At 63.5% G+C, this 53,523-nt stretch carries 67 protein-coding genes (2 of these 67 only partly in view); 26 read left to right on the top strand and 41 right to left on the bottom strand.

Annotated elements, in window-relative coordinates; translation table 11 throughout:
• On the bottom strand, positions 1-484 hold the 5' end (the start) of the coding sequence (locus tag EL335_RS08635; protein ID WP_126445986.1) for an aromatic ring-hydroxylating oxygenase subunit alpha. Its footprint begins 629 nt before the window's first position; 484 of the gene's 1,113 nt are visible here — the first part of the coding sequence; its start codon is at positions 482-484; the stop codon falls past the left edge of the window.
• Between the two features lie 146 nt (positions 485-630).
• Here EL335_RS08635 and xseB point away from each other — a divergent pair, with 146 nt between their 5' ends.
• The 4 genes from xseB to folE2 all read left to right on the top strand — a co-directional run bounded on the left by xseB (position 631) and on the right by folE2 (position 4,516).
• Positions 631-873 carry an exodeoxyribonuclease VII small subunit gene (gene xseB, locus EL335_RS08640; RefSeq protein ID WP_126445989.1) on the top strand — a complete coding sequence of 81 codons (243 nt, stop codon included), beginning with the start codon at positions 631-633 and terminating at the stop codon, positions 871-873.
• A complete protein-coding gene (locus EL335_RS08645) occupies positions 870-1,757 on the top strand; it encodes a polyprenyl synthetase family protein (RefSeq protein WP_126445991.1) in 888 nt (295 codons plus the stop codon). Before xseB ends, EL335_RS08645 begins: the two co-directional genes overlap by 4 nt.
• Positions 1,757-3,616, top strand: coding sequence for a 1-deoxy-D-xylulose-5-phosphate synthase (gene dxs / locus EL335_RS08650; RefSeq protein WP_126445993.1), 1,860 nt, complete (start codon positions 1,757-1,759; stop codon positions 3,614-3,616). Before EL335_RS08645 ends, dxs begins: the two co-directional genes overlap by 1 nt.
• An 87-nt stretch (positions 3,617-3,703) precedes the next feature.
• On the top strand, positions 3,704-4,516 hold the full coding sequence (gene folE2 / locus EL335_RS08655; protein WP_126445995.1) for a GTP cyclohydrolase FolE2: 813 nt from the start codon (positions 3,704-3,706) through the stop codon (positions 4,514-4,516).
• 628 nt (positions 4,517-5,144) lie between these two features.
• On the opposite strand, the gene EL335_RS14340 is transcribed toward folE2, so the two are convergent.
• The 8 genes from EL335_RS14340 to hemA are packed head-to-tail and all read right to left on the bottom strand — an operon-like array spanning position 5,145 to position 10,532.
• Positions 5,145-5,300 (bottom strand): hypothetical protein, encoded by a 156-nt coding sequence (locus EL335_RS14340; RefSeq protein ID WP_172600066.1) that lies wholly within the window; start codon positions 5,298-5,300, stop codon positions 5,145-5,147.
• Positions 5,297-5,674, bottom strand: a complete 378-nt coding sequence (gene rplS / locus EL335_RS08665) for a 50S ribosomal protein L19 (RefSeq protein WP_126445997.1) — start codon at positions 5,672-5,674, stop codon at positions 5,297-5,299. The genes EL335_RS14340 and rplS overlap by 4 nt, the downstream gene beginning before the upstream one ends.
• Positions 5,675-5,696: 22 nt before the next feature.
• Complete coding sequence (trmD, locus tag EL335_RS08670; protein ID WP_126445999.1) at positions 5,697-6,479, bottom strand: tRNA (guanosine(37)-N1)-methyltransferase TrmD; 783 nt, start codon at positions 6,477-6,479, stop codon at positions 5,697-5,699.
• A gap of 13 nt (positions 6,480-6,492) precedes the next feature.
• On the bottom strand, positions 6,493-7,008 hold the full coding sequence (gene rimM / locus EL335_RS08675; protein WP_126446001.1) for a ribosome maturation factor RimM: 516 nt from the start codon (positions 7,006-7,008) through the stop codon (positions 6,493-6,495).
• A 14-nt stretch (positions 7,009-7,022) separates the two neighbouring features.
• Positions 7,023-7,277 carry a 30S ribosomal protein S16 gene (rpsP, locus tag EL335_RS08680; protein WP_126446003.1) on the bottom strand — a complete coding sequence of 85 codons (255 nt, stop codon included), beginning with the start codon at positions 7,275-7,277 and terminating at the stop codon, positions 7,023-7,025.
• A gap of 42 nt (positions 7,278-7,319) precedes the next feature.
• Positions 7,320-8,195: a peptide chain release factor N(5)-glutamine methyltransferase gene (gene prmC / locus EL335_RS08685; protein WP_126446005.1), complete on the bottom strand. Its 876-nt coding sequence runs from the start codon at positions 8,193-8,195 to the stop codon at positions 7,320-7,322.
• Entirely contained in the window at positions 8,192-9,274 is a 1,083-nt protein-coding gene (gene prfA, locus EL335_RS08690) for a peptide chain release factor 1 (RefSeq protein ID WP_126446007.1), read from the bottom strand. Before prfA ends, prmC begins: the two co-directional genes overlap by 4 nt.
• Before the next feature lie 4 nt (positions 9,275-9,278).
• Complete coding sequence (gene hemA, locus EL335_RS08695) at positions 9,279-10,532, bottom strand: glutamyl-tRNA reductase (RefSeq protein ID WP_126446009.1); 1,254 nt, start codon at positions 10,530-10,532, stop codon at positions 9,279-9,281.
• 174 nt (positions 10,533-10,706) lie between these two features.
• Between hemA and EL335_RS08700 the strand changes: the two genes are divergently transcribed.
• The 11 genes from EL335_RS08700 to EL335_RS08750 all read left to right on the top strand — a co-directional run bounded on the left by EL335_RS08700 (position 10,707) and on the right by EL335_RS08750 (position 18,860).
• Complete coding sequence (locus EL335_RS08700) at positions 10,707-10,892, top strand: hypothetical protein (RefSeq protein WP_126446011.1); 186 nt, start codon at positions 10,707-10,709, stop codon at positions 10,890-10,892.
• A gap of 94 nt (positions 10,893-10,986) precedes the next feature.
• Positions 10,987-11,316: a hypothetical protein gene (locus EL335_RS08705; protein WP_126447788.1), complete on the top strand. Its 330-nt coding sequence runs from the start codon at positions 10,987-10,989 to the stop codon at positions 11,314-11,316.
• On the top strand, positions 11,279-12,415 hold the full coding sequence (locus tag EL335_RS08710) for an ABC transporter permease (RefSeq protein WP_126446013.1): 1,137 nt from the start codon (positions 11,279-11,281) through the stop codon (positions 12,413-12,415). The genes EL335_RS08705 and EL335_RS08710 overlap by 38 nt, the downstream gene beginning before the upstream one ends.
• Complete coding sequence (locus EL335_RS08715; protein ID WP_126446015.1) at positions 12,412-13,089, top strand: ABC transporter ATP-binding protein; 678 nt, start codon at positions 12,412-12,414, stop codon at positions 13,087-13,089. Before EL335_RS08710 ends, EL335_RS08715 begins: the two co-directional genes overlap by 4 nt.
• A 28-nt stretch (positions 13,090-13,117) precedes the next feature.
• Positions 13,118-14,122 carry a hypothetical protein gene (locus EL335_RS08720; protein WP_126446017.1) on the top strand — a complete coding sequence of 335 codons (1,005 nt, stop codon included), beginning with the start codon at positions 13,118-13,120 and terminating at the stop codon, positions 14,120-14,122.
• Positions 14,119-14,613, top strand: coding sequence for a TlpA family protein disulfide reductase (locus EL335_RS08725; RefSeq protein WP_126446019.1), 495 nt, complete (start codon positions 14,119-14,121; stop codon positions 14,611-14,613). Before EL335_RS08720 ends, EL335_RS08725 begins: the two co-directional genes overlap by 4 nt.
• Positions 14,610-14,801, top strand: a complete 192-nt coding sequence (locus tag EL335_RS08730; RefSeq protein WP_126446021.1) for a metal-binding protein — start codon at positions 14,610-14,612, stop codon at positions 14,799-14,801. Before EL335_RS08725 ends, EL335_RS08730 begins: the two co-directional genes overlap by 4 nt.
• Positions 14,798-15,187, top strand: coding sequence for a hypothetical protein (locus EL335_RS08735; RefSeq protein ID WP_284155301.1), 390 nt, complete (start codon positions 14,798-14,800; stop codon positions 15,185-15,187). Before EL335_RS08730 ends, EL335_RS08735 begins: the two co-directional genes overlap by 4 nt.
• A gap of 5 nt (positions 15,188-15,192) precedes the next feature.
• Positions 15,193-15,735 (top strand): hypothetical protein, encoded by a 543-nt coding sequence (locus EL335_RS08740; protein WP_126446023.1) that lies wholly within the window; start codon positions 15,193-15,195, stop codon positions 15,733-15,735.
• The gene (locus tag EL335_RS08745) at positions 15,732-18,173 is read left to right on the top strand and encodes a heavy metal translocating P-type ATPase (RefSeq protein ID WP_126446025.1); all 2,442 of its coding nucleotides are present in this window, start codon (positions 15,732-15,734) and stop codon (positions 18,171-18,173) included. The genes EL335_RS08740 and EL335_RS08745 overlap by 4 nt, the downstream gene beginning before the upstream one ends.
• 12 nt (positions 18,174-18,185) lie before the next feature.
• Positions 18,186-18,860, top strand: a complete 675-nt coding sequence (locus EL335_RS08750) for a sulfite exporter TauE/SafE family protein (RefSeq protein WP_126446027.1) — start codon at positions 18,186-18,188, stop codon at positions 18,858-18,860.
• A 219-nt stretch (positions 18,861-19,079) separates the two neighbouring features.
• Here EL335_RS08750 and EL335_RS08755 read toward each other — a convergent pair whose 3' ends face one another.
• Entirely contained in the window at positions 19,080-19,691 is a 612-nt protein-coding gene (locus EL335_RS08755; protein ID WP_172600067.1) for a tetratricopeptide repeat protein, read from the bottom strand.
• A gap of 262 nt (positions 19,692-19,953) precedes the next feature.
• On the opposite strand from EL335_RS08755, the gene EL335_RS08760 reads away from it, so the two are divergent.
• Positions 19,954-22,230 (top strand): TonB-dependent receptor, encoded by a 2,277-nt coding sequence (locus EL335_RS08760; protein WP_126446031.1) that lies wholly within the window; start codon positions 19,954-19,956, stop codon positions 22,228-22,230.
• 76 nt (positions 22,231-22,306) lie between these two features.
• Entirely contained in the window at positions 22,307-22,936 is a 630-nt protein-coding gene (locus EL335_RS08765; protein ID WP_126446033.1) for an energy transducer TonB, read from the top strand.
• A 5-nt stretch (positions 22,937-22,941) separates the two neighbouring features.
• Here the strand turns inward: EL335_RS08765 and EL335_RS08770 are convergent, their stop codons facing one another.
• Together EL335_RS08770 and EL335_RS14345 are read right to left on the bottom strand one after the other, a co-directional pair.
• Entirely contained in the window at positions 22,942-23,334 is a 393-nt protein-coding gene (locus tag EL335_RS08770) for a type II toxin-antitoxin system VapC family toxin (RefSeq protein ID WP_126446035.1), read from the bottom strand.
• Entirely contained in the window at positions 23,331-23,588 is a 258-nt protein-coding gene (locus EL335_RS14345) for an AbrB/MazE/SpoVT family DNA-binding domain-containing protein (RefSeq protein ID WP_172600068.1), read from the bottom strand. Before EL335_RS14345 ends, EL335_RS08770 begins: the two co-directional genes overlap by 4 nt.
• Positions 23,589-23,820: 232 nt before the next feature.
• On the opposite strand from EL335_RS14345, the gene EL335_RS08780 reads away from it, so the two are divergent.
• A complete protein-coding gene (locus tag EL335_RS08780; protein WP_126446039.1) occupies positions 23,821-24,486 on the top strand; it encodes a MotA/TolQ/ExbB proton channel family protein in 666 nt (221 codons plus the stop codon).
• Positions 24,473-24,892: an ExbD/TolR family protein gene (locus tag EL335_RS08785; RefSeq protein WP_126446041.1), complete on the top strand. Its 420-nt coding sequence runs from the start codon at positions 24,473-24,475 to the stop codon at positions 24,890-24,892. The genes EL335_RS08780 and EL335_RS08785 overlap by 14 nt, the downstream gene beginning before the upstream one ends.
• Positions 24,893-24,939: 47 nt before the next feature.
• Here the strand turns inward: EL335_RS08785 and EL335_RS08790 are convergent, their stop codons facing one another.
• From EL335_RS08790 to EL335_RS08815, 6 genes are all read right to left on the bottom strand, one after another.
• Positions 24,940-25,614, bottom strand: a complete 675-nt coding sequence (locus EL335_RS08790; protein ID WP_172600069.1) for a Crp/Fnr family transcriptional regulator — start codon at positions 25,612-25,614, stop codon at positions 24,940-24,942.
• Between the two features lie 97 nt (positions 25,615-25,711).
• Positions 25,712-26,791, bottom strand: coding sequence for an ATP-binding protein (locus EL335_RS08795; RefSeq protein ID WP_126446045.1), 1,080 nt, complete (start codon positions 26,789-26,791; stop codon positions 25,712-25,714).
• Positions 26,788-27,444 carry a response regulator gene (locus EL335_RS08800; protein ID WP_126446047.1) on the bottom strand — a complete coding sequence of 219 codons (657 nt, stop codon included), beginning with the start codon at positions 27,442-27,444 and terminating at the stop codon, positions 26,788-26,790. Before EL335_RS08800 ends, EL335_RS08795 begins: the two co-directional genes overlap by 4 nt.
• Positions 27,445-27,453: 9 nt before the next feature.
• Positions 27,454-28,059 (bottom strand): cytochrome b/b6 domain-containing protein, encoded by a 606-nt coding sequence (locus tag EL335_RS08805; RefSeq protein ID WP_126446049.1) that lies wholly within the window; start codon positions 28,057-28,059, stop codon positions 27,454-27,456.
• 1 nt (position 28,060) lies between these two features.
• Positions 28,061-28,558, bottom strand: a complete 498-nt coding sequence (locus EL335_RS08810) for a diheme cytochrome c (RefSeq protein WP_126446051.1) — start codon at positions 28,556-28,558, stop codon at positions 28,061-28,063.
• Positions 28,555-28,962, bottom strand: a complete 408-nt coding sequence (locus EL335_RS08815) for a DUF1924 domain-containing protein (RefSeq protein WP_126446053.1) — start codon at positions 28,960-28,962, stop codon at positions 28,555-28,557. Before EL335_RS08815 ends, EL335_RS08810 begins: the two co-directional genes overlap by 4 nt.
• A gap of 121 nt (positions 28,963-29,083) precedes the next feature.
• On the opposite strand from EL335_RS08815, the gene EL335_RS08820 reads away from it, so the two are divergent.
• The 3 genes from EL335_RS08820 (at position 29,084) to EL335_RS08830 (ending at position 30,513) form a co-directional block, all read left to right on the top strand.
• The gene (locus EL335_RS08820) at positions 29,084-29,269 is read left to right on the top strand and encodes a hypothetical protein (protein WP_284155302.1); all 186 of its coding nucleotides are present in this window, start codon (positions 29,084-29,086) and stop codon (positions 29,267-29,269) included.
• Positions 29,270-29,362: 93 nt separating this feature from the next.
• Positions 29,363-29,989, top strand: coding sequence for a nitrous oxide reductase accessory protein NosL (locus EL335_RS08825; RefSeq protein WP_126446055.1), 627 nt, complete (start codon positions 29,363-29,365; stop codon positions 29,987-29,989).
• Entirely contained in the window at positions 29,989-30,513 is a 525-nt protein-coding gene (locus tag EL335_RS08830; protein WP_126446057.1) for a nitrous oxide reductase accessory protein NosL, read from the top strand. The genes EL335_RS08825 and EL335_RS08830 overlap by 1 nt, the downstream gene beginning before the upstream one ends.
• Here the strand turns inward: EL335_RS08830 and EL335_RS08835 are convergent.
• The 9 genes from EL335_RS08835 to hemN are packed head-to-tail and all read right to left on the bottom strand — an operon-like array spanning position 30,488 to position 38,952.
• Positions 30,488-31,135 (bottom strand): hypothetical protein, encoded by a 648-nt coding sequence (locus EL335_RS08835; RefSeq protein ID WP_126446059.1) that lies wholly within the window; start codon positions 31,133-31,135, stop codon positions 30,488-30,490. The genes EL335_RS08830 and EL335_RS08835 overlap by 26 nt on opposite strands.
• A gap of 5 nt (positions 31,136-31,140) precedes the next feature.
• Positions 31,141-31,890, bottom strand: a complete 750-nt coding sequence (locus EL335_RS08840) for a class I SAM-dependent methyltransferase (RefSeq protein WP_126446062.1) — start codon at positions 31,888-31,890, stop codon at positions 31,141-31,143.
• Between the two features lie 9 nt (positions 31,891-31,899).
• A complete protein-coding gene (locus EL335_RS08845; protein ID WP_126446064.1) occupies positions 31,900-32,238 on the bottom strand; it encodes a P-II family nitrogen regulator in 339 nt (112 codons plus the stop codon).
• A gap of 3 nt (positions 32,239-32,241) precedes the next feature.
• Entirely contained in the window at positions 32,242-33,864 is a 1,623-nt protein-coding gene (locus EL335_RS08850) for an NAD+ synthase (protein WP_126446066.1), read from the bottom strand.
• A 15-nt stretch (positions 33,865-33,879) separates the two neighbouring features.
• Positions 33,880-34,428, bottom strand: a complete 549-nt coding sequence (ppa, locus tag EL335_RS08855; protein WP_126446067.1) for an inorganic diphosphatase — start codon at positions 34,426-34,428, stop codon at positions 33,880-33,882.
• A gap of 47 nt (positions 34,429-34,475) precedes the next feature.
• The gene (locus EL335_RS08860) at positions 34,476-34,682 is read right to left on the bottom strand and encodes a heavy-metal-associated domain-containing protein (protein WP_126446069.1); all 207 of its coding nucleotides are present in this window, start codon (positions 34,680-34,682) and stop codon (positions 34,476-34,478) included.
• A 1-nt stretch (position 34,683) separates the two neighbouring features.
• On the bottom strand, positions 34,684-36,858 hold the full coding sequence (locus EL335_RS08865) for a heavy metal translocating P-type ATPase (protein ID WP_126446071.1): 2,175 nt from the start codon (positions 36,856-36,858) through the stop codon (positions 34,684-34,686).
• Between the two features lies 1 nt (position 36,859).
• Positions 36,860-37,519: a sulfite exporter TauE/SafE family protein gene (locus EL335_RS08870; RefSeq protein WP_284155303.1), complete on the bottom strand. Its 660-nt coding sequence runs from the start codon at positions 37,517-37,519 to the stop codon at positions 36,860-36,862.
• 41 nt (positions 37,520-37,560) lie between these two features.
• Positions 37,561-38,952, bottom strand: a complete 1,392-nt coding sequence (gene hemN / locus EL335_RS08875) for an oxygen-independent coproporphyrinogen III oxidase (RefSeq protein ID WP_126446073.1) — start codon at positions 38,950-38,952, stop codon at positions 37,561-37,563.
• Positions 38,953-39,090: 138 nt separating this feature from the next.
• Between hemN and fnr the strand changes: the two genes are divergently transcribed.
• On the top strand, positions 39,091-39,828 hold the full coding sequence (gene fnr, locus EL335_RS08880; protein ID WP_126446075.1) for a fumarate/nitrate reduction transcriptional regulator Fnr: 738 nt from the start codon (positions 39,091-39,093) through the stop codon (positions 39,826-39,828).
• A gap of 17 nt (positions 39,829-39,845) precedes the next feature.
• The gene (locus EL335_RS08885) at positions 39,846-40,550 is read left to right on the top strand and encodes a Crp/Fnr family transcriptional regulator (RefSeq protein ID WP_126446077.1); all 705 of its coding nucleotides are present in this window, start codon (positions 39,846-39,848) and stop codon (positions 40,548-40,550) included.
• On the opposite strand, the gene EL335_RS08890 is transcribed toward EL335_RS08885, so the two are convergent.
• The 5 genes from EL335_RS08890 to EL335_RS08910 all read right to left on the bottom strand — a co-directional run bounded on the left by EL335_RS08890 (position 40,522) and on the right by EL335_RS08910 (position 45,717).
• Positions 40,522-41,808: a hypothetical protein gene (locus EL335_RS08890; protein WP_126446079.1), complete on the bottom strand. Its 1,287-nt coding sequence runs from the start codon at positions 41,806-41,808 to the stop codon at positions 40,522-40,524. The genes EL335_RS08885 and EL335_RS08890 overlap by 29 nt on opposite strands.
• A gap of 20 nt (positions 41,809-41,828) precedes the next feature.
• Positions 41,829-42,062, bottom strand: coding sequence for a DUF2249 domain-containing protein (locus EL335_RS08895; protein WP_126446081.1), 234 nt, complete (start codon positions 42,060-42,062; stop codon positions 41,829-41,831).
• Positions 42,059-42,505 (bottom strand): hemerythrin domain-containing protein, encoded by a 447-nt coding sequence (locus tag EL335_RS08900; protein ID WP_126446083.1) that lies wholly within the window; start codon positions 42,503-42,505, stop codon positions 42,059-42,061. The genes EL335_RS08895 and EL335_RS08900 overlap by 4 nt, the downstream gene beginning before the upstream one ends.
• Positions 42,506-42,573: 68 nt before the next feature.
• Positions 42,574-43,851 carry a nitronate monooxygenase gene (locus tag EL335_RS08905; RefSeq protein WP_126446085.1) on the bottom strand — a complete coding sequence of 426 codons (1,278 nt, stop codon included), beginning with the start codon at positions 43,849-43,851 and terminating at the stop codon, positions 42,574-42,576.
• Between the two features lie 132 nt (positions 43,852-43,983).
• A complete protein-coding gene (locus EL335_RS08910; protein ID WP_284155304.1) occupies positions 43,984-45,717 on the bottom strand; it encodes a PHA/PHB synthase family protein in 1,734 nt (577 codons plus the stop codon).
• Positions 45,718-45,806: 89 nt separating this feature from the next.
• Here EL335_RS08910 and EL335_RS08915 point away from each other — a divergent pair, with 89 nt between their 5' ends.
• Together EL335_RS08915 and EL335_RS08920 are read left to right on the top strand one after the other, a co-directional pair.
• Positions 45,807-46,250: a universal stress protein gene (locus EL335_RS08915; protein ID WP_126446087.1), complete on the top strand. Its 444-nt coding sequence runs from the start codon at positions 45,807-45,809 to the stop codon at positions 46,248-46,250.
• A gap of 1 nt (position 46,251) precedes the next feature.
• Complete coding sequence (locus EL335_RS08920) at positions 46,252-46,854, top strand: hemerythrin domain-containing protein (RefSeq protein WP_126446089.1); 603 nt, start codon at positions 46,252-46,254, stop codon at positions 46,852-46,854.
• A gap of 86 nt (positions 46,855-46,940) precedes the next feature.
• On the opposite strand, the gene EL335_RS08925 is transcribed toward EL335_RS08920, so the two are convergent.
• The 9 genes from EL335_RS08925 to EL335_RS08965 all read right to left on the bottom strand — a co-directional run.
• Positions 46,941-47,084: a DUF3149 domain-containing protein gene (locus EL335_RS08925; RefSeq protein ID WP_126446091.1), complete on the bottom strand. Its 144-nt coding sequence runs from the start codon at positions 47,082-47,084 to the stop codon at positions 46,941-46,943.
• 45 nt (positions 47,085-47,129) lie between these two features.
• A complete protein-coding gene (locus EL335_RS08930) occupies positions 47,130-47,645 on the bottom strand; it encodes a FixH family protein (RefSeq protein ID WP_126446093.1) in 516 nt (171 codons plus the stop codon).
• Positions 47,646-47,655: 10 nt separating this feature from the next.
• Positions 47,656-49,074 carry a cytochrome c oxidase accessory protein CcoG gene (gene ccoG, locus EL335_RS08935; protein WP_126446095.1) on the bottom strand — a complete coding sequence of 473 codons (1,419 nt, stop codon included), beginning with the start codon at positions 49,072-49,074 and terminating at the stop codon, positions 47,656-47,658.
• A 165-nt stretch (positions 49,075-49,239) separates the two neighbouring features.
• Positions 49,240-50,232: a cytochrome-c oxidase, cbb3-type subunit III gene (ccoP, locus tag EL335_RS08940; protein WP_126446097.1), complete on the bottom strand. Its 993-nt coding sequence runs from the start codon at positions 50,230-50,232 to the stop codon at positions 49,240-49,242.
• A 12-nt stretch (positions 50,233-50,244) separates the two neighbouring features.
• Positions 50,245-50,421, bottom strand: a complete 177-nt coding sequence (locus EL335_RS08945) for a cbb3-type cytochrome oxidase subunit 3 (protein ID WP_126446100.1) — start codon at positions 50,419-50,421, stop codon at positions 50,245-50,247.
• 4 nt (positions 50,422-50,425) lie between these two features.
• A complete protein-coding gene (gene ccoO / locus EL335_RS08950) occupies positions 50,426-51,040 on the bottom strand; it encodes a cytochrome-c oxidase, cbb3-type subunit II (RefSeq protein WP_126446103.1) in 615 nt (204 codons plus the stop codon).
• 21 nt (positions 51,041-51,061) lie between these two features.
• Entirely contained in the window at positions 51,062-52,501 is a 1,440-nt protein-coding gene (gene ccoN, locus EL335_RS08955; RefSeq protein WP_126446105.1) for a cytochrome-c oxidase, cbb3-type subunit I, read from the bottom strand.
• Positions 52,502-52,865: 364 nt separating this feature from the next.
• Positions 52,866-53,075 carry a cbb3-type cytochrome oxidase assembly protein CcoS gene (ccoS, locus tag EL335_RS08960; RefSeq protein WP_126446108.1) on the bottom strand — a complete coding sequence of 70 codons (210 nt, stop codon included), beginning with the start codon at positions 53,073-53,075 and terminating at the stop codon, positions 52,866-52,868.
• Positions 53,054-53,523 carry the 3' portion of a heavy metal translocating P-type ATPase gene (locus tag EL335_RS08965; RefSeq protein WP_284155306.1) on the bottom strand. The gene runs 2,002 nt beyond the window's last position, so only the last 470 of its 2,472 coding nucleotides appear in the window; the start codon falls outside the window, past its right edge — the gene reads right to left on this strand; the stop codon is at positions 53,054-53,056. Before EL335_RS08965 ends, ccoS begins: the two co-directional genes overlap by 22 nt.

Raw genomic sequence — 53,523 nt, forward strand, 5'->3', positions numbered from 1 at the left:
AATCGAATTCATCCGCCACTTTCATCCCGGCCAGATCGGCATTGGCCGAGCGCGGCCCCTTGAACAACAAGCCGTTCCAGCGCTCCAGCGCGACCTTGTCGAGGTTCAGGCACGGATTGGCGGGAAAATGCGGCGCCCCGATCAGCTGCCCTGCGGTGTCGTAGGTCCAGCGATGGATCGGACAGACGATGGTCTTGTCGGCTTTGCCCGAACCTTGCAGCATGATCGCCTGCCGATGGCGGCAGACATTGGACATCAGGTAATAGCCATCGGGCTGATGCGTGATGAGGTGCGAATGGTCGCTCCATTCGGTCGAGCGATAGTCGTAGAGCTCCGGAACCATCAATTCGTGCCCGACATAGCCGGGACCGGCATCGAAGAGGAGCTTTTTCTCCAGTTCGAAGAGCTTTTCGTCGAAATACCATTCGACGGGAAACTGGGAAGCCCCCGGGGCCAGCCGCGCCCGCGTTGCGATCTCGGACATATCCATCAACCTCCAGGAAAAATGCGCCAGACCGGCACCTTGCAATGCCAGGAAATGGCTTGGAACGAGAACGGGAAAGTATAGTGCATTTGACCTCGGGGGGCAGCATCGGCTATTTTGCAGGGTTCGCGAAACTGCCCACGCCGATGAATTCGATCGCATCCGAATCACCCACTTCTTTCGAGACCGCGCTGCAAGAACTCGAACGTCTGGTCCAGACGCTGGAAAACGGCAATCTGCCGCTCGAAGAGTCGCTCGCCGCCTATGAGCGCGGTATGGCGCTGCTCAAGTTTTGTCAGGAAACCCTGGCCTGCGCCGAGCAGCGCATCCGCATCCTCGACGGCGCACAGTCCGCATCATCCGCCACGCCGGAGACGCTCCCACGATGAACGACGCCTTCTTGCACTGGATGGGCGACATCCAACGGCGCACCGAAGCGGCGCTCGATCACTGGCTGCCACCAGCGGGCACCGCGCCGCAGCGCCTGCACACGGCGATGCGTTACAGCGTGCTCGGCGGCGGCAAGCGCATGCGCCCGCTGTTGTGTCACGCCGCTGGTGAGGCGCTCGGCGCCGACTTGCCAGCGCTCGATGCCGCCGCCTGCGCGGTCGAGCTGATCCACGCCTATTCGCTGGTGCATGACGACCTGCCCTGCATGGACAATGACGTGCTGCGGCGCGGCCGACCCACCTGCCATGTCGAATACGACGAGGCCACCGCGCTCTTGGTCGGCGATGCGCTGCAAACCCTGGCTTTCCAGGTGCTGGCCGAATCGCCCGTGCCGTCCTGCCAGCGCCGACTTTCGATGACCGCCCTGCTCGCCCAGGCGACGGGCTCACGCGGCATGGCCGGCGGGCAGGCGCTCGATCTGGCCGCCGTCGGCGCGACATTGACGCTCGAAGAGCTCGAATTCATGCATATCCGCAAGACCGGCGCTTTGATCCGCGCCGCCGTGCTATTGGGCGCACATTGCGGCGAGGCCGACGAGGTGACGCTCACTTCACTCGGTCACTACGCCAACCGCGCCGGTCTCCTGTTCCAAGTCGTCGACGACATCCTCGACGCCGAAGGCAGCACGGTCACTCTCGGCAAGACCGCCGGCAAGGATGCCGCGCAGGACAAGCCGACCTATGTCAGCATGCTGGGCCTGCCGCGCGCCAAGGCGCTCGCCGCCGAGCTGCTCGACGAGGCGCAGGAGGCATTGGCAGCCTGCCCGTTCGACACCGCGCGCCTGAGTCGACTCACCCGCTTCATCGCCGAGCGCAGCTTCTGATGACCGCTTATCCGCTGCTCGAAACCATCGACGACCCCGCCGCGCTGCGCGCCCTGCCGCGCGAGCGGCTGCCCGAGCTCGCCGCCGAGCTGCGCGCCTTCCTGCTCGAAACGGTTTCGAAGACCGGCGGTCATCTGTCGTCGAATCTCGGCACCGTCGAGCTGACCATCGCGCTGCACACGGTATTCGATACGCCGCGCGATCTGTTGGTCTGGGACGTCGGCCATCAGACTTACGCGCACAAGATCCTCACCGGCCGCCGCACGGCGATGGCACGGCTGAGGATGAAGGATGGCATCTCCGGTTTCCCGCGCCGCGATGAGAGTCCCTATGACACGTTCGGCGTCGGCCATTCCTCGACCTCGATCTCGGCGGCGCTGGGGATGGCGATCGCCGCGCGCGATCGCGGCGAAGACAGACACGTCGTCGCGATCATCGGTGATGGCGCGATGTCCGCCGGCCAGGCCTTCGAGGCGCTCAACAACGCCGGCGTCACGGAGGCCAACCTGCTCGTCATCCTCAACGACAACGACATGTCGATCTCGCCGCCGGTCGGCGCGCTCAACAAGTATCTGGCGCGGCTGTTTTCCGGCCGCACCTTCAACGCCGCGCGCAAGGCAGGCGAGAAGATGCTCTCCGTCGCTCCCTCGCTGCTGGAACTGGCCAAGCGCGCCGAGGAGCACGTCAAAGGCATGTTCGTGCCGGGCACGCTGTTCGAGGAATTCGGTTTCAACTACATCGGCCCGATCGACGGCCACGATCTCGACAGCCTGATCCCGACACTAGAAAACCTGCGCGCGCTGAAAGGGCCGCAGTTTTTGCACATCATCACCAAGAAAGGTCAGGGCTACAAACTCGCCGAGGCCGACCCGGTGCTCTACCACGGCGTGTCGAAGTTCGATGCCGCCAACGGCATCCAGAGCGCCAAGGGCGCCGGCAAACTCACCTTCACGCAGGTGTTCGGCGACTGGCTGTGCGACATGGCCAAAGCCGATGACCGGCTCGTCGCCATCACGCCGGCGATGTGCGAAGGCTCCGGCATGACGCGCTTCGCCAAAGCCTTCCCGCAACGCTTCCACGATGTCGGCATCGCCGAGCAGCACGCGGTGACCTTTGCGGCGGGCTTGGCCTGCGGCGGCATGAAACCGGTGGTGGCCATCTACTCGACCTTCCTGCAGCGCGCTTACGACCAACTGATCCACGATGTCGCGCTGCAGAATCTCGATGTCACCTTCGCGATCGACCGCGGCGGCATCGTCGGCGCCGACGGGGCCACCCATCAGGGCGCCTTCGACCTTTCGTATCTCACCTGCATCCCGAACATGGTCGTGATGGCGCCGGCCGACGAGGCCGAATGCCGGCGCATGTTGACCACGGCCTACCACTACCCGGGTCCCGCGGCGGTGCGCTATCCGCGCGGCGCCGGACCTGCCGTTCCGCCTGCGCCGACTTTGGACGCCATCGAAATCGGCAAGGGCGAACTGCGCCGCCAGGGCAAGAAGGTGGCGATCCTCGCTTTCGGTACCCTGCTTTCCGCCGCCCTGGAAGCCGGCGAGGCGCTCGATGCGACCGTGGCCAACATGCGCTTCGTCAAGCCGCTCGATACCGATCTGGTGCGGCAACTCGCCGAGGGCCATGACGCGCTGGTCACCGTCGAGGAAAATGCAGTCATCGGCGGCGCCGGCGCGGAAGTCGCCCGAGTGCTCGAAAATGAGGGGCAAACGAAGCCTCTGCTGCGCCTCGGGCTGCCGGATCGTTTCATCGAACATGGCGAGCAAGGCCAGATGCTCGCCGAACTGGGCCTGAACGCAGCGGCGATGGCCGAGCGGATCAGGCATTTCCTTACCACCTTTACTTGAGGAAATTAGTCGGGAATGTTATAAAGGGCTCCAAAAGGAGCGCCTGGCAAAGACCAGGCCACACGCCAACCCCACGGAGACATTCCCATGAACCTGAGAGACATCACCATGGCCATTCCTGACGTCCAATCGAGCCACGATGCCCGCCAGCTACCAATCGACAAGGTCGGCATCAAATCCATCCGCCATCCGGTGAAGGTGCTGGACAAGAGCGGCGGCGTGCAGCACACGATCGCCACCTTCAACATGTACGTCGGCCTGCCGCACAACTTCAAGGGCACGCACATGTCTCGCTTCGTCGAGATTCTCAACGCCCACGAGCGCGAGATCTCGGTCGAGAATTATGAGCCGATGCTGCGCGAGATGGTGAAGAAGCTGGAAGCCAAGACCGGCCACCTGGAGATGAGCTTCCCCTACTTCATCAACAAGGAGGCGCCGGTCTCGAAGGTGAAGAGCCTGCTCGATTACGACGTCACCTTCATCGGCGAGATCGTCGAGAACGACGGCTACCGGCAGACCACGCGCGTCGTCGTGCCTGCCACCAGCCTGTGCCCCTGCTCGAAGAAGATTTCCGAGCGCGGCGCCCACAACCAGCGCTCGCACATCACGATCACCGCCACCACCAACAGCTTCGTCTGGATCGAAGAACTCGTGCAGATGGCCGAAAGCCAAGCCTCCTGCGAGCTCTTTGGTTTATTGAAGCGTCCCGACGAAAAGCATGTCACCGAGCGTGCTTACGACAATCCGAAGTTCGTCGAGGACATCGTACGCGATGTCGCCGGCCTGCTCAATGCCGATCCGCGCATCGACGCCTACATCGTGGAATCGGAAAATTTCGAGTCGATCCACAACCATTCGGCCTACGCGCTCATCGAGCGCGACAAAACCCGCCGCGAGTAGCGCTTCGGAACTCGAAATTTCGGCGTAGGCTAACCTCGCCCAAGCGAGGTTAAGCGCGCAGCGCGGCCGAAGCCAAAATTTCGAGTCGATCCACAACCATTCGGCCTACGCGCTCATCGAGCGCGACAAAACCCGCCGCGAGTAGCGCTTCGGAACTCGAAATTTCGGCGTAGGCTAACCTCGCCCAAGCGAGGTTAAGCGCGCAGCGCGGCCGAAGCCAAAATTTCGAGTCGATCCACAACCATTCGGCCTACGCGCTCATCGAGCGCGACAAAACCCGCCCGAGTAGCGCTTCGGAACTCGAAATTTCGGCGTAGGCTAACCTCGCTCAAGCGAGGTTAAGCGCGCAGCGCGGCCGAAACCAAAATTTCGAGTCGATCCACAACCACTCCGCCTACGCGCTCATCGCGCGGAACAAAACCCGCCGCGAGTAGCGCTTCGGAACTCGAAATTTCGGCGTAGGCTAACCTCGCCCAAGCGAGGTTAAGCGCGCAGCGCGGCCGAAGCCAAAATTTCGAGTCGATCCACAACCATTCGGCCTACGCGCTCATCGAGCGGGATAAAACCCAACGCTAGCCGCGCTTCAGAACTCGAAATTTCGGCGTAGGCTAACCTCGCTCAAGCGAGGTTAAGCGCGCAGCGCGGCCGAAGCCAAAATTTCGAGTCGATCCACAACCACTCCGCCTACGCGCTCATCGAGCGCGACAAAACCCGCCGCGAGTAGCGGTTGCAAACGAAAAAGGACGCCAAGGCGTCCTTTTTCGTTGCCGGTGGCGAGGTTCATTCCTTGGACTCGCCACCCTTCCTGGTAAGCTTCTCCTTGATCCGCGCCGACTTGCCGGAGCGCTCGCGCAAGTAATAGAGCTTGGCACGACGCACGTCGCCCTTCCTCTTCACCTCGATGCTCGCGATCAACGGCGAATAGGTCTGGAAGGTGCGTTCGACGCCTTCGCCGGATGAAATCTTGCGCACGGTGAAGCTCGAATTCAGGCCGCGATTCCTCTTGGCGATCACCACGCCTTCATAGGCCTGGACGCGCTTTCTTTCGCCTTCCACCACATTCACGTTCACCACCACGGTGTCGCCGGGAGCGAACTCGGGAATGGTCTTGCCCAGCCGTTCGATTTCCTCTTTTTCCAGTTGCTGAATCAGGTTCATGTCGTATTTCCTTGTCGAAATATTATGACGACCGCAGAGCTGCGGCGTTCGATTCGGCTTCGATCTCCCGCAGCAGTTGCGCCTCAATCTTGCTCAAACCGCGAGCAACTCTTTGCGCCAGCCATTTGGCAAACAGCTCCGGGCGGCGCTCCCGGGTCCGCGCCAGCGACTGCTTCAGTCGCCAGCGGCGGATGTTCTCGTGGTGACCGGAGAGCAACACTTCCGGCACCGGCATGCCTTCATACACCTCCGGCCGTGTGTAGTGCGGGCAATCCAGCAGCCCGTCGGCGAACGAATCCTCCGCCGCCGAAGCCTCGTCGTTCAGGGCCCCGGGCAGCTGCCGCACCGTCGCATCGATCAGCGCCAGGGCGGCGATCTCGCCGCCGGACAAGACGAAATCCCCCAGCGACACTTCCTCATCGACGCAGCGCGCGATCACGCGCTCGTCGATCCCTTCATAGCGACCGCACAGCAGGATCGCGCCGTCGCTTCCCGCCAGGCTCTTCACCCGGGCATGCGTCAGCGGCTGCCCCTGTGGGGAAAGGTAGATCACCTTTCCCGTTCCACCGCGCGCCGCTTTCGCGGCGCCGATCGCCTTCTCCAGCGGCTCGGCGCGCATCACCATGCCGGGACCGCCGCCGAAAGGCCGGTCATCGACCGAGCCATAGGCATTGCCCGCCCACTGACGCGGATTCCAGCAAGCGATCTGCCACAATCCGCGCTCCAGCGCCCGCCGCGTGATGCCGGATTCCGTCACCGCCGCGAACATCTCCGGGAACAGAGTCACGACATCGAAGCGCAGCATCCGCAGCCCTCCTCTACCAGTCCCGTTCCCAGGCGACATGGATCATGCCGGCCGGCACATCCACATCCTTCACCACCTGGCCGACGAAGGGCAACAGACGCTCGCGCGCCGTTTCGCCTTCGCCTTCCGTCACCACCAGCACGGCATGGGCGCCGGACTCGATCAATTCCTTCACGCGTCCGAGCGTTTCCTGCCGCTCATTGACCACCTGCAGGCCGACCAGGTCGGCCCAGTAAAACTCGTCTTCTTCCGTCGCCGGCAGCGCTTCACGGGGCGCGCCGAAGAAATGCCCAACCAGCTGCTCGGCCGCGGTGCGGTCGTCGACACCCGCCAGCTTGACCAGCCAGCCTTTGCCGTGGATGCGCATGTCCTGAACGGCGAAGGGGCGCCAGCCGGAGGTCTCCTTCTCATCCTTGCCCAGCCACCAGCGCGGCATCTCAAGCCAGCGCCCGGGATCATCACCGAAGGGGAAGAGCCGCAACCAGCCTTTCACCCCGTATGGGGCAGTGATCCGCCCCAGAACGATCATTCTTTCCGCGGTGATTACGCAGTCGGCGCGGCGGCAGCCTGCTTGACCAGACGTTGAGCGGTCGGCGACAGCTGGGCGCCTTTGCCCTGCCAGTAGGCCAGACGCTCGGCATCGATCGACAGCGCCTTCTCGTTTTCGGCGGCCTTGGGGTTGTAGTAACCGATACGCTCGACGAAACGACCGTCGCGGCGGTTGCGCGAGTCGGTGACGACCATGTTGTAGAACGGGCGCTTCTTGGCGCCGCTGCGGGCAAGACGAATCACGACCATAAAGGTTCCTCGAAAAATCCGGCTATGGAAAAGGGCGTGATTTTATTGGTTATTTACGGCCGAGACAAGGGGAACGGAAACCACCGACTGCGGCTTGCGGCCGCCGCTTACCCGCACGATGCCAGCGAGATCCTGCCGCTGTTCGATGGCTTCGAAACCGGCAGCGCTCAAAAGATCCCGCGCGGCATCCCCCTGATCCCAGCCGTGCTCGAAAAACAGCCCGCCGCCCTCGGCTAGCCAGCGCGGAGCCTCGGCGACGACCCGACGGATCGCGCTCAAGCCATCGGCATGGTCGGTCAGCGCGACGACGGGCTCGAAACGCAGGTCGCCTTGCGTCAGATGCGGATCACTCGCGGCGACGTAGGGTGGATTGGCGACGATCAGATCGAAGCTTTGCGGCGGCAACGAGGCAAACCAGTCACTCTCGAAAAAACCAACTTCTGCGTCGAGCCGCGCAGCGTTCCTGCGCGCGACGGCCAGCGCCGCCGCTGAGACATCGACCGCCGACACCTGCACACCTGGCAGCTCCAGCGCCAGCGTGATCGCCAGACAGCCGCTGCCGGTGCCCAGATCGAGGATGCGTGCCGTACCACCCGAGCCGACTTTGCCGCCCAACGTTTCCAGGGCGAGATCGACCAGCAACTCGGTTTCCGGGCGCGGGATCAACACCTCGGGCGTCACGATGAAGTCGCGGCCATAGAACTCGCGCCGGCCGATCAGATAGGCGGTCGGCTCGCCGGCCGCGCGGCGTTCCACCAACGTTTGGAAGCGCAGGGCGGCATGCTCGGCGAGCGGCTCGTCGCAGTGGGCTTCGAGCCAAGCGGTATTGCGGTCGAGCACGTGCGCGAGCAGCACGCGCGCCTCGCCGGCGGGCAAGATCTTCCGCGCCGCGGCAAGCAGGGCGGCGACCGTCCTCATGCGCCGCCTGCTAACGCTGCGAGCTGTTCGGCCTGATGCGCGGCCGCCAGCGCGCCGATCAGCTCGTCGAGCTCGCCATCCATGATCGCGTCGATCTTGTAAAGCGTCAGGTTGATGCGGTGATCCGTCACCCGCCCCTGCGGGAAGTTATAGGTGCGGATGCGTTCGGAGCGATCGCCGCTGCCCACCAGCGATTTGCGCGTGCTGGCGATCTTCTGCTGTCGTTCGCGCTGCTGCCTGTCCTTGAGGCGCGCAGCGAGCACGGCGAGCGCCTGCGCCTTGTTGCGGTGCTGCGAGCGGTCGTCCTGACATTCGACCACCAAGCCGGTCGGCAGATGGGTGATGCGCACCGCCGAGTCGGTCTTGTTGATGTGCTGCCCGCCGGCGCCGGAGGCGCGAAAGGTATCGATGCGCAGGTCGGCCGGATTGATCTCGACCTCGCCGATGGCATCCGCTTCCGGGAGCACGGCGACGGTGCATGCCGAAGTATGGATGCGCCCCTGCGCTTCGGTCGCCGGCACGCGCTGCACGCGATGGCCACCCGATTCGTACTTCAGCTTCGCATACACGCCGCTACCGACGATGCGCGCGATGATCTCGCGGTAGCCGCCCAAATCGGATTCGTTCTGCGACACCACCTCGACGTGCCAACCCTGCCGCTCGGCATAACGCACGTACATGCGGAATAGGTCGGCGGCGAACAAGGCCGACTCCTCGCCGCCGGTGCCGGCGCGAATCTCGAGGAAAACGTTTTTCTCGTCATCCGGATCGCGCGGCAAGAGCGCCCGTTGCAGCGCATCTTCGAGACGCATGAGCTCGGCTTGCGCGGCTTCGGCCTCGTTCCTGGCGAATTCGCGCAGCTCCGGATCGCTCTCCATCGTCCGCGCCGTTTCCAGATCGGCCGCGGCGCGCCGCCAGGCGTCAAAAAGCTCGACGATCTCGGCGATCTCGGCACGTTCGCGTTGCAGGCGCCGGTAGGCTTCCATGTCACGCGTCACCTCTTCCTGGCCGAGAAGCCCATCGAGTTCGGCAAGACGTTCGGCCAGCCGCGTCAGGCGCTGGCGTAGACTGGCTTTCATCGCGCTACTGCTCGGGGTGCAGGCGCCAGATGCGCGAGATCAGGCGCGCGATATCGCCGCGTTCCGTGCCTTCGGCGAGATTCAGCGCCTCGGTAGGCGGATGCAGTAGCTTGTTGGTCAGCCCCTTGGACATCGCTTCGAGCACCTGGGCCGGGTCCTCGCCGCGCTGCAGGCGTTTCATCGCATGTTCGAGCTCGTGACGGCGCATGCGCTCGGCGGTATCGCGCAGCGCGCGGATCAAGGGCACCGCCTCGCGCGCTTCCATCCAGTGCAAAAAATCGTCAACGCGCCGGGAGATGATTTGCTCGGCCTCGACGATCGCCGCCTGGCGCGATTCCAGGCCGGATTCGACGATCTGCGCCAGATCGTCGAGCGTGTAGAGAAAGACATCGTCGAGCCGTGCCACCTCGGCCTCGATGTCACGCGGCACCGCCAGATCGACCATCACCATCGGCCGGTGGCGCCGCACCTTGACGGCGCGTTCGACCATTCCCAGGCCGATGATCGGCAGCGTGGCTGCCGTGCAGGAAACGACAATGTCGTACTCGGCAAGCCGCTCGCTGATTTCGTTGAGAAGCATCACATCGCCGCCGAAACGCTCGGCGATCACCCTGGCGCGCTCCGGCGTGCGGTTGGCGATCGATAAGCGCTTGGGCCGCGCGCCGGCGAAATGGGCCGCGCACAGCTCGATCATCTCACCGGCGCCGACGAACAGCACGCGCTGTTCGCTGAGGCGCTCGAAAATCCGCTCGGATAGATGCACGGCGGCGGCGGCCATCGAAACGATGTTGGCGCCGATCGCCGTCGTCGAGCGCACTTCCTTGGCCACCGCAAAAGTGCGCTGAAACAGCTTGCCAAGCAGCGTGCCAAGGGTGCCCGCCTGTTCGGCCACCCGCGCCGCCTGTTTCATCTGGCCGAGGATCTGCGGCTCGCCGACCACCATCGAATCGAGCCCCGAGGCTACCCGGAACATGTGGCGCACCGCCTCGCGCTGCGGATGGCGGTAGAGATACGGCTCGATGCGCCGCGGCGGCAGCATGTGATATTCGGCCAGCCAGTCGATCGCCGCCGCCGGTTCGTCGGTGGCGCAATACAGCTCGGTGCGGTTGCACGTCGACAGGATTGCCGCCTCGCGCACCGGCCGGCCGCGCAACAGGTCGTGCAGCGCCTGCGTAAGCCGCGTCGGCGCAAACGCCACCTGCTCGCGAATCTCGAGCGGGGCGGTATGGTGGTTGATACCGAGGGCGTAGAGCTGCACGGTGCCTGTTCGTGAATGTGCCAACCCATCATTAAAGACGAAAAGCCCTTTGCCGGCAACCGGCTAGCGGAATCCGCCATCGCAACAGCCTGCCGGCCTGCGACAATCTGTCGCATTCCCCTGGTGACGACAAGGGCGTAGATTTTCCACATCGGCTATCAAGGAACCCGCGCCATGAGCAACGATGCACTCCAGCCAAAAAACGTCGCCCAGCCCGAGATGAGTTCGCTGCTGCTGGGCGCCGGCTTCGCCCTCGCTTCGCTGATCCTGCTGCCGGCCGTCGCACAGCGCATCGGTCTGGGATCGAGCCTGACGATCGCGCTACGCGGGGCTCTGATGCGCGCCGCGAATCATCTGTGACGCAGTCGTTCCGCGCGGCTTTGCGATAGGCTTTGCGATAATGCAGCGGCCGCGGCGCACGTTCCGCGGGTCGAGTCCTTTGCTCATGCCGCCGATGCGTCCAGCCCATTTCGCTTTCCTCGTCCTTGCCCTCGCCGGGGGCGCTTTCGCGCTGACCTTCGTCGATGCCGCCCACCTGCGCGATGCCCGGGCGCAGGAAAGCGCCGTGACGGCCCGGCTCGTAAAGCGGCTGGGACTGACCGACCCGGTGTTGTTTACCGAGGCACGCTACACGCGCCATCCGACCCAGGCCGATCTGCAGTCGGCCTTCCAGGACCATCCGGTCGCGTTCGAACACTTCCCGAGCGGCTCGCTCATCCCGCCGCCTGCCGGCATCCTCGCCGCCTATGAACAGCTGGATCGAAAAACAGCGCCATCTGATTGACTTCACGCTGGCATCCCTTGCGCGCAGGAAGACGAAGAACCTCGGGCTCTTCGTCATCTACACGTTGCTGGTCTTCGTGCTCGCCTCGGTGGCGCTTTATACCCATGCGCTGCGCTTCGAGGCGCAAAAGGTGCTCGCCGGCAGCCCGGAGATCGTCCTGCAGCGGCTGGTGGCCGGCCGGCATGATCTGATCCCACCCGGCTATCTGGAAAAGATCGGCCGTATCCGCGGCGTGCAGAAAATCGAGGGACGGCTGTGGGGCTATTACTACGACAGCGTAGTGAAGGCCAACTACACTTTCATGGTGCCGCGCGACATGAAGATCGAGCGCGGCGAGATCGTCGTCGGCCCGGCGCTGGAACGCTCGCGGGGACTGGCCGCCGGCAATGGCATCTCGTTTCGTGCCTATACCGGTGAGTTGCACACCTTCATCGTCGCCGATGTGCTGCCCGAAGCTTCCGAGCTGATGAGCGCCGATCTGGTGCTGATGCACGAGGACGACTTCCGCGCCTTTTTCAAGATCCCGCCCGGTCATTACAACGACATCGCGCTGTCGGTCGCCAACCCGCAGGAAGTGCGCAACGTCGCGATCAAACTCCTGACGACACTCCCCGACTCGCGCCCGATCCTGCGCGACGAGGTGCTGCGCACCTATGCCTCCATCTTCGACTGGCGCGAAGGCCTGCTGCTGGCGCTGCTGTCCGCCGCGATCCTCGCCTTCGGCATCTTCGCCTGGGAAAAGGCCGCTGGGCTGTCTGCCGAGGAACGCCGCGAGATCGGCATCCTCAAGGCGATCGGCTGGGAAACGGGCGATGTGATCAAGATGAAGTTCTGGGAGGGCCTTTTGATTTCGCTCACCGCTTTCTTCACCGGCTATACGGCTGCCTATGCGCACGTCTTTCATCTCGGCGCGAGTCTGTTCGAGCCGGTGTTGAAAGGCTGGGCCGTGCTCTATCCACGGTTTTCCTTGCCGCCGCACATCGACGGCCTGCAGATCGCCACGCTGTTCTTCTTCACCGTCGTGCCCTATACCGCGGCGGTGCTGGTGCCGATATGGCGCGCGGCCACCACCGATCCGGATACGGTGATGCGCTCATGATCGAACTGTCCGGCATCCGCAAGGCCTTCAACCAGGGCCAGCACAACGAATATTGGGCCTTGTCCGGCATCGACCTGACGATCCCGGACCGACAGGTCACCGCGCTCAAAGGGCCCTCTGGCTCCGGCAAGACGACGCTGCTCACCATCCTCGGTTGTCTTGCGCGCCCCACCGAGGGCCGGGTAAGACTCAACGGCGAGGAGATCTCCGGTCTGCCGGAGCGTTTTTTGACCGAGATTCGCCGCAAGACCTTTGGCTTCGTCTTCCAGCAGTTCAACCTCATCCGTGGCCTCTCGGCGATCGAAAACGTCATCCTGCCGGCTTATCCGCTCGGTCAGCCGCGCAAGGAATTGCTGGAAAAGGCCGAGGCACTTTTGAACAGTGTCGATCTCGCCCAGCGCCGCGCGCAGCAGGTGGAATGGCTCTCCGGCGGTGAGCAGCAGCGCATCGCGATCTGCCGCGCGCTGATCAACGATCCGCAGATCCTCATCGCCGACGAGCCGACCGCGAACCTCGACACGAAGCTCGCGAAAGAATTCCTCGGTATCCTCGAAAAACTCGCCGGCCAGGGCCGCACGATCATCCTCACCAGCCACGACCCGCTGGTGGTCGAATCGAGCCTGGTCGATCATGTCGTCACGCTGCGCGATGGGCGCATCGTGGATCAGAAATAGTGCCGACTAGCCAGCGTCTCGTTTCAGCATGATCTTTCAGCCCGCCATCATCGCCCTTCTGCTCGCGGCGAGCTTAAGCCTCCTCATGCTGCTCGCCGCATCGCCATTCGCGCTGCAGGTGATCCGCCACTGGGACATCACGAGCGGCAGCGAAAGGCAACTCAAGCTCGAACGGCTCACCTATCTGTTTTCGACGCTGGTCGCCTTCGTCTGCGTGATGCAGATCGCCGCCGCGCTGCTGTTCGTCTTCAATGCCGACAAGCTCTCGGTGATGTTCGTCGGCGCGATGTGCGCGGTGGGGGCCCTCAACGTCAATGATTACGGCTTTCCGGCCCTGTATGCGCAGCTGGGCCTCTTCTTCCTCGCCACGACTTGGCTTGCCATCAACCATGCCGATAGCCACGCGCGCGACTATCCGCTCGTCAAGCTCAAATACGCGCTGCTCATTGGCGCCTTGCCGCTGTTTGCCCTGAGCCTGTGGCTGCAATGGCGGTATTTTCTTGGTCTGAAGGCCGACGTGATCACTTCCTGCTGCGGCAGCATGTTCTCGGAAGGCGCATCGAATGTCGCCAGTGAGGTCAGCGCCTTGGAACCCAAGCCGGCGATGCTCCTGTTTTACGCTTCGCTCATCATCGCCTGCGCGGTTTCGCTGTGGCATCGGCAGCGACGCGACGATGCGAGCGGTTTTCTGACGGGGCTGACTGCACTAGGGGCATTCCTTGCCAGCATCGGCGGGATCCTCGCCTTCGTCTCGCTCTATGTCTATGAGCATCCGCACCACCACTGCCCGTTTTGCCTGCTCAAGCCCGAATACGATTACCAGGGCTATGCGCTTTACCTTCCGCTGTTTGCCGCCACGGCCGCCGGCCTGGGCGCCGGAAGCTTGCGCTTTTTCTCGCGTCGGCCGAGTCTTGCCCAGGTAATCCCCAACTTGACCGCGCGGCTGGCGACGGTCGCGGCCTTCGGCTACGCGCTATTCCTACTCGTCGCCAGCTTCATGATCTGGCACTCCAACCTGGTGCTGCTTGGATGAAGACCCTGACCTCTCTTTTGTTGGCCTTGCTGCTCGCCGCCTGCGGCGCTGGCGAGCCGCCGAAGAACGTGAATGTCGGCGACATCGCGCCGACCTTCCAGACCGTGCGCATGGATGGCATGGCGGCGCACTTTCCCGCCGCCTGGACCGGCCAGCCGGTGGTGATCCGCTTCTGGGCCGACTGGTGCCGCTATTGCGCGCCAGAGATGAAGCTGCTCGACCGCGTTGCGGCCCGCTATCGCGACAGGCGCCTCGCGGTGATCGCGATCAACGTCGGCCAGGACAAAAAGACCGTCACCGACTTCATGGCCAAGCTCGGCGTCGGCTATCTTTCTCTGATGGATGAGCAGGCGAAGATTGCCAAGTCGTACGGCGTGGTGGGCTTGCCGACGACCTTCTTCGTCGATGCGAAGGGCGTGGTGCGCGGCAAGATCGTCGGCGAAGCCGACGAGGCGCTGTTCGAACGCCATATCCAGGCGCTACTGAAATGATCGCCTGCGATCTGTGCGCACTCGATTGTGGCACCAAGCCCTTCGAGCTCGTCACGCCGGAAAAGACGCTGCATTTTTGCTGTGAAGGCTGCCGTGGCATCTGGATGATGATCCACGACATTGCCGAGGCGCCGCGCCAGGCGCAGAATGATTCATCCCTATCCCACGATGAAAGGAAATCGCCATGAACACCCAGATGATGGAAGCGGCGCGCGAGGCGCCACAGATGATGGGCAGCATGATGGGCAACGTCGGCCAACTGATGGCCCACCCGATGTCGACCGGCGCGATGCTGGCCGCCGGCGGCTATGCAGCCGGCAAAGGCGCGCTCTTTGGTCTGTTGAGAAACCCCTTGGTGGTGCTCGCCGCGGGGGTTGCCGCCGGCTATCTGCTGTTTCGCTACCAAAAAGAAATCGTCGAGACCGCGACGAAGCTCACCGGCATGGGCAGGGACTTCATCGCCCACCAGAAGGAGAACCTCGACGACTTGATCGCCGAGACGAAATCCCCAGCGGCCACCTCCGCCGACCCGGCTTCGGCCGCCACCTCGGCGCCGGCCGCGAGCCAAGAGTAAGCCCGATGGATGCCCGCAGCATCGAGGTCTTGCAGCGCGACAGCGGCTATCTGCGGCTGCGCCTGCCGGCCGCCTGCCGTAGTGCTCAGGTCGGCGCGATGCTCGAAAGCGGCCTGTCCGTGCTTGCCGGCATCGAGCGCATCACCTGGCTGACGGTCGAGGGCAAGCTGGCGATCCGTTTCGATCCACAGCGCCTCACCCATGCCGAAATCGCCCGCCGCATCAAGATGCTCGTCGCCGATCTGCCCGAGACTGCGCCGGCTGCCGTGGCGGCTGCGGAACCCGCGCCCGGGCTCGCCGAACGCCTCGGCGACCTGCGCGAGCGGCTGATCGCCGCCGCACCGGCGCGTTTCCGTCCGCTCGTCGAGACTGCGACGACCGAGAAGGCGCTCACCAACTTTGCGAACGACATCGTCGCCTTCTACCTGATCAAGGTGCATTGGGACTTGATCGTCAATCGCTGGATCAAGGATCCGGTCAAATACGCGAATGCCTGGCTGACGGTGTTCTATCTCGTCTTCCTGCTGGTCCGCTACCGCAAGACGTGAAGCATTTCCGCATCGTCCATCGGCTGCCCTGGCGCCTGCGCCTGATCGCCCCGCCGCTCGTCAAGAACCCGGAACGCTGCTACCTGGTGGAAATCCTGCTGCGCAAGCACGCGGCGATTCGCCAGGTGCGCTGCGTGCAGGAGATCGGCTCGCTGACGATTCAATACGACGCGGCGCTGTTACCCGAACCCCGCCTCGTCGCACTCGTCGATGCGGTGATCGGCAACCTCGTCGCCGCGCCGGCCAGGCGTGCCGTCTTGGAGCCGCCGACTTTGGCCGTCGATCCGACCCAACCCGTTCAGGAATGTCTCGCCGCCGTGGAGGGCATGACCTGCGCCTCCTGCGCGGCGCTCATCGAGCTCTCGCTCAAGCGCGATCCGCGTATCGAGCTCGCCGCCGTCAATTACGCCGCTGAGACCGTGACGGTGAAAGGCCGCATCACGAAAGAGGAGCTCTTCGCCGCCATAAGGAAGCTCGGCTATGCCGCCCGGCCAATGGATACGCTGGCGCAGCGGCGGCTGCTCGTCGAGCGCGAGAAGGAACGTTTGACCACCGCCAAGCGCAAGCTGCTTTACGCCGCCATCGCCACTGTGCCGGTGATGCTCTCCGGCATGGCGATGCACCGCTTGCTGCCGCTGCGTGTTCTCGAGCTCGCGCTATCGACCTACGTGCTCGCCGGCCCCGGCGGTGAGATCTTCAAAAAGGCCTGGGCACTTGCCAAAGAGCGCGAGGCGAACATGGACACGCTGATCGCGCTAGGCGCCGGCGCAGCTTATCTCTACAGCCTGCCGGGCGTCTTCTCGGCGCAGCATCATGTCTATTTCGAATCGGCGGCGGCGATCGTCAGCTTCGTGCTCGGCGGTCGCTACATGGAAGAGCGCGCGAAAGGCAAGGCGTCGGAAGCGATCCGCAAGCTGATCGAGCTGCAGCCCAACACCGCGATCCGGGTGACCGACGCCGGCGACGCCGTGGTGAGCATCGATGACGTGAAAGTCGGCGATGTGCTGCGCGTGCGCCCCGGCGACAAGGTGCCGACCGATGGCCTCGTCAGCGAGGGTTCCGGCAGCGTCGATGAGTCGCTCGTCAGCGGCGAGCCGCTGCCGGTGAGCAAGCGTGCCGGCGATCCGGTGGTCGGCGGCACGTTGAACGTCGCCGGCAGCTTCACGCTGCGCGTCACCGCCACCGGCACGGACACCGTGCTCGCCGGCATCGTCCGGCTCGTCGATCATGCGCAAGGCAGCAAGCTGCCGGTGCAAAAGCTCGCCGACCGCATCTCGGCGCGCTTCGTGCCGGCCGTCGGCATGATCGCCGGCGCCACTTTCCTCGGCTGGCTCGCCGCTGGCCATCCGCTGGCGCGGGCGCTCTCGCACGCCGTCGCGGTGCTCCTGATCGCCTGTCCCTGTGCGCTGGGGCTCGCCACGCCGACCGCGATCATGGTCGGCATGGGCGAAGCGGCGCGGCGCGGTATCTATATCCGCAACGGCGAGGCGCTGGAGACGGCCGCCACGCTCGACACACTGGTGTTCGACAAGACCGGCACGATCACGGCGGGCCATCCCGTCGTCACCGACTTTCTACCCGCCGCCGACATCGACGCCAGCCGGCTGCTCGCCCTCGTCGCCGGCGCCGAGCAGCGTTCCGAACACTTCCTCGCCCGCGCACTCGGCGCTTATTGCCAGGCGCGTGCCGTGTCGCCAGCGCCGACGGTCGACTTCGTCGCCACCCCCGGCCTCGGCGTCATGGCAAAGAGCGAGTCAGGCACGATCCGCATCGGCAATGCCGCTTTCCTGGAGGCCGCAGGCATCGACTGCGCGGCCTTTGCCGCGCAGGCCGACGCTTTTGCCGCCCAAGGCAAGACGCCGGTGTTCGTCGCCCTCGATGAGACTTGCGTGGCGCTATTCGCGATCGCCGACACGCCGCGCGAAGGAGCGAAAGCGGCGATCGCGCTGCTTCACCGCTTAGGGCTCAGAACGATCATGGCGACCGGGGATGTCGAGGCAGCCGCACGCCATGTCGCCCGGGAAGTGGGCATCGATGAGGTGATGGCGCGCGCGACGCCCGCCGACAAGCTCGCCCTCGTCGAACGACTCGAATCGGAAGGCCGCAAGGTCGGCATGATCGGCGACGGCATCAACGACGCGCCGGCGCTCGCGGCGGCGGCGGTCGGTTTTGCGATCGGCGGCGGTGCCGACATCACGGTGGAAGCCGCCGACGTGACGATCCTGGGCGGCGACATCGCCCGCCTCGCCGCTGCCATCGAGCTCTCGCGCCGCACGATGGCCATCGTGCGCCAGAATCTCTTCTGGGCGCTCGGTTACAACCTCGTCGCCATCCCCGTCGCGGCGGCCGGGCGTTTGAACCCGATGATCGCCGCCGCTGCGATGGCGATGAGCTCGGTTTCGGTGGTCACCAACTCGCTGCGCTTGCAGCGGAAATAGCCGGCGTTCGCGATGGACATCTCCTTTGGAGCCGCCTTCATGGTGGGCCTCTTGGGCAGCGGACACTGCCTGGGCATGTGTGGCGGGCTGGTTTCGGCTTTCTTCCTGAAACTGAACGCACGCGGGCCGTGGCCCTATCTCGGCTACCACACCGGCCGCATCGCGGTCTATGCCACCATTGGCCTGATCGCCGCGCTGCTGGGCAGCGCGCTCGTCTCCACCGGCCGCCTGGGACTAGCGCAGGGCGCCTTGCAGATCGTCGCCGGCCTCATCGTCATCCTGCTCGGCCTCGACCTCTTGGGTCTGGCGCCGATCCGCAACGCCTTCGGCTTTGCGCCGCTTTCCTGGCTGCGCCGGCAGTTCATGACCGCGACGCAAAAGGGACCCATCGTCGGCAGCCTGATCGGTGGCGCGATCAACGGCCTGATGCCCTGCTCGATGACGCTGGCGATGGCCGTCAAGGCCACCACCGCCCCTACGCCGCCCGAAGGCATGCTGCTGATGCTCGCCTTCGGCGCCGGCACGCTGCCCTCGATGCTGTCGGCTTCACTGCTGTTCGGCAAGCTCGGGCCCGCCTTGCGCGGCGGGTTGCTCAAAGCCGCCGCGCTCACCGTCATCGCGCTCGGCGTGTCGACCTTCTGGCAAGGGCTGCGCTACTTCCTCGTCATGTCGCGGCTGGTGGGTTGACCCGCCCGGCTTGATCGAAATCAAGCCAGGCCGCAAAAACCCTGCTCCCTGCGACGTTTTGTCACTTCTCGGCCTCGCACCAAAGTCATAGGCTTCGCCCCTCTTCGATGAATCGCAACGGGAGGCGAAACGATGTCTTGCTCTGCAAAGCGCAATGAGCGCCAAGTGTGCGTCCGATTCCAACGACGCAACGGCCTGATCCTGTTGGGCATGCGCCGGTTATTGCCGTTCTGACTCGTCCGCCGGCGAATTGACATGTGCCGCGAGCTCTATCCTGGCGGCAACGGCGGACTGCGCGGCGCCGATGCCTGCCCGCCGTTGCAGGTCGGCAAGAATCTGCGCGTCGTTCTGCCGTGAGCGCACAAAAGCCTCGCGCCGATCGCGTTCTTCGATCAGGGCTTGCGCCTGTTTGCGCCATTGCTGGAATTGCGGGGTGTGCAGATGATGCAGGTGATGGCGGCGGTTGGCGGTAAACCATTCGTGCGCCTTCGCTTCATCGGCCGCTACACCCTCGCCTTTCAAGTACATCTGGCCGAGCGCATATTGCGCCGCCTTGTCACCGCGCTCCGCGGCGATGCGATACCAGGCGAGCGCCTGGGCGGGGTCGTAGGCCACGCCATCGGCATGCTGGTGGATCACCGCGAGATTGTAGGCGGCATCGACATCGCCCTGCTCGGCCCATTTCTTCCAGATCTGCACCGCCGCTGCGGTTTCGCCGGCGAAATGCAGCTTCGCCGCGCGGTAGAACTCGGCTTCTCGTGGCTCACCCGCTTGCGCATGGAAAGCCGCCAAGGCTTGGATCACCACGCCCGCCATCAAAAGAGATTTCATCAGAGATTTCCTCGTCATCGCAGCATTCCTCTTTGATTTTTCCCAATGCTAGGCGCTCTGTCTGATGCTGGAAATTGGACAAATCGTCGCGCGGCAGTTTGTCGCAACCGTCGTGAAACCGGCGCTGGCAGGGCGGCATGGCTTGATCGATGTCAAGAACATCCGCAGAAAAGCGCCAAGCTGCGACGATATGTCGCAGAGGACAGCGCGCTCGGCTTCCTAGAATCCGTGCTGGTTTTTTGCACGCTTCCAGGAGATCGGGATGTCATTGAAACGCGCAACCCTCGCCGCCGCGCTCGCGGCACTATCCTTTGCGGTCCAGGCCGCCGACACCACGCTGTCGACCGTCGTCGTCACCGGCGCCAAGGAAGAAACCGCTGCCGGCAAGGTGGGCTTCGACACTTTGCAAACCCTGCGCCCGGCCACCAGTGACACGGCGCAACTATTGCGCGACATTCCCGGCGTCAGTCTGCAAGGCGCCGGCGGCGTCTCCTCACTGCCGATCGTGCATGGCCTGGCCGACGAGCGGTTGCGGCTGACTGTCGACGGCATGGACCTCTATGCCGCTTGCCCGAACCACATGAACACGCCGCTCTCCTACATCGACCCGACCCAGGTCGGCGCGATCAAGGTCTGGGCAGGTATTGCGCCGGTCTCCACCGGCGGCGATGCGATCGGCGGCGCGATCCAGGTCGACAGCCCGCCGCCCAAATTCGCCGCGCCCGGCCAGGGCAGCCTCTTCGGCGGCGAAGTCGGGGCGTTCTACCGCAGCAACGGCAATGCCAGCGGCGCCAACCTCTCGGCGAGCTACGCCACCGAGTCTTTGAATGTCAGCTATAGCGGCGCGATCGCCAAGTCGGACGACTACAAGGCCGGCGGTGATTTCAAGAACTACGATTTCACCGGTCGCATCGGCCACACACTGGGGCGCGACAAGGTCGGCTCCACCGCCTATGAAACGCGCAACCACACGCTGGGCGTGGCCTTCAAGGGCGGCAACCATCTCGTCGAGGCCAAGCTGAATGTCCAGGACATGCCTTACCAGCTCTATCCGAACCAGCGCATGGACATGCTCGACAACGAGAGCACCAAGATCAACCTGCATTATCTCGGCCGCTTCGCCTGGGGCCGGTTCGATGCGCGCGTCTGGCACGAAGACGTCGATCACTTCATGGACTTCGGCGAGGACAAGCGCTATTGGTATGGCACGGCTTCCGGCGGCAGCGCGGCTTTCAACGGCACGCCCTGCTCGCCCATCGGGTCAACCTGCGCCACGGGAATGCCGATGTATACGCAGAGCAAGGCCGATGGCGCCAAGCTTGCGGCCGACATCGCGCTGTCGCAGAAAGATCTGCTGCGCGTCGGCGCCGAGCTCCATCGCTACCGGCTCGACGACTGGTGGCCGCCCTCCGGCGGCGGCATGTGGCCGGGCACCTTCTGGAACATCCGCGACGGCCAACGCGACCGCACGGCGCTGTTCGGCGAATGGGAGGCGAAGCTTTCTCCGCAATGGATGACGCTCGCCGGGCTGCGCTATGAGCACGTGACGACCGATGCCGGCGCGGCAAGTGGTTATAACCCCAATACGAACGGCACGGCGCCGAATCTCAACTATCAAAAACGCGACGGTGATGCATTCAACGCCCGCGACCACAAGCGCAGCTTCGACAACTGGGACATGACGCTGCTGGCCCGCTACACGCCGAGCACGACGCAGGAGATCGAATTCGGCTTCGCGCACAAAGAGCGCGCGCCGAGCCTCTACGAGCTCTATCCGTGGTCGACCTGGCAGATGGCGGCGCTGATGAACAATTTCGTCGGCGACGGCAACGGCTATGTCGGCAATCTCGATCTGAAGAAGGAAAAAGCGAACACGCTCTCCGCCACCTTCGACTGGCACGCGCAGGACCGAGCCTGGGAGTTCAAGGCGACGCCTTACTACACGCGAGTCGCCGACTACATCGATGCCGTGCAGTGGAACGCCACGACCAACGCGCCGCAAACGCCTTTGCTCACCAATCGCTTCACCGTCCTCAAATACATGAACCAGGATGCGCGGCTCTATGGCCTGGACCTCTCCGGCAAGCTGCCGCTCGGCAAGACCGGCTTCGGCGAATGGGGGCTCAAGGGCCTCATCAACTACACCAACGGCAAGAACCGCGATACGGGGGATGATCTCTACAACATCATGCCGCTCAACGCGAAGCTGACGCTCACCCACAAGTACGCTGGTTGGGACAACGCCGTGGAACTCGTGATGGTCAAGGGCAAGGACAAGGTCTCCGACGTCAGGAACGAAATCAAGACGCCGGGCTACAGTCTCGTCAATCTGCGCGCGAGCTACTCGTGGAAGCAGGCACGCGTGGATTTCGGCGTCGAGAACCTGTTCGACCGGCTCTACTACCTGCCGACCGGCGGCGCCTACACTGGCCAAGGCACGACGATGACCAATCCGGCCCTGCCCAACTATCCGCAGTGGGGCACCGCAGTGCCCGGCCCGGGGCGCTCGCTCTATGCCGGCTTCAACTACACGTTCTGAACGGCGTAATATTTCGATTTACCATTGCGACGCCGGCCTCGCGCCGGCGTTCGTCTTCTCACGACATCGCTTGGCAATGCAACGCGTGTTCAGCCTGTCTTTCGTCCTGCTCCTGCATGCCGCGATCCTCTGGGCGCTCTGGCAGCACCGGCTGATTCCCGCCCCGCACGAGGCGATGACGTTGTTCGTGAATTTCATCGCGCCGCCCGCGCCCGTGAAAAAGCCCGAACCATCGCCGCCCCCGAAAGTTACGAAGCCCAAACCGACGCCACAGCCCGCGCCCAGGCTGGTCGCCCAAACGCCCATCGTCGCCCCCACGGACTACGTCGCCCCGCCACCGCCTCCGGAGCCGCCACGCATCGAGGCGCCCCTCGCGCCGCCTCCCCCACCCGCGCCGGCGCCCGCATTGCCGGCCGGACCGGTCGCCTTGGGCAGCGAGCTTTCCGTTGCCTGTCCCGAGCGCACGCCACCCAGCTATCCGGCGATCGCCCGGCGACTGGGCGAGGAAGGCACGGTGGTGCTGCGCGTCGAACTCGATGAAACCGGCGCGGTAGTCTCGGCACAAGTCAAGACCAGCAGCGGGTTTTCACGCCTCGACGAGGCCGCGCTCGCGGCCGTGAAAACCTGGCGCTGCGAGCCGGCCCGCCGCAATGGCCAGCCGGTGCGCGCGGTGGCGCTGCAACCCTTCAAATTCTTGCTGCAATGATCGCGCTACAGTATTTCGACGCCGGCAAGCCCGATCATGCGACGATCGAAACTCAAGATGGCGCGGCAGCCAGCGTGATTGGCCTTGGCGACGATCAAGCAATCGGGAAAATCCGGGCCGCCCGCTTCGAAATGGGTCAGCGCATCTTGGACGGCTTTGGGCGATTCGAGCGTGATGCTGGCATTGTCCAACAAAGCCCGCACCGCGCGGGAGATGTCGGCTCGCATCATTCCGTAGCTGCGCGTAAGCACCCAGCACAGCTCGACCAGCACGATGTCGGAAACGAACAAGCTTCCTTCTCGCGCATGGGCATCGAAGGCCGCCTTGGCACGCTGCGCTTGCGCCTCATCATCGCGCGTCAGAAGGCGCACCAGCACGTTGGTATCGAGGGCGATCACCGCTTTGCCTGCGCATTGCGATCCCGGGCCGCCGCGGCGATGCCCGCATCCATCGCTTCGATGCTTTGCGCCTCGATACCCGGTCGCTGCAGCAGGCCGAACAGATTGTCGGCGCCGTGCGCGAGTACCCGCACCCGCAGGCTGCCATCGCTCATGAGCTCGAAATCGAGCCGGCTGCCCGGCACGATGCCGATGCGATCGCGAATTGCCTTCGGCACGGTGACCTGGCCTTTATCGGTAACGGTAGCAAGCATAGGAGTCCCATTAACTCTTAGGAAACGCTGAAGAAGGCCGCGAGCGGGATGCAGCGCAAGGCGCACGGAGCGCAGCGACCGAGACATATCAATAAGATAGGCGAGGGAGCGAGCACCGCGCAACGCAGCGATGCGCCCGCGCAGCAACTTATTCAGCGTTTCCCTTACCTATTATCCGCAGTAAGCATAACCTGTCAATTCTGACGCCTACCTGGAGTAAGGAACATCATTCATGGAACCGAATCATTTCGACGGCTTCGGCTTTGCCCACTTTCTCGCGCAATGCGATGGCGTCGGCAAGACGGTGCTGGCGCTGCTGTTGCTTCTCTCGGTCGCCAGCTGGTATCTGATCGTCACCCGCACGCTCGACAACTGGCTCGCCAAGCGGCGCGCGCAAGCCTATGAAGCGCGCTTCGACAGCACAAAGACGCTCGATGCCCTGCCGGACGATGAGCCCCATGCGCTCGCCCGGCTCGTGGCGGAAGCGAGATCCGTCATAAGCCGCTGCGCGGGCAAGAAAAACGATGCCGCTTTCGAGGAGGTGCTCACCCGCAGCCTCAACAACGCGATCGATGCCGAAATGATGCGCGCCGAGCATGGCCTGACGATCCTCGCCACCGCTGGATCGGCCGCACCCTACATCGGTCTGTTCGGCACGGTCTGGGGCATCTATCACGCGCTGGTGCAGATCGGCATGAGTGGCCAGGGCACGCTCGACAAGGTGGCCGGCCCCGTGGGCGAAGCGCTGATCATGACCGCGCTGGGTCTGGCGGTGGCGATTCCGGCGGTGCTGGCCTACAACGCCTTCCAGCGCAGGAACCGCCTGTGGCTCAATCGTCTCGAATCCTTCGCCCATCGGCTCTATCTCGAACTGGCGGTGCAACATGGCCAAGGCTGACATCTCGCGCCGCCATCACGACGAGCCGATGGCAACGATGAACGTCGTGCCGCTGGTCGACGTGATGCTGGTGCTGTTGGTGATCTTCATCGTCACCGCGCCGATCCTCACCCATGCGGTGAAGATCGATCTGCCCAAGGCGTCGAGCCAGGCCAATATCACGAAGCCGGAGCACATCGAATTCGGCATCCGCGAAGACGGCAGCCTGTTCTGGAACGGCGAGCCAGTCCCGCTGGAGGCTTTGCCGGCGCGTTTCGCGCTCGAGGCGGCGAAACAGCCGCAGCCCGAATTGCACATCCGCGCCGACCGGCTCGTGCATTACGAAAAGGTAGCTCAGGTAATGGCCGCGGCGGCGAAAGCCGGCATGGTCAGGATCGGCTTCGTCAGCGAACCGACGGCCGAGTAGCGAAAGTCGGCGCCGGCGGGACGGCAAGCGATGACAAACTCTGCGATTTACTGTCTGGCGCTGATTTCGCGCAGGCGCTGGGCATCGAGCACCCGCACGTGATCGCTGCCAACCGAAATCGCACCGCTGTCCGATAGTTCGCGCAGACAACGCGATAGTGCCTCGGGCGTCATGCCTAGCCGCGACGCGATGACGTGCTTCGGTGCGCAAAAGCTGATCACCGTGCCGTCACCACAGGATTCGGCACCCTCGTTGACCAGATAACTGGCCAGCCTTTTCACAGGTGGATGCAAGCGGAAATCTTCGAGGTCGCGCATGCGGGCATAGAGTCGCATGGAAAGCTTGACGAGCAGACGTTTGGCGAACTGCGCCGAGCGACCGGACAAAGCGAGTACGGCCTCGGCATCGATATGCAACAGCCGCGTCGGGGAAAGCGCAGCCGCCAGGTAAGGGTAGGCATTGCCGAGCAGGACGGTCGAAACGCCGAACACTTCGCCGCTGCCTACCAAATCGATGACCCGCTCCTCGCCGGCCGGCGACTGGCAAGCCAACTTGACGACGCCGGAAAGTACTGCATACATGCCGGTCGGACGATCGCCTTTGATGATGATCAGTTCATCCTTTTCGTAACGTTTCTCCCGTGTCGCAGCGGCCAACTCGGTCAGCAAGGCCGCTGGCAGTTCCGAAAAGAAGGGGATTCCCCGCAATTCCAGGCAAGACATGGCTGGCTGCTCCATCGGGATGCGATGCCCGGCATGCTACCGAGCCGCAGCCGACTTGCCGATTGGGCGGGTTCCGATTTTCCGCGCCGGAATATTCCTATGCGCCGAATTTCACCGTGACGCTCAACCCCCTGCCCTCCAAGCCCTCGCCCATTTCGAGCCGAGCATGGTGCAGCTCGGCGATGCGTGCGACGATCGACAAGCCCAGCCCACAGCCTTCGATGTCCTGACCGGCCAGACGATGCAGGCGGCGCAGCGCTTGCGCGTGTTGATCCGCTGGAATGCCCGGCCCATCATCGGCGACGCGAAGCTCGATTTGTCCACCCCGTGCCGCCACGCCAACGCCGACTTTGCCGCCTGCGGGTGTGTAACGGATCGCGTTGTCGAGCAGGTTTCTGAGCAGCACGCGCAGCATCGCATCGACGCCGGTGAGCGTCACCGCCTGCGGCGCATCGAGGGTGAGCGCGATGTTCTTCTCCAGCGCCGCCGCGCCATGCTCGGCGCAGACTTCGGCGGCGAGCCGATCGAGGCGCAATTCACTCATCGGCAGATCGGCCGCCGGATCGAGCCGCGCCAGCGTCAGGAGCTGCTCGACCAAGTGGCGCGCCCGTTGCGCGCCGGTGACCAACTGCGCGAGGGCATGATCGCGCTCGGCCGCATCACGGGCGCGCGCAGCCACCTGCGCCTGCGTGACGATTGCGGCGAGCGGCGTGCGCAGCTCGTGGGCGGCATCACTCGTGAAGCGCCGCTCGGCCTCGAGCGAGTTGGCCAGACGCGCGAACAGATCATTGATCGCATCGATGAGCGGGCGGATCTCGCCCGGCGCCGCCTCGGGCGCGAGCGGATCGAGCCGGTCCGGCGTGCGGCAGGCGACCTCGGCGGCGATCTGGTCGAGCGGGCGAAAACCGTGGCGGGTGGCAAACCAGATCCATGCGCCGAGGATCGGCAGGCCAAACAGCAACGGCGTGAGCATCGTTTTCAGCAGATGCTCGGCGAGCTCCTCGTGCACATGTCGTTCGAGGCGCTTGTCGTCATGACCGCGCTTTTCGAGCATTTCCAGCACCTCTTCGCGCGTCTCGACATAGGCAAAACCAACCGCTCCCAGCCAGCCGGCGGTGACGCCAGCGAGCAGCCAGGTGAGCAGACGGCGACGCAGCGAAAACCAGCGTGTGTTCATTTCGGCATCGTGTAGCCGATGCCGCGCAGGGTCTTGATGCGTTCGGCGCCGAGCTTCTTTCTCAGATTGTGGATATGCACTTCGAGCGCATTGCTGTCGGGCTCATCCCGCCAGCCGTAGAGCGATGCCTCCAGCTGGGCGCGCGTCATCACCCGGCCTGCGTTTTCCATCAACAGTTGCAACAGCGCAAGTTCCCGCGCGGAAAGTTCGATCGGCGCTCCAGCCAGCCTCACCTGCCGCGCGGCGGGATCGAGCGCCAGATCGCCTACCTCGAGCACTGGTTGAGCGCGGCCCGCAGCGCGGCGGGCGAGCGCCCGCACCCGGGCTGCGAGCTCATAGAGATCGACCGGCTTGACGAGGTAATCGTCGGCGCCGGCATCGAGTCCTTGCACCTTGTCGCTGGTCGCATCACGCGCGGTGAGAATCAGCACTGGCAGCGTCTGACCGCGCGCGCGCAAGGCGGCGAGCACCTCCATGCCCGTTTGACGCGGCAGACCCAGATCGAGGACGAGGAGATCATAGGCTTCGGTTTTGAGCGCCAGATCGGCCGTCGCGCCGTCCTTCACCCAATCGACGGCGTAGCCCTCCTGGCGCAAGCCCACCATCAGGCCGTCGCCCAGCTGCGGATCGTCTTCGGCGAGCAATATGCGCATGGGACCAGTTTAGCGTGACAACCACCAGCCGGCGGTCAAAGCGGTGGCTAGCAACAGGGGCACCGCCCAGGCGCGTGAGGAAGCGATCGCCTCGGAGACTTCGCCCAGTTTTTCGCCGGTGATCATCGCCCGCACCAGATTTTCGCGATGGGCGAGGCTGCCCACCACCACGCCCGCCACATGCACACCGACGACCGTCAACATGGTATTCGCGAGCCCTTCGTGCAGCTCCTCGAGCCAATGGCCACCCCAATCGTTGTAGATCAACCAACCCGTGCCGCCGGTCGCCAGCCCCAGCGCGATGAGCAGCAGGATCGCCCAGCCGCCGGCCGGATTGTGGCCGGTGGTATGCGCGGCATGGCCCGTGACCAATCCCTTGAGATAGGCGAAGGCGGCCATCGGGCCCCTCACGAAGCTGGCAAAGCGCGCATGCCGAGTGCCGATGAAACCCCACAGGAGACGAAACAGCATCGCGCCGACCAGCGTGCCGCCTGCCATCGCATGAATGAGCCGCCATTCTTCGCTATCGCCGGTCAGCCAGGCAATGGCGAAGGCCCCGACCATCAGCCAGTGGCCGATCCGCACCGGCCAATCCCAGACGAGGATCTTCTCCATTTCAATCTCCTTCCCAGCGGCGGCCGCTCGGCATCACGATCTCGCGTTCGCGGTAACTGCCTTGCGCGGCTTGGGTGTGGCAGGCGGCGCAGTTGGCCGGCGTCTTCACCTTGGGGTGGGCCCAGTCGCGGCGCGACACCTCGCGGTGCTTGCGCTCGAACCAGGGCGTGGCAGTGAGCCGCGGCAGCGCGCTAGCGGATGCCGTCTTGCGAGCGCCGACTTTCGACGGGCTGCCGGCATTGCGGATGAGGAAGCCTTCGATGGCGCGCCGCGTCGGCTCATCGAGGCTGGCGTTGTCGCCGTAGTGTTTGTCGAGGCTCGCCATCACGCGCCGCCAATCGTCGGCAGTCAGAAGCCGAGGCGGATAAGCGACATGGCAGCTCGCGCATTCGGCCTGATAGGCCGGCGGCGCATCGGCGGGCAGACCATGCTTGTCGGCCAGCGCCGTGGCAGAGAGCGAGACGAGCACGATGCCGATGAAGAAATTTTTTATTTTCATGGCCGCGCCTCCATCATGAAGGCGACGAAATCGGCCTTCTCCGCGGCCGTGCATTCACGGCCGACGACCTCCTTGCAGTTGCGACCGAACCACTTCTCGGTCTTGGCCAGATCCGTGAAGCGCTGCGAATTGGCGGCAGGCGCCATGGGCTTGATCGCCTTGTCGGTGACGACATGGCGGCCAGCTTGAGTCGGTTTCTCGGTATGGCAACTGGTGCAGGCCGGCATCTTGGCGGATATCCCGAAACGCCGCGCGAAGAACTCGGCACCGCGCCCGGCAGAAGGTTGAAAATTCGGCGCCACCTTGGCAGCTTCGGCACGATAAGTCGCCAGAAGCTCGGCAGGGGTGGCGGCCAAGGCAGTGCTGGCGGCAAGCGAGAGGATGACCAACGGGAAAGCTTTCATGGGCAGACTCCTGTTTGGTGATGAACATGGCGAGAGTCTGCCGCCCCGCGCTTAAATGACGATGAAAGCCGGCTTAAGCCAGACTTAACCGACATTGCCTCCGGGACAGAATCCGCGCCTCATGACACTCGATCATCTGCCTTCCGACTGGGGCATCGTCGCGATCTTCGCGCCCGTCTATCTGGGAATGTTCCTGGGCGGGCCGCCCAGGCTCAAGCTCGACCGTGCAGGAGCTGCGCTGCTCGGCGCGATCGGCGTGCCGGTGACATCGATGACGACTGGCATCGTCTGGCTTTGGCTGTGCTGACCATCCCGCCTCTTCTGCGACATTTTGTCGCATCCCATCCAGTTCGGAACCGCTTATATTGCATTGCATGATCAACTCTGAAGGAGAAGCATCATGGATCGTCGCGAAGCGCTCAAGTTGACCCTGCTCGCCGGCGCTGGTCTCGCCGCGGGCGGACAGTCCGCCCACGCCGCCGTCTGCGAGGGCGATGGCACCCCGATGCAGTTCATCCCGAAGAAACCGGCCGACCCGCAGGCCCACGTCAATGACATCGAGAAATATCCGAAGTGCCCCTACTGTGGCATGGATCGCAAGCAGTTCCACCATTCGCGCATGCTGATTCAGTACTCGGACGACTTGGCGGACGGCACCTGCTCTTTGCACTGCGCGGCGATCTCGCTGTCGCTGAACATCGACCGCGAACCGAAAGCGATCTGGGCCGGCGACAATGCCGCCGCGGGTGACATCAAGCCGCTCGTCGAAGTCGATAAGGCGACTTTCCTCGTCGGCAGCAAGATTCCGGGTGTGATGACCGCGCGCAGCAAGGTTGCGTACGGCAATGCCGATGCGGCGAAGGCGGCGCAGGCCGCCAATGGCGGCGAGCTGACCGACTTCAATGGCGCATTGCTCGCGGCCTATACCGACATGGCCAAGGATGTCGCTCGCATCCGCAAGTTGCGCGCCGAGCGGCGCAAGAAGATGATGGAACAGCAAGGCAAAGCGATGGAGCATCACCACTGATGCCTTCGCGCCGGCAATTCCTGCTCAGCGCCTGCGCTTGCGGCTGGGCGGCCTTGGCGGCCGCGCAGACGGCGCACTCGCCCGCGCAAGCGCCGCTACCGTTGGATCGGCTGCCCAAGCCAGGGCCGAAGGATACCTGTCCGGTCTGCGGCATGTTGGTCTCGAAATACCCGCATTGGGTAGCGACCATCGTTTATAAGGATGGCCATACGCACTTCTTCGATGGCGCGAAGGACATGTTCAAATTCTGGTTCGACCCCCCGAAATATGCGCCCAACCATTCCCGCGCGATGATCGCGCAGATGGTCGTCACCGATTACTACAACCTGCAGTCGATCGACGCGCAGAAGGCCTTTTACGTGATTGGCTCCGATGTGCTCGGGCCGATGGGGCACGAGTTCGTGCCGCTCGCCAGTCAGGCGGATGCCGAGGAATTCCTGAAAGAGCACAAGGGAAAACGGATCCTGCGTTTCGATCAGATCACCCAGGACATGCCGTTCAAATTGGACGAGGGAAAGCTTTAGGCCGCGACAGGCTCGCCGCTTCTCGCGCCAGAGCCAGCGCGGTTTTTTCCATCGTCGCGTAAAGCCCGGAGAGCACGCGCTGGCGCAGTGGCATCAGCAGCGCCGGCATTCGCACCGCCTCGCCCAGGATGCGGGTTTCCTGGGCATACGAGAGCAGCAGATCGGCGACCAGGCGCTCCAGGGCATCGCCTGGATACGCTGCGGCGAGCGCCTCGCGCAGGCCGCGCCCCGTCGGCCAGGCCGCGCAGACGCGTTGCACGGCCTCGAACAAACGGCGGATGCGCGCTCGACGCACTGGATTGATCCGCTCGTAGGGAATCGGGATTTCCAGCGGCCCGCGTGCAGTCATGAGGAAATCACGGTCGATGGCGGCGGCAACCCGTAACAGACGTTCCACCTCGGCATCATCGATCGCCTGCTGATGCACTGCCGCTCGCGCTGCGCTGTGTATCACCTCGGCATCCTTGCGCACTTCCTTGGCGACATTGCTCGCCAGCAGGCGATCCAGCCACGGCAGCGCCGCAGGCAATGGCAGCCGCGCGCTGATGGCCGCCGTGGTGCGCCGGCTATAGGTTTCGAGTAGCTGCCGGTTCAGCGCCGCGAGCAGCCTCGCCTTGTGCATTTCTTTCAGAGCGGTTTCTGCGCTCGATGCACGCCGATCATGCCCGCCAGCAGGCTCTTATGGACGACTTTCACCATGCCGTGGGCGCGCAGCAGATCGGAAAACTCCTCTGGTGAATAGAAGTTGTCGAGCGCGTCGATGAAGTATTGGCGGCAGTTGAGCGCCGGTTCACCGCTGCGGAACAGCGCCGCGGTGAAATTCAGACAGAAGCGCAGATAGCCGAAATACAGCTTCGCCACACGCGGGTGCGGCGGACGCAGCATGTCGCAGTGATGGAAATGCCCGCCTGGCTTGAGCACGCGGCGCACTTCCTCGAACACCTCGTCGAGGCGCAGATGGCGCGACGCCCACTGCAGCGTGACGATGTCGAAATGATCGTCGGGATAAGGCAGCTGGTGCACGTCGCCGATCGTCGCGCGGATCACCATGCCGCGCTCCTGGGCGCGCTGGCGGCCGACGGTCTGCATCGCGACGTTGCGATCGAGCGCATAGGCTTCGAGTGTCGGCTCGCGTTTCAAGAGTGCGATGCCGACCGCATTGGTGCCGGCACAGATGTCGAGCGCGCGCATCCCCGGTCTTGTCTCCACCAGGTCCAGGTGATGGCGCAGGAACCAGTTCCACAGGCCGAGACTGGCAACCTGATTGGCGCGATCGTAATAGCTGGCGACATCGGTGAAGACGGGATCGAGGTCGTTCTGCCAGTAATGGCTGAAGCGCTGCTTGCGCTGCGCTTCCTTCGAGAGGGGTGCATCCATCCGGGCGCCTCAAATCGCCGCGGCGTCGGTCTCGCCGGTGCGGATACGCACCACCTGCTCGACCGGCATCACGAAGATCTTGCCGTCGCCGATCTTGCCGGTGCGCGCCGCCTTGATGATCGCTTCGATGGCCGGCTCGACCGTGGCTTCGGCGACGACCAGCTCGATCTTGATCTTGGGCAGGAAATCGACGACGTATTCGGCGCCGCGATACAGCTCGGTATGCCCTTTCTGACGGCCGAAACCTTTCACCTCGGTGACGGTCAGCCCGGTGACGCCGATTTCGGAGAGGGCTTCGCGCACCTCGTCGAGCTTGAACGGTTTGATGATCGCTTCGATTTTCTTCATGGCTCAGCTCCACTCGTCGGGATAGTGTGATGTTATCGGATAGCGCCAATCCTTGCCGAAGGCGCGCCTTGTTACGCGCACGCCCGGCGGCGCCTGGCGGCGCTTGTATTCGTTCTTCTTCAGCAGCATGATCACCCGCCGCACATCGGCTTCCGGGATGCCCTGCGCGATGATCTCGCGCGGCGAAAGGTCGCGCTCCATGTAGGCTTCGATGATCGCGTCGAGTATCTCGTAAGGAGGCAGGGAATCCTGGTCGGTTTGATTGGCCTTGAGCTCGGCCGAAGGCGCACGCGTGATGATGTTGTGCGGGATCACTTCGGAGCGGGCATTGCGGTAGTGCGCCAGGCGATAGACGAAGGTCTTGAAGACATCCTTGAGCACCGCGAAGCCGCCGGCCATGTCGCCGTAGAGCGTCGCGTAGCCGACCGCCATCTCGCTCTTGTTGCCGGTGGTGAGAAGGATGCATCCGGTGCGGTTCGAGATCGCCATCAGCAAAAGCCCGCGGATGCGCGCCTGGATGTTTTCCTCGGTGGTGTCCCAGGCGGGCTTCGCTCCCAGCGGCGCGAACACCGGCGCGAGCAGGGTGGAGAATTGCTCCATCGCGGTGGCGATCGGAATCTCGTCATACTGCACACCCAGGCGGTGCGCCATCTCGCGCGCATCGGTCAGGCTCATCTGCGCGGTATAGGGCGAAGGCATCATCACTGCGCGCACCTTGTCCGCGCCCAGCGCATCGACGGCGATGGCCAAGGTGAGTGCCGAATCGATGCCGCCGGAAAGACCGATGATCGCGCCGGGGAAACCGTTCTTGCCGAGATAGTCGCGCACCCCAAGACACAGCGCGGAATACACCGAGGCCTCGAGCGACGAGGGGGGGGCCAGCAGGCCCGGCAGCAAATGGCCATCGGCATATTCGACGATCGCCAGCGCCTCTTCGAACGCGGGCAACTGGTGGGTGAGCCGCCCTTGCGCATCGAGCGCGAAGGACGCGCCATCGAACACCAGCTCGTCCTGGCCGCCCACCAGATTACAGTAGATCGCCGGTATGCCGGTGCCGGCGATGCGGCTGCGCAGCACCGCCTGGCGGGTCGCCGCCTTGTTCATGTGGAAAGGCGAGGCGTTCAACGCCAGCAACAGCTCGGCGCCGGCCGCGCGGGTCGCCTCGACCGTGCCCGGCAGCCAGATGTCCTCACAGATCGCCAGGCCGATATTCGCTTCGCCGAGCGAAAACACGCATGGGGCAGTACCGGCGGCGAAATAGCGTTCCTCGTCGAATACCTCGCTGTTGGGCAGGCGCTGCTTGTGGTAGGTCAGCTCGACGCGCCCCTCGCGCAGCAATGAGGCGGCATTGAAGCGCAGTCCGCCGCGCATCTCGGGATGACCGACGACGGCCGGCAGCGGCAGCCGTGCCGCCAGCGCCGACAATTCGCGCGCGCAGGCACGATGGAAATCCGGCCGCAGCAGCAGATCCTCGGGCGGATAGCCGGCGAGCGCCAGTTCGGGCGTCAGCAAAAGATCGGCGCCCTGGGCATGCGCCTCATCGGCGGCCGCCAGGATGCGGGCGGCATTGCCGGCTAGGTCGCCGACCGTGCAGTCGATCTGCGCGACGGCTATTTTGAGGCTCATGCCGGTGCCGGAAAATCAGAACGCGGGCTTTTGCTTGGCCTCGTTGAAGCGCGCGACACCGGCGATGATCTCCTGTTTGGCCTCCTCGGCGCCGACCCAGCCTTCGACGCGCACGAACTTGCCCGGCTCGAGATCCTTGTAATGCGCGAAAAAGTGGGCGATGGCATCGAGGACCACCTGCGGGAAATCGCGCGGCGATTCGATGTCGCGATACATCGGCGTCAGCTTGTCGACCGGCACGGCCAACAGCTTGGCATCCTCACCGGCCTCGTCGCTCATCTTCAGCATGCCCACCGGCCGGCAGCGCACGACGACACCGGGCGGCAGCGCGAACTGGGTGACGACCAGCACATCGACCGGATCACCATCGCCGGCGATGGTGTGCGGGATATAGCCGTAATTGCACGGATAATGCATCGCCGTGGACATGAAGCGATCGACGAAGATCGCACCGGAATCCTTATCGACTTCGTATTTGATCGGCTCCGAATGCATCGAAATCTCGATGATCACATTGAAATCGTTCGGCAGATCCTTGCCGGAAGGAACGTTGTTCAAGGCCACGGCTGACTCCTGTCAAAAACGCCGTATTATAAGGTGCGCCACAGCAATCATTCGGCGCCGAACCCGGCATCTTCGATCGCCGCGCACAGCGCTTCCCGCGTCACCTTGGCCGGATCGAATTCCACGGTCGCCTGACCGGGGGAAAGCTGCACCTCGACCTTCGCCACCCCCGGCGTTTCGGAAAGCACCTTCGTCACGCTGGCGGTGCAGCCGCCGCAGGACATGCCGGTGATCTTGATCAATGTCGTTTCCATTTCACCCTCCTGGTTTCCAGCGTTTCAGCAGCAAAGAATTGCTCACCACCGAAACCGAGCTCATCGCCATCGCCGCGCCGGCTACCACCGGGCTGAGGAAACCGAGGGCCGCCGCGGGAATGCCGATCACATTGTAGATGAAGGCCCAGAACAGATTCTGGCGAATCTTGGCGAGTGTGGCGCGTGACAGCGAGATCGCATCGGCCACACCATTCAAGTCATTGCGCATCAGCGTGACATCGGCGGCCTGCATCGCCACGTCCGCGCCCGCGCCCATCGCGAAGGAAACGTCCGCCGCCGCCAGCGCCGGCGCATCGTTGATGCCATCGCCGGCCATGCCGACGATCTTGCCGCCGGCTTTGAGCGCCGTGACGTGGCGCGCCTTGTCGGCGGGCAGCACATTCGCCTCGAAACGATCCACTCCGGCCTGACGGGCGATCTCGGCTGCGGTGGCGGCATTGTCGCCGGTGAGCATCACCACCTCGACGCCCAGTTTCCGCAGTCGCGCCACCGCCGCCCTCGAGCTTTCGCGCAGCGGATCGGCGACGATGATGATGCCGAGAACCTTGCCATCGACCTCGACGGCAATCTGACTGCCTGCCGATTCGCTAGCCCCCGCGCCCAGCCAGTCAGGCGAACCGACCCGCACGGCTTTACCGGCGACCTTGCCACGGATCCCTTTGCCGGACTCGACCTTGACGTCTTGCGGCAATTCGAGCGCAAGCCCCTGCGCCTTCGCGGCAGCCACCACGGCGGCGGCGAGCGGATGCGTCGAGCCTTGCTCCAAACTGGCGGCGAGCCTCAGCACCTCGGGTGCCGTCCCGTCGGCGCCGACTTTCACATCGACCACCACCGGCTTGCCTTCCGTAAGCGTACCAGTCTTGTCGACCGCCAGCACGGCGATCTTCTCCGCCAGTTCCAGCGCCTGAGCGTTCCTGATCAGGATGCCTGCCCTCGCGCCAAGGCCAGTGCCGACCATGATCGCAGTCGGCGTCGCCAGCCCCAGGGCACAGGGACAGGCAATCACCAGCACTGCGACCGCATCGATCAGCGCCCGAGTGAAGTCGCCGGCAAGCCACCACCAGGCGACAAAGGTGATCAGCGCGATCGTCACCACCACCGGCACGAAGATCGCCGCCACCTTGTCGGCGAGCCGCTGCACCGGTGCCTTCGATCCCTGCGCCTGCTCGACCAGCCGGATGATGCCGGAAAGCAGCGTGTGCGCGCCGACGCCGGTCGCTTTGATGCGCAGAAGGCCCTCGCCATTCACCGTCGCCGCGAACACCTTGTCACCGGGCCGTTTCGCAACCGGCAGGCTCTCGCCGGTGAGCATCGCCTCATCGAGGCTCGACTCACCCGCAACCACCTCGCCATCGACCGGCACCGCCTCGCCTGGCCGCACGATCACGATGTCGCCGGGAATCAGGCTCTTGACCGGCAGCTCGATGAGTTGGCTTTGACCATCGATGAGGCGCTCGACATGCGCGGTCGAGGGGGCGAGCTTCATCAGCGCCTCGATCGCCGCGCCGGTCTTCGCCTTGGCGCGCGCCTCCAGAATCTTGCCGAGCAGCACCAACGTGATCACCGTCGCCGACGCCTCGAAATAGACGTGCTGATGCAAACCGAACAGCAGCACGACGGTGCTGTAAGCCCAAGCCATCGTCGTGCCGAGGGCGACTAACACGTCCATGTTGCCCGAACCGCCGCGCAGCGCGTTCCAGCCGCCGACATAGAAACGCCAGCCGATCCAGAACTGCACGGGGGTGGCAAGCAGAAACTGCAGCCAGCGCGGCAGGATGTCGGCATGAACATTACCGCCCGCGGCGAACATGAACGGCATCTGCGCGATCAGCGGTGCGGTGAGTGCCAGCGCGATCCAGAAACGCTTCACTTCGGCACGGAAGAGTGCCTCCTTGCGCGCCTTCTCTTCGGCGCGCGTGTCAGCGGTCGAGGGCGTGGCCGTGAAACCGGTCTTGACGATCGTCGCGATCAGTTTATCGACATCGGCCGCTTGTGGATCGAAGCGGATGTGGGCGCGCTCGGCCGGCAGATTCACCACCGCCTCGACGCCCGGCAGCTTGTTCAGTTGCCGCTCGATGCGCGATGCGCAGGCGGCGCAGGTCATGCCGCCGATCGAAAGCTCGACCGTCTCACAGACTTCGTTTTTCGTTTCCATTTCAGCCACGGAAATAATTGACGAAGCCCATTATCCCGTAACCGAGCACCAGGAGGCCAGAAACCACACGCACGACGCGGGCTTGTGCAAAACGCGTGAAGCGCGCGAGCAAGAGCCCAGCGAGCAACAGATTGGGCAAGGTGCCCAGCCCGAAGGCGAGCATCGAGAGCGCCCCGCGTGTCGCCGTGCCGCTGGCGAGCGCCGTGGTCAGCGCGCTATAGACCAGTCCACAGGGCAGCCATCCCCACAAGAGCCCCAACGGCAGCGCTTGGGCAATCCCGCGCACCGGCAGGAAGCGTTTCGTCAGCGGCTGGATGCGCCGCCACAGCGTTTGACCGCCACGCTCCAGCGGGGCGAGCAATTGGGTCAGCCCGAGCAGATACAGGCCCATCGCGATCAACATCAGGCTGGCGAAGAGATACAGGCCGTTTTGGAGCAGAAGCAGGTTGCCGGCCTGCTGCCCCAGCCAGCCGGCGATCAGACCGGCGAAGACGTAACTGGTGATGCGGCCGAGGTTGTAAGCAAGCTGCACGGCGAGCGCCGCCGCACCCTGCTTTGGCGCTTGCAGCGAGAGGGCGCCGACGATGCCGCCGCACATGCCGGCGCAATGGCCGCCGCCGAGCAGGCCGACGATGAACAGCGCGAAAAACGAGTTATCCACGGGCGGGGTGCCGTCCTGTCAGCGCCGACTTCGTGCCCGAGTCAGATGACTTTGGAATAGCGGATGCGCTCGCGGTCGGCGCGCAGATACTTGTCGAACACCATCGCGATCACGCGCACCAGGATGCGGCCCTTGGGCTCGACCGTGATCCACTGGTCGTCGATCGTCAGCAGCCCGGCTTTTTCCATTTCGCGCAAATCGGCGAGCTCCGGCGCGAAATAGGACTTGAAGTCGATCAAATGCGCGATCTCGATCGATTCGATCGACAGCTCGAAATGACACATCAAGGCCTGGATGATCGAGCGGCGCAACAGATCATCCGCGGTGAGCTCTAGCCCGCGCATCACCGGTAGCCGCCCCTGGTCGAGCGCATCGTAATACTCATCGAGGGTGCGATAGTTTTGAGCATAGGTCGGCCCGACCTTGCCGATCGCCGAGACGCCGAAGGCCAACAGATCGGCTTCGGCATGCGTCGAATAACCTTGGAAGTTGCGATGCAGGCGTCCTTGACGCTGCGCGATGGCGAGCTCGTCATCCGGCTTGGCGAAGTGATCCATGCCGATGAAGACATAGTCGGCATCGGTGAGCCGCCGGATCGCCAGCTGGATGATCTGCAGCTTGGCCTCCGGGCTCGGCAGATCGGCCTCCTGGATGCGGCGCTGCGGCTTGGCGAGATTGGGCAGATGCGCGTAGTTGTAGATCGACAGCCGGTCGGGGCCGAGTTTCAGCACCTCGTCGAGCGTGTGGTTGAAGCTGATCACGTTCTGCTTCGGAAGACCGTAGATCAGATCGACCGAAATGCCCTTGAAGCCGAACTCGCGCGCCGCCTCGATGACGACGCGCGTCTCGTCGAGCGTCTGGATGCGATTCACCGCGGCCTGCACGCGCGGATCGAAATCCTGCACACCGACGCTCATACGGTTGAAGCCGAGCTCGGCGAGCAGCTTGACGGTTTCGCGGTCGACCTTGCGCGGATCGACCTCGATCGAATATTCGCCGTCCGGCAGCAGACGGAAATGCTTCTGCGTCATTTCCATCAGGCGGCGCATCTCGTCGTGCGACAGGAAGGTCGGCGTGCCGCCGCCCCAGTGCAACTGCACCACGTCGTGCGGGCCATCCAGCGCCGCCGACTGCAACGCGAGTTCCTTGCCGAGATACTTCAGATACTTCGCCGAGCGCCCGTGATCCTTGGTGATGATCTTGTTGCAGGCGCAGTAATAGCAGATCGTGTTGCAGAAAGGGATGTGAAAGTATAATGAAAGCGGCCTGCCGATCCCGCCGATCGTGCGCTTGCCCAGCCAGGAACGGTAGGCGGCATCATCGAAAGCCTCGACGAAGCGGTCGGCCGTCGGATAAGACGTATAACGCGGGCCGGAAACGTCGAAGCGACGGATGACCTGCGGATCGAAAATCAGTTCTTGATAATGGCTCACGACTTGCAGCAATAAATGCGACGCGATGAAAATACCACGCTCGACCAGAGCTTGCCCCGACCGGACGAGACTGGCAGGATGCAACAAGTGCGCCCGGCCCACGTTGACGCAGATCAAAGCACCTCTGAATGACATGCCATGCCGGCCAAACTAGCCCATCTATCGGTGCCGGCGCTACGCGAAGCTTGCTCGCAATGCAACCTACGGGAGCTATGCCTGCCGGTCGGGCTCTCGGAAGAAGAGCTCGGCCGGCTCGACGAGCTCGTCACGATCCGGCGCCGCATCCTGCGTGGGCAGCCGCTGTTTCGCAGCGGCGACCCCTTCGAAGCGATTTATGCCGTCAAGACCGGCTTTTTCAAAACCGATGTGCTGCTCGAGGATGGCCGCGAACAGGTCACCGGTTTCCAGATGGCGGGCGAAATCCTCGGCCTCGACGGCATCGGTAGCGAAAAGCACTCGTGCAATGCGATCGCGCTCGAAGACAGCGAAGTCTGCGTCATTCCGTTTTCCGACCTCGAAAACTACTCCCGCTCGATCGGTGCGCTGCAGCATCATTTCCACAAGGTGATGAGCCGTGAGATCGTGCGCGATCACGGAGTGATGATGTTGTTGGGCATCATGCGCGCCGAGGAGCGTCTGGCTGCCTTCCTGCTCAACCTCTCGCAGCGCTTCACCGCGCGCGGCTATTCGCCGACCGAGTTCAACCTGCGCATGACGCGCAACGAAATCGGCTCCTATCTCGGCCTGAAGCTCGAAACCGTCAGCCGCGCCTTCTCGCGCTTCCAGGAAGAGGGGCTCATTGCGGTGCATCAGAAGCACATCCGTATCCTCGATGTCGCCGGACTCAAAAAACTGTTGTCCGAACGGCGCACCTGAAAGGAGCTGCTCCCGACATGACGTCGCAAGAAACCCACGACACACGAATCGACATTCCGGCGCTGCTGGTGCGCCTGCCGCTGTTCCAGGAGCTCACCCCCGAGCAGATCGCGCATCTGGCCGCACATACGCGCGCCAAGCGCCTGCCGAAGGGCGAGATGCTGTTCCAGCGCGGCGATGTCGCGCACGGCTTCTATTTCATCGTTTTCGGACAGGTCAAACTCGCCTTCCCGTCGTCGAGCGGCAACGAAAAAGTGGTCGAAATCCTCGGCCCGCGCCAGAGCTTCGGCGAGGCCGCGGTCTTTGCCCAGCGGCCCTACCCCGTCTTTGCCCAGGCGCTGGCCGACACCCTGTTGCTCTACATCCCCCGCGACGCAATCTTCGAGTTGCTCGAAAAGGACATCGCGTTCGCGCGCAACATGCTTGCCGGGCTGGCGATGCGCCTGCATTCGCTGATCCAGGACGTCGAATCCTATTCACTGCGCTCCAGCGCGCAGCGCGTCATCGGCTATCTGCTGCAGCACTGCCCGGATGAGCGCTGGGAAAGCAGCGTGGAGATCACCCTGCCGACCTCGAAGCAGGTGATCGCCTCGCGGCTCAACCTGACGCCGGAAACCCTCTCGCGCATCCTGCACGACCTGGCCGAAGCGCGGCTGATCGAAATGCACGGCAAGCACATCAAGATCGGCGATCTCAAGCGGCTACGCGAATACGAGTTTTGAAGTCCCGATAGACGCCCACCGCGCCGAGCAGGTTATAGCCCAGCCAGGCGCAGGAGGCCGCGAACAGCAAACCGGCCAGCCGGGCCAGCAGCGGCCAGAAGACCGCCGCGAGAAGGAAGGCTAGAGCCGCCAGATGCAGGCGGAACTGCCCGAGCATGCGCTTTTCCGGGATCATCTGGTGCATCGTCGGCGGCATCATGCGCATGCCGCACAGATTCTGCAGATGCAGCCAGTTCAAAAACGGCACGATCTTGTAGAGCATGCCGTTGATCGCCGAGACGAAAACGCCGACGATCGCCAGCAGGCCGATCCAAACCGCCCCGCGCGGCTCGCCCTGCAGGGCCGGCAGCCAGGTGATGACCAGCACCGAAACGATCACCGCGAGCAGGGCCAACATCGCGGTGCGGAAAAACAGGAAGGTGGCATCCCTCACCTTGCGGCGGCGGCGACTTTGCAGACGGAGCGTGGCGAGCGCAAACACGCCGCTAAGAACGACACCGCCGATGAACGCCACTTGCTGCCGGGTCGGAACCTGAGGGTCGAACAGCAGCGACCAGCCTAGCAGCACCGCGATCAGGGCGAACGGAAAGCTGCGCGCCAGCCAGGCCGGATAAGCGGGCGTCAACTGGAACATCGGCACCACGTAGTAAGAGACGCCAGCCAGCAGAATCAACGCCCAGCCGCCCAAACCCCACGCCGCATGCAGATCGGTGAGCGCCAATAACGGCAACTCGCTGCCGCGCGCAAGCCCGGTCGCCAGGACGATGCCCAGACTCACTGTCGCCACGAGGGCGACCAGGGCCAGCCGCAGTGCCATGACTGTCGCGCCGCGGGCCGGCGTGCGCAAGAGGGCAATCCCCGTCACGATGGCGAAGAAGCCCAGCGCCAACGCCAGCCCATGTGCCGCGGCCATGAAAAACCCTGGCTGCTGACCCAGGAAGGCGGTAACCAGCAGTACGGCCGAGACGATCAGTAGCGGGTGCACCACCCCGGCCACCAGGCGCGGACGCCAGACGTTCGCCCCGGCGGCCACCGGCAGGAATTGCAGCAAGGCGCCGCACATCGTCTGCAGCATGAAACCGAGCACCAGAAGATGGGTGCCCGCCAATGCACTCGGCATCCAGCGCGAAGCGAACATCTCGCCGCCGACGATCGCGAGCAGCAACCCCGCCGCGATGCCGAACAGCGGCGCGGTCAGGAAGAAACGGAACGGGACGTCGATCGGCGGCGCCTGATCGAAGGAGAGATCAGGGTGCATGGTTCTCGTCTCGAAAGGGGTCAACCGTGACGGATGCGGATCTCGTGCGTGCCGTCCTCGAAGATCTCCTCCTGCCAGACGTAGCCATGATTGCGCAGGATGTTGAACAGCGGCAGCGGGTGGCAGTAGAGCAACAGCCTGAGCTCCTCGCCGCGCGGCAGGGTATCGAGCGCCTCGAGCGTGCGCTCCAGCGGCTCGGGCGGCTGCATTTCCCGGCCATCGATGACGCGCGTGGCTGGACTCGCAGCCGTCACGCCGCCTCCAGACGCTCGCGCAATGTCGGCGCCAACGCCGCCGCTTCGGCATCGAGTCGCTGATCGCACATCGGGTAGAGGATGTTTTCTTCCTTCAGGTTGTGCTGCTGCAACATCACCAGGAGGGTATCGGCCGCGCTGGCATAGGCCTCGGCATCGCGGTCCGCACACCCAGCCTCCATCTGCTTGAACAATTCGCGCATCTGCGCATGTTCATGGCGCATCACGCGCGTCGGCCCCATGCTCATGCCTGTGGCGGCCTCGAATGCCGGAAACAGCGTCTCTTCCTCGGCCGCGAAATGGGTTTCCATTGCGGCGAGGAAACCAGACAACGCAGCATTGGCGCCCGGCCAATCGCCGGCGCGCACGGCATTTTCGGCGGCGACGAACAGATCGTCGCAATGTTGATGATGATGGCGCAGCGGTTCGGTCAGGGAAGGCATCGGCAGCTCGTTTCGGTAAAAGCAGCATCGATTCTCTTTGCTTACGCCGACCATCGCCTTGACGAACATCAAATCGCCGCCAAGGTTTCCTCGGCAACCTCCGCGGGCGGCAGCGCGATCGCATCGTCCTTGCTGTAGCGGTAGTCGTTGAAGACGTGCTCGGCGCTCAGCAGCTGCCAGCTGCCGTCCGGCCGGCGCCGCGAGGTGTGCTTGAGGCGGTAGGTGTAATGGCCACAGGTCCACAGGTCGAAATTGCGCATCTGCGTGCAAAGGCAGGTCTTGTCCCAGACGTGGATCTTCTTCGCGCCAGGATGCGCGGCGACCTCGCGGTTGTAGGCGTCGATGTAGGAACAACGGCCGTTGGCGTCGAGCAGATAGCCATAGGCCTCGCAGTTCGGGCGGATGCCGTCACCGATCGCTGGGCTGTTCTTCAGCATGCGCATCGGGTAGCCAGTCGGCGAAATCATGTTCACTTCGATGTCGTCTTCCTCGGCCTTGAAATATTCCTGCTTCACGTCGTCGGGCAGGCCGCACTCTTTGGAGACGGTGAAACGGGTGGCCACCTGCACTGCCGCGGCGCCGTTTTCGAGAAAACGCACCGCATCGCTGCCGGTGAAGATGCCGCCGGCGGGAATCAGCGGGATCGCCAATCCTTCCGCATCCAGCCAGGCGCGGATCTCGGCGACGATGCTCGCCAGATCGTAATCCGCCCAATCCATGCCGAAACCGAGGTGGCCGCCGGCGAGCGGCCCTTCGACGACGACATAATCCGGCAGCCGTTGCGTGCGCGCGCTCTTCTTGATGAACAGCTGCAGGGCGCGCAAGGAAGAGACGATGATGCCGAGCTTGACGTCACGAAAACGCGGGTGATCTTCCATCAGCGCGAATGAGCCAAGATGCAGGCCAGCGGCGAGCGTGATGCCGTCGATGCCGGCATCGAGCGCCGAGCGCAGCCGCACGCGCAGCGTTTCCTTCGGCGCGTTCATCGTCAGCTTTTCCATGCAGTTGATGAAGATCAGTCCGTTACCGCGCTTCCTTTCCATCGTGTGACGCACGTGCGCCTCGGTGGCCTCGGCGAGCAGAGCGAGATCGAACTGCACGTCGGACTTGTTGCTGTTGGCGACGTTGTATTTGTACTGGCGCAGCTTGTCCTTGACGTATTTGGTGTTGTAGCGTCGGTCGGAAACGGTCGGCACCATCGCATCGGAGATGTGCCCGACCCCGCCCAGCCGCGCCGCCTCGAGCGCGAGCTCGGTCGTCGAGATATCCACCCCCATCCCGCCGATGACGATGGGCACCAGCTCATGTTTGCCCAGGCGCAGGCGGAAATCATCCACGCATTTCATGTTCGCTATCCCGGCCGCCTTTGGCAGCCCCAATCACAGGCCATAATGATACCCCGTGCCGTCCCGAAGCCGCCGACTTTTCGAGGCGGGCCGGCGCCCGGCGGGCGTTCCATTTTCCGCCAGCGCCGACTGTCAGCATTCGAGCACGTAGGTTCCCGGCGCATCGGCGAGCGCCGGATGCGCGCGGCTGGCCACCGGCCCCGGCTTGACGAGCGCTCCGGAATGCACCCGCAGCCAGGTGACCCAATCCTGCCACCAGCTGCCCGGCTGCGCTTCGGCCCGTTCCTGCCAGACATCGGGATTGTCGTGCCGTTCGGCGGCGCCGACACGGTATTCGCGCTTGGGCGGATGCACGGGCGGATTGACGATGCCGAGGATGTGACCCGAGCTCGACAGGACGAAACGCTTCGGCCCGGAAACATAATTCATGAGGCGGTAAGCCTGCCGCCAGGGAGCGATGTGATCGTCCGCTGCCGCGACCGCATACACCGGCTGAACGATGCGCGTCAGGTCGAGCGGCTGGCCAGCGAGTGTCAGAGCATCCTTTTTGATCAGCTGGTTGTCGAGGTAGAGGTTGCGCAGATACCAGGCGTGCATCCTGGCCGGCATGCGCGTCGTGTCCATGTTCCAGTAGAGCACGTCGAAGGGCGGCGGCGTCTCGCCATACAGATAGCCATGCACGACGTAATGCCAGATCAGGCTGTTCGAGCGCAGCAGGCGAAATGCCGCGGCCATCTCCTTGCCGTCGAGATAGCCTCTGGCCTCCATTTTCGCGACCAGATAGCGGTAACTGCCCTCGTCGAGAAACACCTCGATGTCGCCCGGCTTGTGGAAATCGACCAGCGTGGTAAAGAACGTCGCACAACCCACCGGCACATCCTGTGGCGCGTATTTGCGATTCGCCCAGGCGAGATAGATCGCCAGCGCGGTGCCGCCGATGCAGTAACCGACGGCGTTGACCCTGTCGGACTTCGAGATGCCGCGCATCGTCCCGATCGCAGCCTCGATGCCCTCGGTGAGGTAATCGTCGAAGCCCACGTCCGCCATGGTCTCGTCCGGGTTCCTCCAGCTCGTGATATAGACGTCGAAGCCCTGGTCGAGCAGAAACTTGACCAGGCTCTTCTTGGGCGTGAGATCGAGGATGTAGAACTTGTTGATCCACGGCGTGACGATCAGAAGCGGCACCCGGTGCACCTGGGTGGCGGTCGGCGCATAGTGGATCAGCTCGACGAGCCGGTTGCGCATCACCACCTTGCCGGGGGTCGTGGCGAGATTGACACCGACCTTGAAATCGTCCGGCCGCGTCATGCGAATCTCGCCGGCCTGCCAGTCGGCGATGAAATTCGCCCAACCGCGCCAAAGGCTCTCGCCGTGACTTTCGACAGCCTTGCGCATCGCCACCGGATTGGTGAGCAGGAAATTCGTCGGCGCCATCGCGTTGAGCCACTTGCGCCACCAGAAAGCGGCGCGCCGCCGCTCGCGGCTGGGCAGCCCCGGCGTCTGATAAAGCATGTCCTGGATCTGGTGGGTGAAGGCAAGGTACCACTCCTTCGTCAGATCCCAGGTTGCCGACTCGGTCCAAACCGGATCGGCGAAGCGGTTGTCGTCCGGATGCGGCAGCTCGACGTCCTCTCCTGGCAATCCCAGCATGCGCTGCCAGGAATGCTGCTGCAATTCGACCATGCGGGCATAGAAGCCTGCCGTCGTTTCGGCCAGCTCCTGCGGGTGTGTCAGCCATGCCCACTGCGCATTGGATAGCGGCATCACCATGCCAAGCGGATCGATGCTCGTCTGCGCAGCCTGGCGCAAGACCTGAAAAACCTGTTGGGGCGTAACCGTGACTCCCAGTGCTCTGTTCGTTGCCATTTTCGTTTTCCCGATGCGCTATGATTCTGCAAGGGCTCGCCGTCCGCGATGTTGATATGCGTCAAGCCCCTTGTCAAAAGGAGCGCATCATGTTCAAGCACATTCTCGTTCCGACCGACGGTTCGCAACTATCGCAGGAAGCAGTCATGCGCGCCATCACCTTTGCAAAGGAAACCGGTGCGCGTATCACCTTTTTCTACGCCAAACCGGAATATCCGGTCGCCTTCTATGGCGAGGGAGCGCTGATCGACCCGACGACGCCTGAAAAGTTTGCGCAGATGGCGGAGCAGCAGGCGAAAGAGATCCTCGATGCCTGCACCAAGCTCGCCGCTGCCGAGGGCGTCGAATGCGCGACCCGCAGCAAGACCAGCGATATCCCCTATGAGGCGATCATCGAGGCCGCCGATGCCGCTGGTTGCGATTTGATCTTCATGGCCTCGCACGGTCGGCGCGGCCTGGGCGCCCTGCTGCTCGGCTCGGAGACCCAGAAAGTCCTCACCCATTCGAAGATTCCGGTGCTGGTCTATCGCTGACATGCACAATCGCGCGCTGGCCATCCTTCACGACGAGCACCGCTCACTGGGCGCGGTATTGCATGGGCTGCACTTCCTCGTCCGCGAGGCCCGCGAGAAAGGCAAAGAGCCCGATTTCAAGTTGCTCTGGGCGATGCTCTATTACATGGACGCCTTCTCGCAGCGGCTGCACGATCCGCGCGAGGAAGCACTGCTGTTCGCTCGCCTCAGAGCGCGTACCCGGGAAGCCGACGAGACCCTGACGTTGCTCGAACGGCAGCATGCAGAAAGCGCACGGCATATCCAGGAACTCGAACGGCTGCTCGGTCAGGTCGAGGCCGGCGTTCCCGGCAGCCTCGACGCCTTCGCTGCTGCCGTCGAGGCCCATCTCGATGCCGCGCGTCAGCACATGCTACTCGAAGAAAAAGTGGTGATTCCGTTGGCGAAGAAATATCTGACTGCCCAAGACTGGCTCGAAATCACCGACGCCTTCGCTGGCAAAGACGATCAACGTTTCGGGCCCAAGCCCGAGCATGAGTTTCGCGACTTGTTTTCCCGCATCGTCAATCTCGCTCCGCCGCCGATTGGCGTTGGCCCGACGCACACGGGCTCACGGCGGGGTTGAGCTTTGCCGACGGCGGGGTTGAGCTTTGCCGAAACGGTGAATGCACGCGGCGCCCGCCTGGATCGCGGACGCCGGTGGCTCAAAAGTTACTTACCCGCTTTCCTGGCGTCTTCTTCTGCGTGCTTCTTAAAGAAGTTGTACAGAAAGATGATCATGCCGATCGCGAAAACGACGGTGAACGTACTCAGCAGACCGATATCGGTACTGAACAGCAGTTTCAGTGCTTGCATGCCAGTTCTCCCCTAGTTGACGAACAAAAACCGACCGGCGCCCGCTCAACCCTTGCCGCTGGCGCCGATCACCACATCGTTGCTTGCCGGCAACATCACCCCCCCCATCACCCGCCAGGTCTTCGCCTCGTCCTCGATGATCAGCAGCCAGTGGCCAGAAGCGGGCAGATTCAGCTCGCCGACGTATTCCGCGCCCAGGGGCTTCAATATCGCGTGCTGATCGATGCCGGCCCGGGTCGGGTGAGACAAGGTCAAATACAGTGCGGTTGGCGACACGGAAGCGTCGCGGCTGCCTAGGCGTACGCGCACACGGTCGCCTTCCAGCCGCATCGCGACCGTAATGCCCAGGGTCTCGGCAAGCTTGCTCTTTGCCAGCGTTTCGCCGGCCGCCAGCCCCTGTTTGTAATAATCCTCGCTGACCAGGCCATCGTTGCTCCTGATCGCGATCCATGCCGATACGAACGCCGCGATGATCACGATGATCGGGCCAGACATCAGGAACCACGGCCACGGTTCGCGGTACCAGGGTTTGACGGTGGGCTGGCGTGTCGGTGCATTCATGTCGCATCCCTCAGGGCATCAGGAACGTGGCCTTCTCATGCACGGCCATCTTCTCGTCGCCTTCCGCCTTCACATCGAAATAGATCGTGTGCGAGCCCTTTGGCGCCGCATCGGGCGGCACGCGCACGGCAAAGGAAAAGCTCTTCGTCGTCGCCGGCTCGACTTCGACCACCGGCCCGCCTTCGAGCTGGATGCCTTCGAGCCCGCTCACCGTGATCCGATAGCGGTGCGGTTGCTCGGAGACGTTCATCACCTGCAGGCGATAGATGTTTTCGACCAGGCCGCCCTCGACTTCCCGCGCAAGCACACCGCGGTCGCGGATCACATTCACGCGCAGATCCGGTTTGTGAGCGATGCCCCAGATCAGGCCGGAGACGATCGCGAGCAGGATCACGGTATAGACGATGATGCGCGGGCGTACGACATGGCGCAGGATTTCCTTCCTGCCCCAGTGCCGTTCCATCGCATGCTCGGTCGTGTAGCGGATCAGACCGCGCGGATAGCCCATCTTGTCCATCACCTCGTCGCAGCCGTCGATACAGGCAGCGCAGCCGATGCATTCATATTGCAGCCCGTTCCTGATGTCGATGCCGGTCGGGCAGACTTGCACACAGATGCCGCAGTCGATGCAGTCGCCCTTGCCGATGCTCTTCGGATCGACCCCCTTCCTGCGCGCGCCGCGCGGCTCGCCGCGCTCGACGTCGTAGGTGATGATCAAGGTGTCCGGGTCGAACATCACGCTCTGGAAGCGGGCGTAGGGGCACATGTAGAGACAGACCTGCTCGCGCAGATGGCCGGCAAAGAGATAAGTGAACCCCGCGTAGAAGAACATCCAGAAGGTCTCCCACGGGCCGAGGTTCCAGCTCCAGAATTCGACCCACAGCTCGTGGATCGGCGTGAAGTAACCGACGAAGGTAAAGCCCGTCCACCAGGCAAACAACACCCAGAGGAGGTATTTCGTCGCTCTGAGGCGGAACTTGCGCGCATCCATCGGCGCTTGGTCGAGCTTGATCCGAGCGGGGCGCTCGCCCTCGACCATCTTCTCGATCCACATGAAGATTTCCGTATAGACGGTCTGCGGGCAGGAATAGCCGCACCACAGCCGCCCGGCCACCGCCGTGAACAAAAACAGCGCATAAGCCGAGATGATCAGGATGATGGCGAGGAAAACCACATCCTGCGGCCAGAGCACCAGATCGAAGACATAGAACTTGCGATTGACGATGTCGAGCAGGAAGGCCTGCCGATCACCCCAGGGAATCCAGGGCAAGCCGTAATAGATCAGCTGGGTCAGCCAGACGAATACCCAGCGCCAGTTGGCGAAACGCCCGGTCACCGAGCGTGGGTGGATTTTCTTGCGGGACTTGTAGAGGGTGACGACTTCTTCCGCCGGAGCTGCGGCGTTACTTTTCTCTGCGGGTGGGTTCATTGGGTCGGGTCGAGGTCTTCGGTTGTACAAAGGCGATGCGCTATCTTACTTCACGGCCCCTACCCTCGAAGGTTCCGCGTGTCGAAGCCGCCCGTCGCCAGCAACGACGACCCCCTGTTGGGCGGGAATGCCGCCCACGCCAGGCAGGCGCGGGCGGCGGCGAGATCACTTCTGTTGTTCAGCCGGAGCGGCCTCCTGCGAGCTAGCAGGTGCGGCTTCTGCCGGAGCAGGCGCCGGAGCAGGCTTGACGCCGCCACCGAGGCCCCAAACATAGGCGGTCAAGAGATGCACTTTCGCCGGGCCGAGAAACTCGCCGAACGCAGGCATCTGGTTCTGACGACCCTTGGTGACCGTCTCGATCATCGTCTCTTCACGTGAGCCGTAGAGCCAGACCTTGTCGGTCAGGTTCGGATAGCCGGCTTCCTGATTGCCCTTCGCATCAGGCCCGTGGCAGGCCGCGCAGGCTTGCGGGAAAAGCTCGGCACCGCGCTGCGCGCGTGCGGCATCATGCGACAGGCCGGAAAGCGAACGCACGTAATGCACGACATCCTTCACCTGCTCGGCATCCATGTCGGGCTTCACGCCCTTCGGCGTCATGACCCCCATGCGGCCATTGGTGATGGTTTCCTTGATCTTTTCGGGTGTGCCGCCCCACAGCCAGTCACCGTCCTTCAGGTTCGGAAAGCCCGGGCCACCACCGGCGTCGGAGCCGTGGCATTGCGCGCAGTAGGTGAGGAACAGCCGCTGACCCATTTCGCGCGCCTCGGGGTTGGCGGCGACGGCCATCACGTCCTGCTGCAGGAACTTGTTGAAGATCGGGCCGTACTTCGCTTCGGCGGTTTTCATCTCTTCATCATACTGCCCACGCATCGTCCAGCCGAACATCCCGCGGTTGTTGCCGAGGCCAGGATAGAGCGCCAGATAGGCGATGGCGAACACCACCGTGATGTAGAACATCCAACGCCACCAGTTCGGCAGCGGGTTGCTGTATTCCTCGAGCGTTTCATCCCAGACGTGGCCGGTGACCTCGCCCGGTTTGAATTTGGCCGAACCTTGCACCCAGAGGAAAACCGCGCAGCCGATGACGCTGACGGCGACGATCACGACGACGAAGAGGTTCCAGAACCCCACCAAGTCGCTCGTAAAGTTGAAATCCATGACGAATTCCTTTCAGTTGTGCGTTTGACCCGCGCCCTTGTCCGCCGCAGGCAGGTCGTCGTCGAGCACCGATCGAGCGGCCTCGTCGAACGGCGCCTTCTGCTTTGCCGAGTAAGCCCACCAGACGATCCCGGCGAACAGGACGATCACCAGGACCGTGAACAGGGAGCGCAGGTCGTTGATGTCCATGTGCTCAGCGCACCTGCTTGAGTGCCAGCCCCAGACCCTGCAGGTAGGCAATCACCGCATCGAGCTCGGTCTTGCCTTCCAGCGCCTTGGGCGCTTCGGCGATCTCCTGGTCGGTGTAGGGCACGCCCACCTTGCGCAGCGCCGCCATCTTCGCGCCGATGTGCGGATCCTTGAGCGGACGGTCCAGCCAGTAATAAGCCGGCATGTTCGACTCGGGCACGACATCACGCGGATTCAAGAGGTGGATGCGGTGCCACTGGTCGGAATAGCGGCCGCCGACGCGTGCCAGATCCGGGCCGGTGCGCTTCGACCCCCACTGGAACGGGTGATCGTAAACAAACTCGCCGGCGACCGAGTAGTGGCCATAACGCTCGGTCTCGGCGCGGAAGGGACGGATCATCTGCGAATGGCAGTTGTAGCAGCCTTCGCGGATGTAGATGTCCCGCCCGGCAAGACGCAGCGCGTCGTAAGGCTTGACCAGCTCATTGACCGGCGTGGTCGTGGATTTCTGGAAAAACAGCGGCACGATTTCCAGCAACCCGCCCACGCTCACCACCAAAGTGGTGAGGATGATCAGCAGCGTATTGCTGGTTTCGATTTTTTCATGCGTCAATGCCATGATGTCTTGTCTCCCTTGCGATCAGTGGGCGCCGGCGGGGGCGAGTACGGGGGCATTGTCCACCGCCTTGCCGCTGGCGATCGTCTTGAACATGTTCCAGGCCATCAACACCATGCCCGTCAGATACAGGAGACCGCCGACGACGCGGATGGTCCAGAACGGATAGGACGCCTTGACGGCTTCGACGAAAGCATAGGTGAGCGTGCCGTCCGGGTTGGTGGCGCGCCACATCAGACCCTGCATCACGCCGGAGATCCACAGCGCGGCGATGTAGAGCACGGTACCGAGCGTGGCCAGCCAGAAATGCACGTTGATCAAGCGCACCGAATACATCTCGGTCTTGCCGAAGAGGCGCGGGATCAGGTAGTACATGGATCCGATCGAGACCATGCCGACCCAGCCCAGCGCGCCCGAGTGCACATGACCGACCGTCCAGTCGGTGTAGTGCGACAGGGCATTGACGGTCTTGATCGACATCATCGGACCCTCGAAGGTCGACATGCCGTAGAACGACAGCGAGGTGACGAGGAACTTGAGGATCGGGTCGTCACGCAGCTTGTGCCAGGCACCCGAGAGCGTCATGATGCCGTTGATCATGCCACCCCAGGAGGGCGCCAGCAGGATCAGCGAAAAGATCATGCCGATCGACTGGGTCCAGTCGGGCAGCGCGGTGTAGTGCAGATGGTGCGGGCCGGCCCACATGTAGGTGAAGATCAGCGCCCAGAAGTGCACCACCGACAGGCGATAGGAATACACCGGGCGGCCGGCCTGCTTCGGCACGAAGTAATACATCATGCCGAGGAAGGCAGCGGTCAGGAAGAAGCCGACGGCGTTGTGGCCATACCACCACTGCACCATCGCGTCCTGTACGCCGGCGTAAGCCGAGTAGGACTTCGGCGTCAGGATGCCGGCCTCGAAGACCGGAATCTCGGCGCTATTGAAGATGTGCAGCAGCGCCACCGCGATGATGAACGCGCCGTAGAACCAGTTGGCCACATAGATGTGCTTGGTCTTGCGCGTGCCGATCGTGCCGAAGAAGACGATCGCGTAGGCAACCCAGATCACGGTGATCAAGAGGTCGATCGGCCATTCGAGCTCGGCGTATTCCTTGCCAGTGGTAAAGCCCAGCGGCAGCGACAAGGCAGCCAGCACGATGACCAGTTGCCAGGCCCAGAAGGTGAAAGTGGCTAGCCCCGGCGCGAACAGCGTCGTATGGCAGGTGCGCTGCACGACATAGTAGGAGGTGGCGAACAGCGCGCTGCCGCCGAAGGCGAAGATCACCGCATTGGTATGCAGCGGCCGCAAACGCCCGTAGGACAGCCATTCATAGATGCTCAATTGTGGCCAGACCAGCTGGGCGGCGACGATGACGCCGACCAGCATGCCGACGATGCCCCAGATCACGGTCATCACGGCGAACTGGCGCACGACTTTGTAGTTGTAAGTCGCTTGCGATTGCATGATGGATTTCACCTCTCTCACTGATTGAAAACTGCCTGCCCAATGAAACTCCGCTTCAACTCCCGCCACCCCGACCAGGCCATCGGCGCAGCAGAAATCCCTGCGACAAATTGACTCGGATCAAAATCGTGACGGAGGATACTGCAGTATCACCGACAGAAATTGATTCAGGTCAACTTTTATTAAAGTCAGAATATTTGATGTTGTTATCAGTTTGACTAATGTCAAAGCAAAAAAAAGGGTGCGCGAAACGCGCACCCCCAACCCCAACAGAGAGACTAACCGTGAAACCTTGAAACCCTCGCCCAGCGCAGATGAGACCCAACAGCCGAACGATCGAGGCGTAGTATCGTCCGGTTGATCCTCACTTACTTTGATCTGGATCAACAGATGGCGATGTCGTCTGTGGGGTTTTCGGGGAATCCTCGCGCGGCGTATCGTCGTCCATCAGCACCCGGTAGGCCGGGCCTTCGAGATCGTCCAGCTGACCGCTTCTCAGCGACCACCAGAACACCACGCCGATCGCGAAGACCAGCAATACGGAGACGGGGATCAGGAGATAGAGGCTTTCCATGCCACGCCTTTCTGCAGCCGCAAGGCATTCATGACCACGAGCAGCGAGCTGGCCGACATGCCGATGCCGGCCATCCACGGCGTCACCCAGCCGGTCATCGCCAGCGGGATCGCTACCAGATTATAGGCAAAGGCCCAAGCGAGGTTCTGACGGATGATCCGCAAGGTTTGTCGCGCCAGCGCAATGCCATCGGCGAGATGGCCAAGATCGTCGGAAAGCAGCACCACGTCGGCCTGACTGCGCGCGAGATCCGTGCCGCCGCCCATCGCCACCGAGACGTGCGCCTGCGCCAGCACCGGCGCGTCATTGACGCCATCGCCGACCATCGCCACGGTGGCGCCGCTGTGCTGGATCTCACGCACTGCGGCGTGTTTTGCCTCCGGGGTCATCCCACCGCGGTAATCCTCGACGCCGAGCGCGCACGCCACCGCCGCCACCGTCTCGGGCG

It is taken from the genome of Sulfuricystis multivorans (genome assembly GCF_003966565.1).
Classification (GTDB): Bacteria; Pseudomonadota; Gammaproteobacteria; order Burkholderiales; family Rhodocyclaceae; genus Sulfuricystis; species Sulfuricystis multivorans.

Bases quoted from the DNA above. Each gene is read 5' to 3' on its own strand.
- xseB (WP_126445989.1), top strand. From the start codon at position 631: ATGAATTCGATCGCATCCGAATCACCCACTTCTTTCGAGACCGCGCTG.
- EL335_RS08645 (WP_126445991.1), top strand. From the start codon at position 870: ATGAACGACGCCTTCTTGCACTGGATGGGCGACATCCAACGGCGCACC.
- dxs (WP_126445993.1), top strand. From the start codon at position 1,757: ATGACCGCTTATCCGCTGCTCGAAACCATCGACGACCCCGCCGCGCTG.
- folE2 (WP_126445995.1), top strand. From the start codon at position 3,704: ATGAACCTGAGAGACATCACCATGGCCATTCCTGACGTCCAATCGAGC.
- EL335_RS14340 (WP_172600066.1), bottom strand. From the start codon at position 5,300: ATGAACCTCGCCACCGGCAACGAAAAAGGACGCCTTGGCGTCCTTTTT.
- rplS (WP_126445997.1), bottom strand. From the start codon at position 5,674: ATGAACCTGATTCAGCAACTGGAAAAAGAGGAAATCGAACGGCTGGGC.
- trmD (WP_126445999.1), bottom strand. From the start codon at position 6,479: ATGCTGCGCTTCGATGTCGTGACTCTGTTCCCGGAGATGTTCGCGGCG.
- rimM (WP_126446001.1), bottom strand. From the start codon at position 7,008: ATGATCGTTCTGGGGCGGATCACTGCCCCATACGGGGTGAAAGGCTGG.
- rpsP (WP_126446003.1), bottom strand. From the start codon at position 7,277: ATGGTCGTGATTCGTCTTGCCCGCAGCGGCGCCAAGAAGCGCCCGTTC.
- prmC (WP_126446005.1), bottom strand. From the start codon at position 8,195: ATGAGGACGGTCGCCGCCCTGCTTGCCGCGGCGCGGAAGATCTTGCCC.
- prfA (WP_126446007.1), bottom strand. From the start codon at position 9,274: ATGAAAGCCAGTCTACGCCAGCGCCTGACGCGGCTGGCCGAACGTCTT.
- EL335_RS08700 (WP_126446011.1), top strand. From the start codon at position 10,707: ATGAGCAACGATGCACTCCAGCCAAAAAACGTCGCCCAGCCCGAGATG.
- EL335_RS08705 (WP_126447788.1), top strand. From the start codon at position 10,987: ATGCGTCCAGCCCATTTCGCTTTCCTCGTCCTTGCCCTCGCCGGGGGC.
- EL335_RS08710 (WP_126446013.1), top strand. From the start codon at position 11,279: ATGAACAGCTGGATCGAAAAACAGCGCCATCTGATTGACTTCACGCTG.
- EL335_RS08715 (WP_126446015.1), top strand. From the start codon at position 12,412: ATGATCGAACTGTCCGGCATCCGCAAGGCCTTCAACCAGGGCCAGCAC.
- EL335_RS08720 (WP_126446017.1), top strand. From the start codon at position 13,118: ATGATCTTTCAGCCCGCCATCATCGCCCTTCTGCTCGCGGCGAGCTTA.
- EL335_RS08725 (WP_126446019.1), top strand. From the start codon at position 14,119: ATGAAGACCCTGACCTCTCTTTTGTTGGCCTTGCTGCTCGCCGCCTGC.
- EL335_RS08730 (WP_126446021.1), top strand. From the start codon at position 14,610: ATGATCGCCTGCGATCTGTGCGCACTCGATTGTGGCACCAAGCCCTTC.
- EL335_RS08735 (WP_284155301.1), top strand. From the start codon at position 14,798: ATGAACACCCAGATGATGGAAGCGGCGCGCGAGGCGCCACAGATGATG.
- EL335_RS08740 (WP_126446023.1), top strand. From the start codon at position 15,193: ATGGATGCCCGCAGCATCGAGGTCTTGCAGCGCGACAGCGGCTATCTG.
- EL335_RS08750 (WP_126446027.1), top strand. From the start codon at position 18,186: ATGGACATCTCCTTTGGAGCCGCCTTCATGGTGGGCCTCTTGGGCAGC.
- EL335_RS08755 (WP_172600067.1), bottom strand. From the start codon at position 19,691: ATGAAATCTCTTTTGATGGCGGGCGTGGTGATCCAAGCCTTGGCGGCT.
- EL335_RS08760 (WP_126446031.1), top strand. From the start codon at position 19,954: ATGTCATTGAAACGCGCAACCCTCGCCGCCGCGCTCGCGGCACTATCC.
- EL335_RS08765 (WP_126446033.1), top strand. From the start codon at position 22,307: ATGCAACGCGTGTTCAGCCTGTCTTTCGTCCTGCTCCTGCATGCCGCG.
- EL335_RS14345 (WP_172600068.1), bottom strand. From the start codon at position 23,588: ATGCTTGCTACCGTTACCGATAAAGGCCAGGTCACCGTGCCGAAGGCA.
- EL335_RS08780 (WP_126446039.1), top strand. From the start codon at position 23,821: ATGGAACCGAATCATTTCGACGGCTTCGGCTTTGCCCACTTTCTCGCG.
- EL335_RS08785 (WP_126446041.1), top strand. From the start codon at position 24,473: ATGGCCAAGGCTGACATCTCGCGCCGCCATCACGACGAGCCGATGGCA.
- EL335_RS08790 (WP_172600069.1), bottom strand. From the start codon at position 25,614: ATGTCTTGCCTGGAATTGCGGGGAATCCCCTTCTTTTCGGAACTGCCA.
- EL335_RS08795 (WP_126446045.1), bottom strand. From the start codon at position 26,791: ATGAACACACGCTGGTTTTCGCTGCGTCGCCGTCTGCTCACCTGGCTG.
- EL335_RS08800 (WP_126446047.1), bottom strand. From the start codon at position 27,444: ATGCGCATATTGCTCGCCGAAGACGATCCGCAGCTGGGCGACGGCCTG.
- EL335_RS08805 (WP_126446049.1), bottom strand. From the start codon at position 28,059: ATGGAGAAGATCCTCGTCTGGGATTGGCCGGTGCGGATCGGCCACTGG.
- EL335_RS08810 (WP_126446051.1), bottom strand. From the start codon at position 28,558: ATGAAAATAAAAAATTTCTTCATCGGCATCGTGCTCGTCTCGCTCTCT.
- EL335_RS08815 (WP_126446053.1), bottom strand. From the start codon at position 28,962: ATGAAAGCTTTCCCGTTGGTCATCCTCTCGCTTGCCGCCAGCACTGCC.
- EL335_RS08820 (WP_284155302.1), top strand. From the start codon at position 29,084: ATGACACTCGATCATCTGCCTTCCGACTGGGGCATCGTCGCGATCTTC.
- EL335_RS08825 (WP_126446055.1), top strand. From the start codon at position 29,363: ATGGATCGTCGCGAAGCGCTCAAGTTGACCCTGCTCGCCGGCGCTGGT.
- EL335_RS08830 (WP_126446057.1), top strand. From the start codon at position 29,989: ATGCCTTCGCGCCGGCAATTCCTGCTCAGCGCCTGCGCTTGCGGCTGG.
- EL335_RS08835 (WP_126446059.1), bottom strand. From the start codon at position 31,135: ATGCACAAGGCGAGGCTGCTCGCGGCGCTGAACCGGCAGCTACTCGAA.
- EL335_RS08840 (WP_126446062.1), bottom strand. From the start codon at position 31,890: ATGGATGCACCCCTCTCGAAGGAAGCGCAGCGCAAGCAGCGCTTCAGC.
- EL335_RS08845 (WP_126446064.1), bottom strand. From the start codon at position 32,238: ATGAAGAAAATCGAAGCGATCATCAAACCGTTCAAGCTCGACGAGGTG.
- EL335_RS08850 (WP_126446066.1), bottom strand. From the start codon at position 33,864: ATGAGCCTCAAAATAGCCGTCGCGCAGATCGACTGCACGGTCGGCGAC.
- EL335_RS08860 (WP_126446069.1), bottom strand. From the start codon at position 34,682: ATGGAAACGACATTGATCAAGATCACCGGCATGTCCTGCGGCGGCTGC.
- EL335_RS08865 (WP_126446071.1), bottom strand. From the start codon at position 36,858: ATGGAAACGAAAAACGAAGTCTGTGAGACGGTCGAGCTTTCGATCGGC.
- fnr (WP_126446075.1), top strand. From the start codon at position 39,091: ATGCCGGCCAAACTAGCCCATCTATCGGTGCCGGCGCTACGCGAAGCT.
- EL335_RS08885 (WP_126446077.1), top strand. From the start codon at position 39,846: ATGACGTCGCAAGAAACCCACGACACACGAATCGACATTCCGGCGCTG.
- EL335_RS08890 (WP_126446079.1), bottom strand. From the start codon at position 41,808: ATGCACCCTGATCTCTCCTTCGATCAGGCGCCGCCGATCGACGTCCCG.
- EL335_RS08900 (WP_126446083.1), bottom strand. From the start codon at position 42,505: ATGCCTTCCCTGACCGAACCGCTGCGCCATCATCATCAACATTGCGAC.
- EL335_RS08905 (WP_126446085.1), bottom strand. From the start codon at position 43,851: ATGAAATGCGTGGATGATTTCCGCCTGCGCCTGGGCAAACATGAGCTG.
- EL335_RS08910 (WP_284155304.1), bottom strand. From the start codon at position 45,717: ATGGCAACGAACAGAGCACTGGGAGTCACGGTTACGCCCCAACAGGTT.
- EL335_RS08915 (WP_126446087.1), top strand. From the start codon at position 45,807: ATGTTCAAGCACATTCTCGTTCCGACCGACGGTTCGCAACTATCGCAG.
- EL335_RS08920 (WP_126446089.1), top strand. From the start codon at position 46,252: ATGCACAATCGCGCGCTGGCCATCCTTCACGACGAGCACCGCTCACTG.
- EL335_RS08925 (WP_126446091.1), bottom strand. From the start codon at position 47,084: ATGCAAGCACTGAAACTGCTGTTCAGTACCGATATCGGTCTGCTGAGT.
- EL335_RS08930 (WP_126446093.1), bottom strand. From the start codon at position 47,645: ATGAATGCACCGACACGCCAGCCCACCGTCAAACCCTGGTACCGCGAA.
- ccoG (WP_126446095.1), bottom strand. From the start codon at position 49,074: ATGAACCCACCCGCAGAGAAAAGTAACGCCGCAGCTCCGGCGGAAGAA.
- ccoP (WP_126446097.1), bottom strand. From the start codon at position 50,232: ATGGATTTCAACTTTACGAGCGACTTGGTGGGGTTCTGGAACCTCTTC.
- EL335_RS08945 (WP_126446100.1), bottom strand. From the start codon at position 50,421: ATGGACATCAACGACCTGCGCTCCCTGTTCACGGTCCTGGTGATCGTC.
- ccoO (WP_126446103.1), bottom strand. From the start codon at position 51,040: ATGGCATTGACGCATGAAAAAATCGAAACCAGCAATACGCTGCTGATC.
- ccoN (WP_126446105.1), bottom strand. From the start codon at position 52,501: ATGCAATCGCAAGCGACTTACAACTACAAAGTCGTGCGCCAGTTCGCC.
- ccoS (WP_126446108.1), bottom strand. From the start codon at position 53,075: ATGGAAAGCCTCTATCTCCTGATCCCCGTCTCCGTATTGCTGGTCTTC.